This is a genomic window from Streptomyces sp. XM83C (genome assembly GCF_023072675.1).
Lineage (GTDB): Bacteria > Actinomycetota > Actinomycetes > Streptomycetales > Streptomycetaceae > Streptomyces > Streptomyces thermocoprophilus.
On the sequence record NZ_JALLGL010000006.1, the window covers coordinates 1 to 50,212 of the forward strand.

41 protein-coding genes and 1 tRNA gene are annotated in these 50,212 nt (G+C 69.3%); 25 read left to right on the plus strand and 17 right to left on the minus strand.

Annotated elements, in window-relative coordinates; translation table 11 throughout:
* Positions 1 to 184: 184 nt before the first annotated feature.
* Positions 185 to 1,660: a replicative DNA helicase gene (gene dnaB, locus MTQ10_RS01650; RefSeq protein WP_247461413.1), complete on the minus strand. Its 1,476-nt coding sequence runs from the start codon at positions 1,658 to 1,660 to the stop codon at positions 185 to 187.
* Between the two features lie 459 nt (positions 1,661 to 2,119).
* On the opposite strand from dnaB, the gene MTQ10_RS01655 reads away from it, so the two are divergent.
* Positions 2,120 to 3,457: an MATE family efflux transporter gene (locus tag MTQ10_RS01655; RefSeq protein ID WP_247461415.1), complete on the plus strand. Its 1,338-nt coding sequence runs from the start codon at positions 2,120 to 2,122 to the stop codon at positions 3,455 to 3,457.
* A gap of 147 nt (positions 3,458 to 3,604) precedes the next feature.
* On the opposite strand, the gene rplI is transcribed toward MTQ10_RS01655, so the two are convergent.
* From rplI to rpsF, 4 genes are all read right to left on the minus strand, one after another.
* Complete coding sequence (rplI, locus tag MTQ10_RS01660; protein ID WP_247461417.1) at positions 3,605 to 4,051, minus strand: 50S ribosomal protein L9; 447 nt, start codon at positions 4,049 to 4,051, stop codon at positions 3,605 to 3,607.
* 18 nt (positions 4,052 to 4,069) lie between these two features.
* Complete coding sequence (rpsR, locus tag MTQ10_RS01665) at positions 4,070 to 4,306, minus strand: 30S ribosomal protein S18 (protein WP_003949403.1); 237 nt, start codon at positions 4,304 to 4,306, stop codon at positions 4,070 to 4,072.
* 81 nt (positions 4,307 to 4,387) lie between these two features.
* Positions 4,388 to 4,960 (minus strand): single-stranded DNA-binding protein, encoded by a 573-nt coding sequence (locus MTQ10_RS01670; protein ID WP_247461418.1) that lies wholly within the window; start codon positions 4,958 to 4,960, stop codon positions 4,388 to 4,390.
* A gap of 80 nt (positions 4,961 to 5,040) precedes the next feature.
* The gene (gene rpsF / locus MTQ10_RS01675) at positions 5,041 to 5,331 is read right to left on the minus strand and encodes a 30S ribosomal protein S6 (protein WP_003956532.1); all 291 of its coding nucleotides are present in this window, start codon (positions 5,329 to 5,331) and stop codon (positions 5,041 to 5,043) included.
* A gap of 276 nt (positions 5,332 to 5,607) precedes the next feature.
* Here rpsF and MTQ10_RS01680 point away from each other — a divergent pair, with 276 nt between their 5' ends.
* From MTQ10_RS01680 to MTQ10_RS01690, 3 genes are all read left to right on the plus strand, one after another.
* Positions 5,608 to 5,919, plus strand: a complete 312-nt coding sequence (locus tag MTQ10_RS01680; RefSeq protein WP_247461420.1) for a hypothetical protein — start codon at positions 5,608 to 5,610, stop codon at positions 5,917 to 5,919.
* Positions 5,920 to 6,335: 416 nt separating this feature from the next.
* On the plus strand, positions 6,336 to 7,454 hold the full coding sequence (gene femX / locus MTQ10_RS01685; RefSeq protein ID WP_247461421.1) for a peptidoglycan bridge formation glycyltransferase FemX: 1,119 nt from the start codon (positions 6,336 to 6,338) through the stop codon (positions 7,452 to 7,454).
* A gap of 58 nt (positions 7,455 to 7,512) precedes the next feature.
* Positions 7,513 to 8,544, plus strand: coding sequence for an alanine racemase (locus tag MTQ10_RS01690; RefSeq protein ID WP_247461423.1), 1,032 nt, complete (start codon positions 7,513 to 7,515; stop codon positions 8,542 to 8,544).
* A 110-nt stretch (positions 8,545 to 8,654) separates the two neighbouring features.
* Here the strand turns inward: MTQ10_RS01690 and MTQ10_RS01695 are convergent, their stop codons facing one another.
* Together MTQ10_RS01695 and MTQ10_RS01700 are read right to left on the minus strand one after the other, a co-directional pair.
* Positions 8,655 to 10,181: a glycosyltransferase family 87 protein gene (locus MTQ10_RS01695; RefSeq protein ID WP_374117552.1), complete on the minus strand. Its 1,527-nt coding sequence runs from the start codon at positions 10,179 to 10,181 to the stop codon at positions 8,655 to 8,657.
* A gap of 119 nt (positions 10,182 to 10,300) precedes the next feature.
* A complete protein-coding gene (locus tag MTQ10_RS01700) occupies positions 10,301 to 12,946 on the minus strand; it encodes a transglycosylase domain-containing protein (RefSeq protein ID WP_247461425.1) in 2,646 nt (881 codons plus the stop codon).
* Positions 12,947 to 13,308: 362 nt separating this feature from the next.
* Between MTQ10_RS01700 and MTQ10_RS01705 the strand changes: the two genes are divergently transcribed.
* The 4 genes from MTQ10_RS01705 to MTQ10_RS31400 all read left to right on the plus strand — a co-directional run bounded on the left by MTQ10_RS01705 (position 13,309) and on the right by MTQ10_RS31400 (position 17,073).
* The gene (locus MTQ10_RS01705; protein WP_247461428.1) at positions 13,309 to 13,983 is read left to right on the plus strand and encodes a PadR family transcriptional regulator; all 675 of its coding nucleotides are present in this window, start codon (positions 13,309 to 13,311) and stop codon (positions 13,981 to 13,983) included.
* A 44-nt stretch (positions 13,984 to 14,027) separates the two neighbouring features.
* A complete protein-coding gene (locus MTQ10_RS01710) occupies positions 14,028 to 15,110 on the plus strand; it encodes an inositol-3-phosphate synthase (protein WP_247461430.1) in 1,083 nt (360 codons plus the stop codon).
* Positions 15,111 to 15,195: 85 nt separating this feature from the next.
* On the plus strand, positions 15,196 to 16,458 hold the full coding sequence (locus MTQ10_RS01715; RefSeq protein ID WP_247461483.1) for an MFS transporter: 1,263 nt from the start codon (positions 15,196 to 15,198) through the stop codon (positions 16,456 to 16,458).
* A 312-nt stretch (positions 16,459 to 16,770) separates the two neighbouring features.
* The gene (locus MTQ10_RS31400; RefSeq protein WP_308404527.1) at positions 16,771 to 17,073 is read left to right on the plus strand and encodes an LppU/SCO3897 family protein; all 303 of its coding nucleotides are present in this window, start codon (positions 16,771 to 16,773) and stop codon (positions 17,071 to 17,073) included.
* Positions 17,074 to 17,174: 101 nt separating this feature from the next.
* Here MTQ10_RS31400 and MTQ10_RS01725 read toward each other — a convergent pair whose 3' ends face one another.
* Positions 17,175 to 18,617 (minus strand): CCA tRNA nucleotidyltransferase, encoded by a 1,443-nt coding sequence (locus tag MTQ10_RS01725; RefSeq protein WP_247461433.1) that lies wholly within the window; start codon positions 18,615 to 18,617, stop codon positions 17,175 to 17,177.
* Between the two features lie 268 nt (positions 18,618 to 18,885).
* Here MTQ10_RS01725 and MTQ10_RS01730 point away from each other — a divergent pair, with 268 nt between their 5' ends.
* From MTQ10_RS01730 to trxA, 7 genes are all read left to right on the plus strand, one after another.
* Complete coding sequence (locus MTQ10_RS01730; protein WP_247461435.1) at positions 18,886 to 21,276, plus strand: DUF6049 family protein; 2,391 nt, start codon at positions 18,886 to 18,888, stop codon at positions 21,274 to 21,276.
* 44 nt (positions 21,277 to 21,320) lie between these two features.
* Entirely contained in the window at positions 21,321 to 23,606 is a 2,286-nt protein-coding gene (gene murJ, locus MTQ10_RS01735; RefSeq protein ID WP_247461437.1) for a murein biosynthesis integral membrane protein MurJ, read from the plus strand.
* A gap of 136 nt (positions 23,607 to 23,742) precedes the next feature.
* Positions 23,743 to 25,458 (plus strand): protein kinase family protein, encoded by a 1,716-nt coding sequence (locus MTQ10_RS01740; RefSeq protein WP_247461439.1) that lies wholly within the window; start codon positions 23,743 to 23,745, stop codon positions 25,456 to 25,458.
* 21 nt (positions 25,459 to 25,479) lie between these two features.
* The gene (sigM, locus tag MTQ10_RS01745; RefSeq protein WP_247461442.1) at positions 25,480 to 26,205 is read left to right on the plus strand and encodes an RNA polymerase sigma factor SigM; all 726 of its coding nucleotides are present in this window, start codon (positions 25,480 to 25,482) and stop codon (positions 26,203 to 26,205) included.
* Entirely contained in the window at positions 26,202 to 27,110 is a 909-nt protein-coding gene (locus tag MTQ10_RS01750) for an anti-sigma factor family protein (RefSeq protein ID WP_247461444.1), read from the plus strand. The genes sigM and MTQ10_RS01750 overlap by 4 nt, the downstream gene beginning before the upstream one ends.
* 169 nt (positions 27,111 to 27,279) lie before the next feature.
* Positions 27,280 to 28,251 (plus strand): thioredoxin-disulfide reductase, encoded by a 972-nt coding sequence (trxB, locus tag MTQ10_RS01755; RefSeq protein ID WP_247461446.1) that lies wholly within the window; start codon positions 27,280 to 27,282, stop codon positions 28,249 to 28,251.
* A 41-nt stretch (positions 28,252 to 28,292) separates the two neighbouring features.
* Positions 28,293 to 28,628: a thioredoxin gene (gene trxA, locus MTQ10_RS01760; protein ID WP_247461449.1), complete on the plus strand. Its 336-nt coding sequence runs from the start codon at positions 28,293 to 28,295 to the stop codon at positions 28,626 to 28,628.
* Positions 28,629 to 28,743: 115 nt separating this feature from the next.
* Here trxA and MTQ10_RS01765 read toward each other — a convergent pair whose 3' ends face one another.
* The 9 genes from MTQ10_RS01765 to rpmH all read right to left on the minus strand — a co-directional run bounded on the left by MTQ10_RS01765 (position 28,744) and on the right by rpmH (position 35,830).
* Positions 28,744 to 29,361 (minus strand): GNAT family N-acetyltransferase, encoded by a 618-nt coding sequence (locus MTQ10_RS01765; RefSeq protein WP_247461451.1) that lies wholly within the window; start codon positions 29,359 to 29,361, stop codon positions 28,744 to 28,746.
* A gap of 305 nt (positions 29,362 to 29,666) precedes the next feature.
* Positions 29,667 to 30,758: a ParB/RepB/Spo0J family partition protein gene (locus MTQ10_RS01770; RefSeq protein WP_247461453.1), complete on the minus strand. Its 1,092-nt coding sequence runs from the start codon at positions 30,756 to 30,758 to the stop codon at positions 29,667 to 29,669.
* On the minus strand, positions 30,755 to 31,828 hold the full coding sequence (locus tag MTQ10_RS01775) for a ParA family protein (RefSeq protein WP_282611667.1): 1,074 nt from the start codon (positions 31,826 to 31,828) through the stop codon (positions 30,755 to 30,757). Before MTQ10_RS01775 ends, MTQ10_RS01770 begins: the two co-directional genes overlap by 4 nt.
* Positions 31,829 to 32,306: 478 nt before the next feature.
* Positions 32,307 to 33,023 carry a 16S rRNA (guanine(527)-N(7))-methyltransferase RsmG gene (rsmG, locus tag MTQ10_RS01780; RefSeq protein WP_247461455.1) on the minus strand — a complete coding sequence of 239 codons (717 nt, stop codon included), beginning with the start codon at positions 33,021 to 33,023 and terminating at the stop codon, positions 32,307 to 32,309.
* Between the two features lie 120 nt (positions 33,024 to 33,143).
* The gene (locus MTQ10_RS01785; RefSeq protein ID WP_247461457.1) at positions 33,144 to 33,650 is read right to left on the minus strand and encodes a Jag family protein; all 507 of its coding nucleotides are present in this window, start codon (positions 33,648 to 33,650) and stop codon (positions 33,144 to 33,146) included.
* Between the two features lie 15 nt (positions 33,651 to 33,665).
* Positions 33,666 to 34,946 (minus strand): membrane protein insertase YidC, encoded by a 1,281-nt coding sequence (gene yidC / locus MTQ10_RS01790; RefSeq protein ID WP_247461459.1) that lies wholly within the window; start codon positions 34,944 to 34,946, stop codon positions 33,666 to 33,668.
* A 3-nt stretch (positions 34,947 to 34,949) separates the two neighbouring features.
* The gene (gene yidD, locus MTQ10_RS01795; protein WP_247461461.1) at positions 34,950 to 35,303 is read right to left on the minus strand and encodes a membrane protein insertion efficiency factor YidD; all 354 of its coding nucleotides are present in this window, start codon (positions 35,301 to 35,303) and stop codon (positions 34,950 to 34,952) included.
* Complete coding sequence (gene rnpA / locus MTQ10_RS01800; protein WP_247461463.1) at positions 35,300 to 35,671, minus strand: ribonuclease P protein component; 372 nt, start codon at positions 35,669 to 35,671, stop codon at positions 35,300 to 35,302. Before rnpA ends, yidD begins: the two co-directional genes overlap by 4 nt.
* A 21-nt stretch (positions 35,672 to 35,692) precedes the next feature.
* Positions 35,693 to 35,830, minus strand: a complete 138-nt coding sequence (gene rpmH / locus MTQ10_RS01805) for a 50S ribosomal protein L34 (protein WP_003956500.1) — start codon at positions 35,828 to 35,830, stop codon at positions 35,693 to 35,695.
* Positions 35,831 to 36,224: 394 nt separating this feature from the next.
* On the opposite strand from rpmH, the gene dnaA reads away from it, so the two are divergent.
* The 10 genes from dnaA (at position 36,225) to MTQ10_RS01855 (ending at position 49,950) form a co-directional block, all read left to right on the plus strand.
* Positions 36,225 to 38,216 (plus strand): chromosomal replication initiator protein DnaA, encoded by a 1,992-nt coding sequence (gene dnaA, locus MTQ10_RS01810; protein WP_308404528.1) that lies wholly within the window; start codon positions 36,225 to 36,227, stop codon positions 38,214 to 38,216.
* A 1,093-nt stretch (positions 38,217 to 39,309) separates the two neighbouring features.
* Positions 39,310 to 40,440 (plus strand): DNA polymerase III subunit beta, encoded by a 1,131-nt coding sequence (gene dnaN / locus MTQ10_RS01815; protein WP_247461467.1) that lies wholly within the window; start codon positions 39,310 to 39,312, stop codon positions 40,438 to 40,440.
* A 198-nt stretch (positions 40,441 to 40,638) separates the two neighbouring features.
* Complete coding sequence (gene gnd, locus MTQ10_RS01820) at positions 40,639 to 41,514, plus strand: phosphogluconate dehydrogenase (NAD(+)-dependent, decarboxylating) (RefSeq protein WP_247461469.1); 876 nt, start codon at positions 40,639 to 40,641, stop codon at positions 41,512 to 41,514.
* Positions 41,515 to 41,554: 40 nt separating this feature from the next.
* Entirely contained in the window at positions 41,555 to 42,676 is a 1,122-nt protein-coding gene (gene recF / locus MTQ10_RS01825; RefSeq protein WP_247461471.1) for a DNA replication/repair protein RecF, read from the plus strand.
* A complete protein-coding gene (locus MTQ10_RS01830; protein ID WP_247461473.1) occupies positions 42,673 to 43,284 on the plus strand; it encodes a DUF721 domain-containing protein in 612 nt (203 codons plus the stop codon). The genes recF and MTQ10_RS01830 overlap by 4 nt, the downstream gene beginning before the upstream one ends.
* A 341-nt stretch (positions 43,285 to 43,625) precedes the next feature.
* A complete protein-coding gene (gene gyrB / locus MTQ10_RS01835) occupies positions 43,626 to 45,713 on the plus strand; it encodes a DNA topoisomerase (ATP-hydrolyzing) subunit B (RefSeq protein ID WP_308404529.1) in 2,088 nt (695 codons plus the stop codon).
* Positions 45,714 to 45,755: 42 nt separating this feature from the next.
* Positions 45,756 to 48,347, plus strand: a complete 2,592-nt coding sequence (gene gyrA / locus MTQ10_RS01840; RefSeq protein WP_247461475.1) for a DNA gyrase subunit A — start codon at positions 45,756 to 45,758, stop codon at positions 48,345 to 48,347.
* A gap of 19 nt (positions 48,348 to 48,366) precedes the next feature.
* Positions 48,367 to 49,062 carry a DUF3566 domain-containing protein gene (locus MTQ10_RS01845; protein WP_247461477.1) on the plus strand — a complete coding sequence of 232 codons (696 nt, stop codon included), beginning with the start codon at positions 48,367 to 48,369 and terminating at the stop codon, positions 49,060 to 49,062.
* A gap of 112 nt (positions 49,063 to 49,174) precedes the next feature.
* A tRNA-Ile gene (locus MTQ10_RS01850) sits at positions 49,175 to 49,248 on the plus strand.
* Positions 49,249 to 49,587: 339 nt separating this feature from the next.
* Entirely contained in the window at positions 49,588 to 49,950 is a 363-nt protein-coding gene (locus tag MTQ10_RS01855) for a hypothetical protein (protein ID WP_247461479.1), read from the plus strand.
* The last annotated feature ends 262 nt before the right edge of the window (positions 49,951 to 50,212 follow it).

Below are 50,212 nucleotides of genomic sequence, written 5' to 3' on the forward strand. Positions count from 1 at the left end.
CTACAACCGCCGTCGCCTGCGCAAGCACAAGATCTTCGGCTACCTCACACCGGCCGAGACCAGACAGCGACATCAACACGCCCTCGCGGCATAACGAACGAGTGTCCAAGATCACGGGGAAACTTCAGATGTGCCATCGGGGCTGAGATTGTGCCGCGAATTTTGAGACCCTACACCGCTTCCGTCAGGTCTGGGCCATGTCCACGAAGCGGGAGTAGTGGCCCTGGAAGGCGACGGTGATGGTGGCCGTCGGGCCGTTGCGGTGCTTGGCGACGATGAGGTCGGCCTCGCCGGCGCGGGGGGACTCCTTCTCGTAGGCGTCCTCGCGGTGCAGGAGGATGACCATGTCGGCGTCCTGCTCGATGGAGCCGGACTCTCGCAGGTCCGAGACCATCGGCTTCTTGTCCGTGCGCTGCTCGGGGCCACGGTTGAGCTGGGAGAGCGCGATGACCGGGATCTCCAGCTCCTTGGCGAGCAGCTTGAGGTTACGGGACATGTCCGAGACCTCCTGCTGGCGGCTCTCGGCGCGCTTGGAGCCGCCGGACTGCATCAGCTGGAGATAGTCGATGACGACGAGCCGCAGGTCGTTGCGCTGCTTCAGACGGCGGCACTTGGCGCGGATCTCCATCATCGACAGGTTCGGGGAGTCGTCGATGTAGAGCGGTGCGGCGGAGACGTCCGGCATCCGGCGGGCCAGCCGCGTCCAGTCATCGTCGGTCATGGTGCCCGAGCGCATGTGGTGCAGGGCGACGCGGGCCTCCGCGGACAGCAGACGCATCGCGATCTCGTTGCGGCCCATTTCGAGCGAGAAGATCACGCTGGGGAGGTTGTGCTTGATCGCCGCGGCCCGCGCGAAGTCCAGCGCGAGCGTGGACTTGCCCATCGCGGGACGGGCGGCGATGACGATCATCTGGCCGGGGTGCAGGCCGTTGGTGAGGGAGTCGAAGTCGGTGAACCCGGTGGGGACACCGGTCATCTCCCCGCTGCGCGAGCCGATGGCCTCGATCTCGTCGAGAGCGCCCTCCATGATGTCGCCGAGCGGCAGATAGTCCTCGCTGGTGCGCTGCTCGGTGACGGCGAAGATCTCCGCTTGGGCGCGGTTGACGATCTCGTCAACGTCGTCGTCGGCGGCGTATCCCATCTGAGTGATGCGGGTGCCCGCTTCGACCAGCCGCCGCAGTACGGCGCGCTCGTGCACGATCTCCGCGTAGTACTCGGCGTTCGCGGCCGTGGGCACGGTCTGGACGAGTGTGTGCAGATAGGCGGCGCCGCCCACCTTGTTGATCTCGCCGCGCTTGGTCAGCTCGGCGGCGATGGTGATGGGGTCGGCCGGCTCGCCCTTGGCGTAGACATCGAGGATCGCCTGGAAGATCGTCTCGTGGGCGGGCTTGTAGAAGTCGTGGCCCTTGAGGATCTCGACCACGTCGGCGATCGCGTCCTTGGACAGCAGCATGCCGCCGAGGACGGACTGCTCGGCCTCCAGGTCCTGCGGCGGCACCCGCTCGAATGCGGAGCCCCCGTCGTCCCAGCCGCCTTCCCGGCCGCGGTCGTGCTGCTCGTCGCGGCCCCTCCCGCCGTCGCCGCGCCGACGGGAGGCGGGTAGACGATCACTGGGACCGCTGTCGGCCCACGGGTCGTCCAAGGGCTCGGAAATGCTCACCGAGCCACCTCCTCCCGTCCGCCGAGCGGACCTCGCCACGCCCCTTATTTCTACGGCACGGCACTGACAAATGAGAGGCCCAACTCCGGTTCGGCCGCGCCGGTTTTGCGACGTTTTGAAGACCGGCGCACGGAGCGGGCGCCGGACAACGGTAGGCCTGTGGGCACCGTCAGCCAATCTGGTTATCCACAGGGCATGTGGACGACGGCCCCGATGCTGTGGAGAACTCCGCCAAACCTGTGCACGAGCCGGTGGACAGCGCTGTGAACAAGCTCGCGCCGTCCTTGCCGAACACCACCTGACCTGCACTTTCACGATCCACCGGCTGTGCAGAAGAAAATGTTGCCCAGTCGGCCCAAGATCAGTTCGAGCGGTGTGCACAACGACACGCACACAGAGGCGAAGTAAGGGTCACTCAGCAATTGCATCACTTACCTGTGGACGATTAGATTGGTGGCCATGACACAGGCTCCCGCGACCCGGCAGGCCGCCCGGCGACAGCACGACCGCGAGATCGTCGCGCTGGCCGTCCCGGCCTTCGGAGCGCTCGTCGCCGAGCCGCTGTTCGTCCTGGCCGACAGTGCGATCGTCGGCCATCTCGGCACCGCCCAGCTCGCCGGGCTCGGGATTGCCTCCGCCCTGCTCACGACCGCCGTCAGCGTCTTCGTCTTCCTCGCGTACGCCACCACGGCCGCCGTCGCCCGCCGCGTCGGCGCCGGCGATCTCCCCGCCGCGATCCGCCAGGGCATGGACGGCATCTGGCTCGCCCTGCTCCTCGGCGCCGCCGTGATCGCCGTGACCCTGACCACCGCACCCGGACTCGTGGACCTCTTCGGCGCCTCCTCCACGGCCGCGCCGTACGCCACGACGTATCTGCGGATCTCCTCGCTCGGCATCCCCGCCATGCTCGTCGTCCTCGCGGCAACCGGCGTGCTGCGCGGCCTCCAGGACACCAGGACGCCGCTCTATGTGGCGGTCGGCGGCTTCATCGCCAACGCCGCGCTCAACGCCGGCCTCGTCTACGGCGCCGGCCTCGGCATCGCGGGCTCGGCCTGGGGCACGGTCATCGCCCAGTGCGGCATGGCCGCCGTCTATCTCACCGTTGTCGTCCGCGGTGCCCGTCGGCACGGTGCGTCGCTGCGGCCCGACGCCGCCGGGATCCGCGCCTCCGCACAGGCCGGCGTACCCCTGCTGGTCCGTACGCTCTCCCTGCGGGCGATCCTGATGATCGCCACGGCCGTCGCCGCCCGCCTCGGCGACGCCGATATCGCGGGCCACCAGATCGTCCTGTCGCTGTGGAGCCTGCTGGCCTTCGCCCTCGACGCCATCGCCATCGCGGGACAGGCGATCATCGGCCGGTATCTGGGCGCCGGTGACGCACAGGGCGCCCGTGACGCCTGCCGCCGCATGGTCGAGTGGGGCATCGCCGTCGGCGTCGCCCTGGGCGTCCTCGTCGTCCTGACCCGGCCGCTGTTCCTGCCCCTGTTCACCGGTGACCCCGCGGTGAAGGACGCCGCCCTGCCCGCCCTGATCATCGTCGCGCTCTGCCAGCCGGTCGCCGGGGTCGTGTTCGTCCTGGACGGCGTCCTGATGGGCGCCGGCGACGGGCCGTATCTCGCCTGGGCGATGCTGGTCACGCTCGCCGTCTTCACCCCGGCCGCCCTGCTCGTCCCGACGCTGGGCGGCGGACTGACGGCGCTGTGGGTGGCCATGACACTGATGATGATCGTGCGGATGGTGACGCTGTGGCTGCGCAGCCGCTCCGGCCGCTGGCTGGTGACCGGGGCGACGCGCTGACCGTTTCACGTGAAACACCCCGGCCGCCCCAGGACACACAAGGCCCGCAGAAGCACAAGGCGCTACAGACGTGGAAGGGGGCCGCACCCTCACGGATGCGGCCCCCTTCACCGTGCTCGTCGGGCGAGCGCGGCGATCACGCGACGATCAGGCCGCGACGACCTCGATGTTGACCTTGGCAGCCACCTCGGGGTGCAGACGCACGGACGTCTCGTGGGCGCCCAGGGTCTTGATCGGCGCGGCCAGCTCGATGCGGCGCTTGTCGACCTCGGGACCGCCGGCGGCCTTGATCGCGGACGCGATGTCGGCCGGGGTGACGGAACCGAAGAGACGACCGGCGTCGCCGGAGCGGACGGCCAGACGGACCTTCACACCCTCGAGCTGGGCCTTGACCTGGTTGGCCTGCTCGATGGTCTGGATCTCGTGGATCTTGCGAGCACGACGGATCTGCTCGACGTCCTTCTCGCCACCCTTGGTCCAGCGGATCGCGAACTTCCGCGGGATCAGGTAGTTGCGAGCGTAGCCGTCCTTGACGTCGACGACGTCGCCCGCGGCGCCGAGGCCGGAGACCTCGTGGGTGAGGATGATCTTCATGAGTCGGTCACCCTTCCCTTAGCGCGCGGTGGACGTGTAGGGCAGCAGCGCCATCTCACGGCTGTTCTTGACGGCCGTGGCGACGTCACGCTGGTGCTGCGTGCAGTTGCCGGTCACGCGGCGGGCACGGATCTTGCCGCGGTCGGAAATGAACTTCCGCAGCATGTTCGTGTCCTTGTAGTCCACGTACGTGACCTTGTCCTTGCAGAAAGCGCAGACCTTCTTCTTCGGCTTGCGCACAGGCGGCTTCGCCATGGTGTTTCTCCTGTGTGATCAAGAAGTTGGGATACGACCCGCCTTCGGCCTCCCCGGGCCCGGAGCACCGGGCCGGTGGGCCTAGAAGGGGGGCTCGTCCGAGAAGCCGCCGCCACCGCTGCCGGAGCCGCCGCCCCAGCCGCCGCCCTGGTTGCCACCGGCGGGAGCGCCGGTCGCCCAGGGGTCGTCCGCGGGAGCGCCGCCGCCCTGCGGGGCACCGCCGGGGCCGCCGCCCCAGCCGCCGCCCTGCTGGCCGCCGCCACCGCCGTAGCCGCCCTGTCCGCCGCGGCCGGTGGTCTTGGTGACCTTGGCCGTGGCGTTGCGCAGGCTGGGACCGACTTCCTCGACGTCCAGCTCGAAGACCGTGCGCTTGACGCCCTCCCGGTCCTCGTAGGACCGCTGCTTCAGCCGGCCCTGCACGATGACGCGCATGCCTCGCTGGAGCGACTCGGCGACGTTCTCAGCCGCCTGGCGCCAGACCGAGCAGGTCAGAAAGAGGCTCTCGCCGTCCTTCCACTCGTTGGTCTGGCGGTCGAAGGTGCGGGGAGTGGACGCGACACGGAACTTCGCGACCGCCGCACCGGAGGGGGTGAAGCGCAGCTCGGGGTCGTCGACAAGATTGCCGATGACCGTGATGACGGTCTCGCCTGCCATGGGGGAACCTCTCGGCGGGTTTGCTGCTGGCTGCTGGTGGTGCTTGCTTCTCGAGACCCGGGATCAGCTGAGCGGAAGGCTCAGTGGGTCTCGGGACGGAGGACCTTGGTCCGGAGGACCGACTCGTTCAGGTTCATCTGGCGGTCGAGCTCCTTGACGACCGCAGGCTCGGCCTGCAGGTCGATGACCGAGTAGATGCCCTCGGGCTTCTTCTTGATCTCGTACGCGAGACGACGACGGCCCCAGGTGTCGACCTTCTCCACCTTGCCGTTGCCCTCGCGGACGACGGAGAGGAAGTTCTCGATCAGGGGGGCGACAGCGCGCTCCTCAAGATCGGGGTCGAGGATGACCATCACCTCGTAGTGACGCATGTGGAACCCACCTCCTTTGGACTCAGCGGCCACGGTCGTTCCGTGGCAGGAGGGTTGTGATGCGTGCGCAACGGTATCGGCCACCACTGACAATCGGGGGGCTCCACGGGGATTCCCGACGGGATCCCCCTCCGCGGCCTGGGCAGACACCGGTGCAGACGGTACAGAGTACCCGCACACCCGCTTCCGGTTGAAATCCGGCCCCCAAGGCCGTCAATCTGTACACATCGGGTGTGTATGGCGCTACGATGCGCCGCCTTCCGCAGGAGGTGCCCTATGGCACAGGCATTGCGACCCAACACCGCCGGAGGCCTCTTCGCCACGGACGGAAAGCCCCATCCCCTCCAGGACGCCCTGCTCGCGGTCACCCTGGTGCTGGGCATCACGTCCTTCGTCACCGCGCAGTTCCACAACCTGCACCTGCTCAGCTCGTGGGCCGGCCTGGTGGGCATCCTCACCGGCCTGTACGGCCAGTGGGTCTCGGAGACGACCCGCGAACGCTTCGGACTGATCCTGGGCCTCGGTGCCTCGGCGGTCGGCTTCTTCCTGGGCATGGCGCACGGCGGGCTCTTCGGCGGGGTGGTCTGAACGACGGGGCCGACCAGGCCGGGCCCGACGCAGCGGGATGCAGACCCAGCGGGGTGTTCTGAACCGGCCAGGACCGACCCGGCCCGGGCCGACCCAGCGCGGCGCAGGCCCGACGGGCGCTGACCCGACGGTGGTATCTGCCTCTCCCCGCCCACCGGGGCGACGGCACACGGCTCCCCGGGAACCCGGAGGGACGTCACCGCGTTCCCCATGCGAGACCGCGAGAGCGTCCCCGGGGACCCGCGGGAGCCCTCCATGACGTCCCCCGGCCCCGTCGGAACCCGCCCGGCCGCCCGGCGACCGGGCGAGAAGGTCCCGTCCGCCCAGTCGGGGCGCGCACAGGGCGCAGTAGGCTTCGGCGCGAGAGCCGGAGCCCCTGACCCATGGGGACACACCAGCCCGAGGAGCGCCCCGACATGAGTCTGACCCTGAGGACCATCAGCCGTGAGCAGCATCTGGCCTTCATCCAGAGCCTGCCGGCGGCGAGTCACATGCAGGTCCCGGCGTGGGCGGACGTGAAGGCCGAGTGGCGTTCGGAGAACCTCGGCTGGTTCGACAAGACCGGCCAGCTCGTCGGCGTGGGCCTGGTCCTGTACCGGCAGCTGCCCAAGATCAAGCGCTATCTCGCCTATCTGCCCGAGGGCCCGGTCATCAACTGGTTCGCGCCCAACCTCCAGGAGTGGATCGAGCCGATGCTGGCGCACCTGAAGCAGCAGGGCGCGTTCTCGGTGAAGATGGGCCCGCCGGTGATCATCCGCCGGTGGAACGCCGACACCATCAAGAAGGGCATCCAGGACCAGGACGTGAAGCGTCTGCGCGACCTGGAGGCCGACTTCATCGAGCCGCGCGCCTTCGAGGTGGCGGACAAGCTGCGCCGTATGGGCTGGCAGCAGGGCGAGGACGGCGGCGCCGGCTTCGGCGACGTCCAGCCGCGGTACGTGTTCCAGGTGCCGCTGGCCAACCGCTCCCTGGAAGAGGTCCACAAGAACTTCAACCAGCTGTGGCGGCGCAACATCAAGAAGGCCGAGAAGGCGGGCGTGGAGGTCGTGCAGGGCGGCTACCACGATCTCGAGGAGTGGCAGCGGCTGTACGAGATCACGGCCGTGCGCGACCACTTCCGGCCCCGGCCGCTGTCGTACTTCCAGCGCATGTGGACGGCCCTCAACACCGAGGACCCCAACCGCATGCGGCTGTACTTCGCGCGGCACAACGGCGTGAACCTCTCGGCGGCGACGATGCTGATCGTCGGCGGCCACGTCTGGTACTCCTACGGCGCCTCCGACAACATCGGCCGTGAGGTCCGTCCGTCGAACGCCATGCAGTGGACGATGCTGCGCGACGCGTACGCGCTCGGCGCGTCCGTCTACGACCTGCGCGGCATCTCCGACTCGCTGGACGAGACCGACCACCTCTTCGGTCTGATCCAGTTCAAGGTCGGCACCGGCGGGCAGGCGGCCGAGTATCTCGGCGAATGGGACTTCCCGCTGAACAAGCTGCTGCACAAGGCGCTCGACATCTACATGTCGCGTCGCTGAACCTCAGGCTCCCTCCCCTTCCTAGACCGCTAAGACCAGAAAGGTTCCAGGTCCGGCCATGGCGCTCACGCTCTACGTCGACACCGCGCGCTGGCGGGCGCACCACAAGCACGTGCAGGAGCAGTTCCCCGGGCTGGTCCCGGTCTGCAAGGGCAACGGCTACGGTTTCGGGCACGAGCGGCTGGCCGAGGAGGCCACGCGGCTGGGTGCGGACCTGCTCGCCGTCGGCACGACGTACGAGGCCGCGCGGATCAAGGACTTCTTCAGCGGTGATCTGCTGGTGCTGACGCCGTACCGGCGGGGCGAGGAGCCCGTGCCGCTGCCGGACCGCGTGGTGCGCTCGGTGTCGTCCGTCGACGGCGTGTACGGCCTGGTCGGCGCCCGTGTGGTCGTCGAGGTGATGTCGTCGATGAAGCGGCACGGCATCAGCGAGCAGGACCTGCCGCAGCTGCACGCCGCCATAGAGAACGTGCGCCTGGAGGGCTTCGCCATCCATCTGCCGCTGGACCGGACGGACGGCTCGGACGCGGTGGAGGAGGTCATCGGCTGGATGGACCGGCTGCGGGCCGCCCGGCTGCCGCTGCACACGATGTTCGTCAGCCATCTGAAGGCCGAGGAGCTGCACCGGCTCCAGCGGCAGTTCCCGCAGACCCGGTTCCGCGCGCGGATCGGTACGCGGCTGTGGCTCGGCGACCACGAGGCGACGGAGTACCGGGGTGCCGTCCTGGACGTCACCCGGGTCTCCAAGGGCGACCGGTTCGGCTACCGGCAGCAGAAGGCGGCCTCCGACGGCTTCCTGGTGGTCGTGGCGGGCGGTACGTCGCACGGGGTGGGCCTGGAGGCCCCGAAGGCCCTGCACGGCGTCATGCCGCGCGCCAAGGGCGTCGCACGGGCCGGTCTCGCGACCGTGAACCGGAATCTTTCGCCGTTCGTCTGGGCGGGCAAGCAGCGCTGGTTCGCGGAGCCGCCGCACATGCAGGTGTCGATCCTGTTCGTGCCGGCCGACAGCGAGGAGCCGAGGGTCGGCGACGAGCTGGTGGCCCATCTGCGGCACACGACCACGCAGTTCGACCGTCTCGTGGACCGCTGAGCCGACGAGGACAGCAGGAAGGCCGTACCCGGGGTGTCCCGGGTACGGCCTTCCTGCGTCGGTGGGTCCTCTGGCCGCGCTCGTCTCGACGGGCCTCGGGCCCCGTTCGCTCAGAGTGAACGACCGCTCGACGGGCCTCCGTCCGGCAGCATCGCCGGGTTCTGTTCGCCCCACTCCACCTGAGGCCCCTCCGCGTGGGCCGCGTGCCGCGGCGGATGGGCCGCGGCACCGAGCACGAACCGGTCCTCGGCACCGTCGAGGACGCCGCCGGAGGGGTCGTCGTCCCCGGCCCGGCGCACCACGTCCCGTTCCGGCATGACGATGTCGCGGACCACCACCGCGCACAGGTACAGCGTGCCCACCAGATGCACGCCGATCGCCCAGTGGTAGCCGTCGGTCGGCAGCCCTTTGTGGGCGTCACCGCTGGTCGTGTACGCGAGGTACATCCAGATGCCGAGGAAGTACGTCACCTCGCAGGCCTGCCAGATCAGGAAGTCCCGCCACTTGGGCCGGGCCAGCGTGGCCAGCGGCACCAGCCACAGCACGTACTGCGGCGAGTAGACCTTGTTGGTGAGGATGAACGCCGCCACGATCAGGAACGCGAGCTGGGCGAAGCGCGGCCGGCGCGGCGCGGTGAACGTCAGCGCGGCGATGCCCACGCAGCACAGCAGCATCAGCACCGTGGCGAGCGTGTTGACCGTGTCCGTGGTGAGCGGGTCATCGGAGTTCTGGGCGAGGATCAGCCAGAAGGAGCCGAAGTCGACGCCTCGCTCTTGGCTGAAGCGGTAGAACTTCGACCAGCCCTCGAAGGCGAACAGCATCACCGGCAGGTTCACCACGAGCCATGCGACGACGGCGCCGCCCACCGCATTGCCGTAGTCGCGCCATTTCCCGGCGCGCCAGCACAGCAGGAGCAGCGGGCCGAGCAGGAAGACGGGATAGAGCTTGGCGGCCGTGGCCAGGCCCAGCAGGACGCCGAACGCGAGCGAGCGGCCCCGGGACCACATCAGCATCGCCGCGGCCGTCAGAGCGACGGCGAGCAGGTCCCAGTTGATGGTGGCGGTGAGGGCGAAGGCGGGCGCCAGGGCGACCAGCAGACCGTCCCAGGGGCGCCGGGCGTGCGTACGGGCGACGCAGACGGCGATGACGGCCGCGCACGCCATCAGCATCCCGGCGTTGGTCATCCAGTACCACTTCTCCTGGTGCTGGATGCTGCCGCCGTCGGGGGTCAGCCAGGAGGCCACCTCCATGAACACACCGGTGAGCACCGGGTATTCGAGGTAGTCCATGTCGCCGGGCAGCTTGTCGAAGTACGGCACCAGGCCGTCGGCGAAGCCACGCCCCTGGTACAGGTGCGGGATGTCCGAGTAGCAGGCGTGGGTGTACTGGGAGCTGGCGCCGAAGAACCAGGCGCCGTTGTAGCAGGGCGCCTTCTGCACCAGCCCGAGAGCGAACACCCCGATCGCCACGAGAGCGACGATCCGCACCGGCGTCCACCAGGACGTCCCGGTCAGGGCGTACCGCCCGAGAGGGCCGCCGATCAGCTCACTGCCGGCCGCGGCCACCGCGTCGTCCTTGGTGGGCTGCACCGTGTCGGACTCGTGCACGCGCGTCGGCGTCGATTCTGCACTGGGCATGGGGCACATCCTGCCGTACAGGGCCATGAATACGCCGAGAGCCGCCGCACCGGGTCCGGTGCGGCGGCTCTTGTTTCACGTGAAACACCCATCACGGGCGGCCCGGCCACTGGGTCGGCCTAGCCGGTCGAGCCTCCGAAGAAGCCTCCGCTGCCGTTGCCGTTGCCGTTGGTGCTGCCTCTGTTGGTGCCGTCGGACGAGGTCGGGGTCGGCGAGGTGGTCACTCCGCCGTCGGTACCGCCGTCGTCCGTGCCGCCGGAGTCGTTGCCGCCGTCCGTCGACCCGTTCTTGCACCGGAAGTCCCAGGGCTTGCACGTATCGCTGGACGTGGGCTCGGGCTCCGGCTGGGTCCGGCTCGGCGTCGGGTCCGGCGACGGCGTCTCCTCTTCCTCCTCCGTCTCCGTGGTGCTCGGAGTCGGGGTCGGGCTCGGGGAGGGGTTGATGATCTTGCCGATGGGCTCGGCCTCCGGGAAGGGCTCCGGCTCGCCGAAGCTCTTCTCGGCCTCGGACATGTAGTCCTTCCAGATCTGCGCCGGGATGTCACCACCGTGGATGGAGGGGACACCGCCGACGCCGTTCATGGAGAGCAGCTCGCCCTTGGCGGGGTCCGTTCGGAACAGGGTGACCGCGGTCGACAGCTCCCGCGTGTAGCCGACGAACCACGCCGACTTGTTCTTGTCGGTCGTACCGGTCTTGCCGGCCACCGGGAAACCGATGTCCTTGACCCTGGTACCCGTACCGTGCTGGACCACGTTCTCCAGGACGTCGGTGATGTTGTTGGCGATGTTGGCTTCCAGCGCCTGGGAACCCTTCGGCTTCTCGAAGCCGTCCAGCAGCACTCCGTTCTTCTTGACCTCGATGACGGAGTACGGCTCGAAGTGCTCGCCCTCGTTCGCGAACGTGGCGTAGGCATCGGCCATGCGGATCGCGCTGGGCGTGGAGGTACCGAGCGAGAACGACACGTTGTTGAGGTTGCCCTTGTCGAAGGACTCCTCCAGGATGCCGAGCGACTCGGCCGTCTTGCGCGTCTTGCTCAGCCCGACGTCGATGCCGAGCTGGGCGAACGGCGTGTTGATCGAGCGTTCCATGGCCTTCTTGAGCGTGACCATGCCCCATGCCGTGGGGTCCTCGTTCTTCTGCCGGAAGGGCTTGCCGTCGTTGCCCATGATCGGGTCGCCCTGCTGGTTCTTGATCACCACCAGGTCGTTGCCGTTGTACCGGGCCATGGGCGACAGCGGTTCGCCGCCAGTCTGGTAGGTGCCGTACTGCATGGCCGAGGCCAGCACGATCGGCTTCCAGGTCGAGCCGACCGGGACACCCGTGGTGTTGGCGTTGTTGGTGTAGTGGCCCTTGTCGTAGCCGTCACCGCCGTAGATCGCGACGATCGCACCCGTCTTCGGGTCGACGGACGCCGCACCGAACTGGACGTATTTGTCCTGCTCAGGGCGCTTCTTGAGATCGAGGAAGCTCTTCTGCGTCTTCTTGACGGCCGCTTCGAGTTCCTGGACCTTCTTGCGGTCGAAGGTGGTCTTGATCGTGTAGCCGCCGCGGTCGAGTTCGTCGGCGGTCAGCCCCAGCTTCTTGGCCGCGTACTCCTTGGCGATGTCGACGAGGTAACCGGTCTGTCCGGTGAGGGGCGACTGCTTGACCTTGAGTTTCGGGAACGTGGTGATCTTCGCCCGCTTCTCCGGGGTCATGCGGTCCACCTCGACCATGCGGTCGAGGATCCAGCTCCAGCGCTCCTTGGCCCGCTTGGTGTTCGCCTCCGGGGTGGCGGCGGAACCGACACCGCCGTCCGGGTTGTAGAAGTTCGGGCCCTTGAGGACCGCGGCGAGGAAGACGCACTGCTCGGTCGACAGGTTCTGGGCGTCCACACCGAAGTAGGCCTGCGCGGCGGCCTGGATGCCGTAGGCGTTGCGGCCGAAGTAGGCGGTGTTCAGATAGCCCGCGAGGATGTCGTCCTTGGAGAGCTTCTGGTTGACCTTTATGGAGATGAACAGTTCCTTGAACTTGCGGGAGAGCGTCTGCTCCTGGCTGAGGAACGTGTTCTTGACGTACTGCTGGGTGATGGTCGAACCACCCTGCGTCTCACCGCCGCGTGCCATGTTGACCACGGCGCGGGCGATGCCCATGGGGTCGACGCCCTTGTCCCGGTAGAACGAGGCGTTCTCGGCCGCGACCACCGCGTTCTTGATGTCCTTCGGGATCTGCGCGTCGGACACGATCTGGCGGTTGGTCTGCCCGCCGGTCGCCGCCATCTGCGTGCCGTCGGACCAGAGGAAGACATTGTTCTGGGCCAGCGCGGTGTTCTGCGGCTTCGGGATGTCCACCCATGCGTAGCCGACGCCGGCGACGGCGATCAGGCTCCCGACGAAACCGACGAAGAGGCCGGTGACCAGCTTCCAGGACGGCACCCAGCGGCGCCAGCCGTACTTGTCGGCACGCGGGTAGTCGATGAGTCGCTTACGGCCCGGCGCGGTGGCCCCGCGGCCCCGTCCCGCCGGCGGTCCGCCCCGCCGGCCCGGTTCGGCCGCCCTGCGGCGGCCCCCGCTTCTCTGTGCCGCGCGTCGAGCCTCGGCGCGGCCGCCGTAGGGCCGCTCCTCGCCTCCCTGCCGGTAGGGGTCCGCTCCGTACGAGCCGGAGGGGGACCCGGTGGCGCCTCGCGGTGCCGCACGGCGGCCGGAGGACGAACCGGACTGGCCACGCCGGGCCGCGGCACGTCCGCCTCCCTGCGGCTGCGGCGGTTTGCGACGGTGCTCGCTCATCGAACGATTACTCCTCGGGCAGGCGCACCCTTGCGCGCCTGGAAACGGCGGCTGGTTTCCGGTCCCCCCGAAGTACGGATACGGCTGGTTCCGCATTCACCCGTACTGCACCGAGGGCGAGGACGTCCTCGTGTGTCACTCGGTTCCCGGTGGTGTGCATGGCGCACAGACTACGCACCGTCAAAACCCGCCGAGCAGCGAAGTTCACCCCAAATCAGGCAAGTTGCCACCGACGAATCGGTGATGTGATCCCGTTCACCGGTCTCCCTCTTGTCGCGCCCGGAAGGCCGTTCTATCGTCGTGATGTATCGAGTCGATACATCAGCGCGAGATAAGTGTGAGCGAGACGAGAGGAGGCGACCATGAGCCGGCGTTCCGGAATCCTTGAGTTCGCCGTGCTCGGCCTGCTCCGCGAATCTCCGATGCACGGCTATGAGCTGCGCAAACGACTCAATACGTCACTGGGCGTGTTCCGCGCGTTCAGCTACGGGACGCTGTATCCCTGCCTCAAGACGCTGGTCGCCAACGGCTGGTTGATCGAGGAACAGGGCACCGGCCCCGAAGCCACCGCTCCGCTCGCGGGGCGGCGTGCGAAGATCGTGTACCGGTTGACAGCGGAAGGTAAGGAGCACTTCGAGGAGCTCCTGTCCCAGACGGGACCCGACGCGTACGAGGACGAGTCCTTCGCCGCCCGCTTCGCCTTCTTCGGACAGACCTCGCGGGACGTCCGGATGCGTGTGCTGGAGGGCCGTCGCAGTCGGCTGGAGGAGCGGCTGGAGAAGATGCGCGCCTCACTGGCACGCACGCGTGAGCGCCTCGACGACTACACACTCGAGCTCCAGCGCCACGGGATGGAGTCCGTGGAGCGCGAAGTGCGCTGGCTGAACGAGCTCATCGAGAGCGAGCGGGCCGGCCGGGACCTGAAGGGTTCCGCCCCCGGGGGGCCCGCTCAGCAGAACACAACTGGAGCGACGGGCGTCCTGCCCCGGTCCGGGGACGAGCCCCGGCCGGATACGCCCGACGACACCGCCACGTGAGCGCCCACTCAGGGCCTCACTCGTACACACAGGGAGCAACCGGAATGGGTTCGGTTCGCGTAGCCATCGTCGGCGTGGGCAACTGCGCCGCGTCGCTGGTACAGGGAGTCGAGTACTACAAGGACGCCGACCCGGCGTCCAAGGTGCCGGGCCTGATGCACGTCCAGTTCGGCGACTACCACGTCAAGGACGTCGAGTTCGTCGCCGCCTTCGACGTGGACGCCAAGAAGGTCGGCCTCGACCTCGCGGACGCGATCGGCGCCTCCGAGAACAACACCATCAAGATCTGCGACGTCCCCACCACCGGTGTGACGGTCCAGCGCGGCCACACCCTCGACGGCCTCGGCAAGTACTACCGCGCCACCATCGAGGAGTCCGCCGAGGAGCCCGTCGACGTCGTCCAGGTCCTGAAGGACAAGCAGGTCGACGTGCTCGTCTGCTACCTGCCCGTGGGTTCCGAGGACGCGGCGAAGTTCTACGCCCAGTGCGCCATCGACGCCAAGGTCGCCTTCGTCAACGCCCTTCCGGTCTTCATCGCCGGCACCAAGGAGTGGGCGGACAAGTTCACCGAGGCGGGCGTACCGATCGTCGGTGACGACATCAAGTCGCAGGTCGGCGCCACCATCACCCACCGCGTCATGGCGAAGCTGTTCGAGGACCGCGGTGTCATCCTCGACCGCACGATGCAGCTGAACGTCGGCGGCAACATGGACTTCAAGAACATGCTCGAGCGCGAGCGTCTGGAGTCCAAGAAGATCTCCAAGACGCAGGCCGTCACCTCCCAGATCCCCGACCGGGACCTCGGCGAGAAGAACGTCCACATCGGCCCGTCCGACTACGTCGCCTGGCTCGACGACCGCAAGTGGGCCTACGTCCGCCTGGAGGGCCGCGCGTTCGGCGACGTCCCGCTGAACCTGGAGTACAAGCTCGAGGTGTGGGACTCCCCGAACTCCGCGGGTGTCATCATCGACGCCCTGCGCGCCGCGAAGATCGCCAAGGACCGCGGCATCGGTGGTCCGATCCTGTCGGCGTCCTCCTACTTCATGAAGTCCCCGCCGGTGCAGTACTTCGACGACGAGGCCCGCGAGAACGTCGAGAAGTTCATCCGCGGCGAGGTCGAGCGCTGACCGCGCGCTGAACGCTCCTGCCAGGGCTGAGAAGGTCCCCGGGGTTGCCGCCCCGGGGACCTTCCCGTATGTGAGGCTGTCCCGCATGGCCGTCGTCCGCGATCTTCGCGTCCTGCTCCGCTTCCGCGACTTCCGGCGGCTGCTCCTGGTACGGCTGCTCTCCCAGGGCGCCGACGGCGTCTACCAGGTCGGCCTCGCGACCTACGTCGTGTTCTCCCCGGAGAAGCAGACGTCACCGGCCGCGATCGCCTCCGCGATGGCGGTCCTGCTGCTGCCGTACTCGCTGGTCGGGCCCTTCGCCGGGGTGCTGCTGGACCGCTGGCGGCGCCGGCAGGTCCTCGTGTACGGCAATCTGCTGCGCGCCCTGCTGGCGGCGGTGACCGCCGCACTGGTCACCGCCCAGGTGCCCGACTGGCTTCTCTACGTCTCCGCCCTGTGCGTCACCGCCGTCAACCGGTTCGTGCTGGCCGGCCTGTCCGCCGCGCTGCCCCGGGTCGTCGACGCCGAGCGGCTCGTCATGGCCAACTCGCTGTCGCCGACCGCGGGCACCCTCGCCGCGGTGGCGGGCGGCGGCCTCGCCTTCGTCGTCCGCTTGGTGATCTCCGACTCGGACACGGCCGTGGTGCTGCTGGCGGCCGTCCTGTACCTGTGCGCCCTGCTGGCCTCCCTGCGGATGGCTCCCGGGCTGCTCGGCCCCGACCTGGCGCTGGTACGGCCTCGGCTGTCGGACGCGGTGCGCGGCACCGCCCGTGGTCTGGCCGGCGGTGTCCTGCATCTCGCGGCACCGGCGCGGCGGGAGGCCGCCCGGGCGCTGGGCGCGATGACGCTGATGCGGTTCTGCTACGGCGCGCTGACCGTGCTCGTGCTGATGCTGTGCCGGTACGCCTGGTCGTCCGACACGGACGAGGGACTGGCGCTGCTGGGTCTCGCGGTGGGCGTCTCGGGCGCCGGGTTCTTCGCCGCCGCCGTGGTGACGCCGGTGGCGGCGAGCCGACTCGGGCCGGTGCGCTGGATCGTCGTGTGCTCTGCCGTCGCGGCGGCGCTGGAACCCGCCCTGGGTCTGAGCTTCGCCCGGCTGCCGGGGCTCGTGGCGGCCTTCGTGCTGGGGTTCATCACCCAGGGCGCGAAGATCGCCACCGACACGGTCGTCCAGGCGTCTGTGGACGACGCCTTCCGGGGCCGGATCTTCTCCGTCTACGACGTGCTGTTCAATGTCGCCTTCGTCGGCGCCGCCGCGGTGGCCGCCCTGATGCTGCCGCCTGACGGTCGGTCGGTCGCGCTCGTCGTCGCGGTCGCCGTGGTCTACGGAGCGATTGCCTTGACTTTGGCCCGATTTGATCCTCAGTGAGTGTCACATCAGGGCCACAGAGTTGCGACGGGAGAGCAAAGTGGCAGCAGGGACCCAGTAACTTACGTGGGTCTTATTTCGCGCGATGCGCATCCACGTTCTAGGGGGACCCCAGAAGTGACCACTCCGCCGCCCCACGGCCAGAACCCTTACGCCCAGACGCCTCCCCCGCCCGTGGGACAGCAGCCCGGTCAGCCGGGAGTTCCCCCGCAGGGTGCCCCGTACGCCCCGTTCCCGGCCCAGGGCGCCCCGATCCCGCCGGCCCCTCCGGCGCGGCGTGGGGGCAAGAAGGCCCTGAAGATCGTCGGTGGTGTGCTCGTCGCTGTCATCATCGCCCTCGTGAAGTTCGGTGGCGTCTTCGGCATCACCTGGTTCATGAGCCGGGACGACGCCGAGACGACGTCGGTGGGCGCCTGCATGCACAACAACGGCACCAACTCCAAGCCCGACCTGGAAGAGGTCGACTGCTCGTCCTCCGAGGCGCAGTACAAGGTCGTCCAGAAGCACGACTTCACGAGCGACATCAACAAGTGCACCGACCCGTCGGCGCCGATCGCCTACTGGCAGACGGGCGGCGGCCACGATGTCGTCCTCTGCATGTCCGAAGTCAAGTAGGACGTCGCTCATCAGCCGAGGGGCGGTGTTTCACGTGAAACACCGCCCCTCGGTCGTGTCCGGGGCCATGTTTCACGTGAAACATGGCCCCGTTCCGCAGATCAGTTCTGCTCGGCCCACCACTTCTTCAGGGCGGCCACGGCTTCGTCGTGCTCCATCGGGCCGTGCTCCAGGCGCAGTTCCAGCATGTGCTTGTACGCCTGGCCGACCTGGGGGCCCGGACGGATACCCAGGATCTCCATGATCTGGTTGCCGTCGAGGTCCGGACGGATGGCGTCCAGCTCCTCCTGTTCCTGGAGCTGGGCGATGCGCTCCTCCAGGCCGTCGTAGGCACGGGAGAGGGCGGCGGCCTTGCGCTTGTTGCGGGTGGTGCAGTCGGAGCGGGTCAGCTTGTGCAGCCGGTCGAGGAGAGGGCCGGCGTCACGGACGTACCGGCGGACGGCGGAGTCGGTCCACTCGCCGGTGCCGTAGCCGTGGAAACGCAGGTGCAGCTCGACGAGGCGGGAGACATCCTTGACCAGTTCGTTGGAGTACTTCAGCGCGGTCATGCGCTTCTTGGTCATCTTTGCGCCGACCACCTCATGGTGGTGGAAGGAGACACGGCCGTCCTTCTCGAAGCGCCGGGTGCGGGGCTTGCCGACGTCGTGCAGCAGGGCCGCCAGACGCAGGGTGAGGTCCGGACCGTTCTCCTCCAGCGCGATCGCCTGCTCCAGCACGATCAGCGTGTGCTCGTAGACGTCCTTGTGGCGGTGGTGCTCGTCGCTCTCCAGCCGCAGCGCGGGCAGCTCGGGCAGCACCCGCTCGGCGAGACCGGTGTCGACCAGCAGGGTCAGGCCCTTGCGGGGGTGCTCGGACAGGATCAGCTTGTTCAGCTCGTCCCTGAGCCGCTCCGCCGAGACGATCTCGATCCGGTCGGCCATCTCCGTCATCGCGGTGACGACCTCGGGAGCGACCTCGAAGTCGAGCTGGGCGGCGAAGCGCGCCGCACGCATCATCCGCAACGGGTCGTCGGAGAAGGACTCCTCCGGAGTGCCCGGCGTACGCAGCACCCGCGCCGCGAGGTCGTCGAGGCCCCCGTGCGGGTCGACGAACTCCTTCTCGGGCAGAGCCACGGCCATCGCGTTGACGGTGAAGTCGCGGCGGACGAGGTCTTCCTCGATGGAGTCACCGTAGGACACCTCCGGCTTGCGCGAGGTGCGGTCGTAGGCCTCCGACCGATAGGTGGTGATCTCGATCTGGTAGCCCTGCTTCTGCGCCCCGACCGTGCCGAAGGCGATCCCGACCTCCCAGACGGCGTCCGCCCAGGGCCGCACGATCTTCAGGACGTCCTCGGGGCGGGCGTCCGTGGTGAAGTCCAGGTCGTTGCCGAGCCGGCCGAGCAGCGCGTCACGGACCGAGCCGCCGACGAGGGCGAGCGAGAAACCGGCCTGCTGGAAGCGGCGGGCGAGATCGTCGGCGACAGGCGCGACCCGCAGCAGTTCGCTCACCGCGCGCTGCTGCGCCTGGCTCAGGGCAGTAGGAGTGTCTTCATTGGCGTTCGGCACAACAGAAGAGGGTACGTGCCCCGGCCGGGGTGGGCTTCCTCATACAAGGGGCCCGTGGCCACCCCCGCTCGCGCGCCGGGACCGGTCGGGGCGGTGGCAGGGCCGTGCAGGTCGTCACTCCACTTCATAGAGGCACATACAGGACCGGCCGCGCCACGATGCGCGATCTTGTGGCACGGTCCGCGGCACTTCCGCTCAGCGCGCATCGTTACCATGCGTGGACGCACATTCCGACGACCACTGACGACGACGAGGGACGGGCGAGGGCGTGGCCGAGGCGGCAGACTTCCAGGGGACGAGTCCCTCACCTGCCCGCCGGTGGCTCCGGCGTACCGGAGCGCTGCTGGCCGGACTCCCCCTGCTCGCCGGGGTGCTCCAGCTGCCCGCCGCGTCACCGGCCGGGGCCACGGCGCAGCAGGCCCCGCAGGCGCCCAGCGGCTCGCGCACGGTGTCGGTGGCCGTGAACTCGCTCACCCCGAGCGTCCTCGGGGAGGGCGACACTCTCACCGTCTCCGGCACGGTCACCAACAAGGGGAAGCGGGCGATCACCGACGCCCATGTGGGCGTGCGGGTCGGTCCTGAGCTGACCACCCGCTCGGAGATCGACTCTGCCTCCGAACGCACCGGCTACGCCCCCGGGCTCGACGGCGCGGAGGTCGGCGGCAAGTACGTCACGGAGATCGACAAGCTCGATCCCGGGGTGGCGCAGCCCTTCAGCATCTCCGTACCGGCCGACGAGCTGGATCTCGGGGACGGCGGTGTGTACCAGCTCGCCGTGTCGCTGTCCGGCCAGACATCCGCGCAGCAGTGGCAGCAGGTGCTCGGCATCCAGCGGACCTTCCTGCCCTGGCATCCCGAGGACTCTAAGACCAGGACGAAGACCACCGTCCTGTGGCCGCTGATCTCCACGGTCCACATGACCGCCGAAACAGGACCCGGCGAGCAGCAGACGCCGGTCTTCCTCGACGACGACCTCGCCAAGGAGATCTCCCCCGGCGGCCGGCTGGACGAGATGGTGACGAAGGGCCGCGACCTCGACGTCACCTGGGTCATCGACCCGGACCTGCTGGCCTCGGTCGACGCGATGACACGCAGCTACAAGGTGCGCGACGACGGCGAGGCCGTACCGGGCACGCACCAGGCGGTCGCCAAGCGGTGGCTCGCCCAGCTACAGCAGGCGGTGGCCGGCAAGGAGGTCGTCGCGCTGCCGTTCGCCGACCCGGACCTGGCCTCGCTCGCCCACAACGGTACGAGCGTCACCGGCTCGCTCAGCGAGCTGAAGGCGGCCACCGATGTCGCCGCCGTCACGGTGAAGACGGTGCTGCACGTGACGCCGAGCACCGACTTCGCCTGGCCCGTGGACGGCGCCGTGGACCCCTCCATCGTCAAGGTCGCCACGTCCGCGGGCGCCGACAAGGTGATCGCCCGCAGCGACAGCCTGAAGGAGACGGGCGGACTGTCGTACACGCCGTCGGCGGCCCGGCCCATCGGCGGGGGCACCACGGCCGTCGTCGCGGACGCCCGGCTGTCCACGGCGTTCCAGGGCGATCTGACGTCGGCGTCCGCGGCGACGCTGGCGGTGCAGAAGTTCCTGGCGCAGAGCCTCGCGCTCAACCTGCAGACGAACAAGCAGCGCAGCATCGTCGTCGCCCCGCAGCGCATGCCGGAGCCCGCGCAGGCCCAGGCCATGGCCATGGCGCTGACCGCGCTGGCCGGCGGCGGCTGGTCGCAGACGCAGGGGCTGACCGCGGCGGCCAAGGCGAAGCCGGATCCGGAAGCCACCCGCAAGGTGCCCTCCGGCTCGGCCTACCGTTCCGCGCTGCGCAAGCAGCAGCTGCCCCGCTCGGCGTTCGAGCAGATCGCGACGACGCAGCGCAAGTTGCAGGACTTCCAGCAGATCCTCACCGACGAGTCGCGGGTCGTGACGCCCTTCGGGCGGGCCATGAACCGCGCGATGTCCACGTCGTGGCGGGGCCGGGCCACCGAGGCCGACGCGTTCCGACAGGACGTCGAGTCGCATCTCGGGACGCTCTCCGGGCAGGTCGGGCTGATCCCGAAGTCCGACACGAAACTGTCCGGGCGCACCGCCACCATCCCGGTGACCGTGCAGAACAATCTGGTGCAGGGCGTGGACCATCTGGTCCTGCGGCTCACCTCGACCAACTCCACCCGTCTGAAGATCGGCGGGGACACCTGGCAGGAGCAGCGGATCGCGGTCTCCGGCGGGCACAGCCAGACGGTGAAGTTCACCACGTCCGCCAACGTCAACGGTCAGACCACGGTCGTCGCACAGCTGTACACGGCGGACGGCCGGCCCTACGGTGACCGCGTCACGTTCGATGTGAAGGTCACCGAGATCACGGCCGCGGTCATGCTGGTCATCGGCGGCGGTGTGCTGCTGCTCGTCCTCGCCGGTTTCCGCATGTACACCCAGCGCAAGCGCGCGGCCGCCCGTGAGGCCGAGAGCGAGGACCCGGGGGAGCGTGCGGAGCGCGAGCCCGCGGACGCCCCGGGGAACCGTGAGGAGCCCGGGGATCGTCCCGAGGAGGAGTCCGGCTCGGCCGCCGGGACAGGCGACGTGCAGCCGAGTGACCCGGCGCCTGACACCGCAGCGGAAAGCGCCGACCCGTCCGGGACGGGTGAGAGAGTGGACCGTTGAGGATGTCGTGGCCGGACGGCCCGGGACGATGAGGTGGGGTAACCATGAACGCGCCGTACGACGGTGACCGCGGCCAGGCCGCGGGCAGCTCGGGCTACCCCGAGGGCCCGCCGCCCGAGCACGGCCAGGTGCCGCCGCAGCACCCCGCGGACATGTACATCCAGGACGCCTTCGACCAGGACCCCTACCGGGCGCAGGACCTCTCCGCGCAGGACCCGGTCGCCGAGGCGCTCTACGACCGTGCCGCGCACCCTCCGCCGCCCCCGGGCACCTACCCCCCGCCGCAGGCGCTGTACGCGCAGCCCGCGCAGTCCCCTCACGCGCCCGACCCGCAGGTGTGGGCGCAGCCCCCGGCGCCGGAGCCGGACGGCCCCACCCAGTACCTGCCGTACGGCGACGACCCGCGCACCACGCAGTACGTGGGCGTGGACGACCTGGTCACCCAGGCCGGTGAGGAGCCGAAGGAGCAGGACGCGTTCGCGCACCTGTTCCGCGACCAGCAGCAGTCCGGGGCCCGCGCGGTGCCGGACACCCCCCAGGTCCCGGGCCCGGCGGCGGCCCCCGGCGGGCCCAGCACGGCGCCGGGGCACCCGGTACAGCCGCCCGTGGACGACCGCACCATGAACCTCGGCACGGTGGACGCGGCGGAACCGGACGATGCCGCGCCCGCCGCCCCGGTCGCGCCCGCGCCGAAGAAGGCGGGGCGGGCCGCGAGCCTGCTGAAGTCCAGCGCGGTGATGGCGGCCGGCACGATGGTCTCCCGCCTCACCGGCTTCGTCCGCTCCGCGCTGATCGTCTCCGCGCTCGGCGTCGGCCTGCTCGGCGACACCTTCCAGGTCGCCTACCAGCTCCCGACGATGATCTACATCCTCACCGTCGGCGGCGGCCTGAACTCCGTGTTCGTGCCCCAGCTGGTGCGCGCGATGAAGGAGGACGAGGACGGCGGCGAGGCCTACGCCAACCGGCTGCTCACGCTGGTGATGGTGGTCCTCGGGCTGCTGACGGTCGCCGCGGTCTTCGCCGCGCCGATCCTGATCCGGCTGCTGTCGGACTCGGTGGCCAGCGACCCGGCCGCCCATGACGTCGGCGTCACGTTCGTCCAGTACTTCCTGCCGTCCATCTTCTTCATGGGCATCCACGTCGTGATGGGGCAGATCCTCAACGCGCGCGGCAAGTTCGGCGCGATGATGTGGACGCCGGTCCTGAACAACATCGTCATCATCGTGACGCTGGGCATGTTCATCTGGGTGTACGGCACCGCCGCCGACTCCGGCATGAAGGTCACCAGTATCCCGCCGGAGGGCCAGCGCCTCCTCGGTATCGGTGTGCTGCTCGGCCTCGTCGTGCAGGCCCTGGCGATGATCCCGTACCTGCGGGAGACCGGCTTCCGGCTGCGGCTGCGGTTCGACTGGAAGGGCCACGGTCTGGGCAAGGCCGTCACGCTCGCCAAGTGGACGTTCCTGTTCGTGCTGGCCAACCAGGCCGGCGCGCTCGTCGTCTCCCAGCTGTCCACGTCGGCCGGCAAGGCGTCCCCCGTGGACGGCACCGGTTTCGCCGCGTACGCCAACGCCCAGCTGATCTGGGGTCTGCCGCAGGCCATCATCACGGTGTCACTGATGGCGGCGCTGCTGCCGCGGATCTCCCGCTCGGCCGCCGAGGGCGACGCGGGCGCCGTCCGGGACGACATCTCGCAGGGCCTGCGCACCACGGCCGTCGCGATCGTGCCGATCGCGTTCGGCTTCCTCGCGCTCGGCATCCCGATGTGCACGCTGATCTTCGGCAACTCCGGCACCGGCGAGGCCACCAACATGGGCTACATGCTGATGGCCTTCGGTCTCGGTCTGATCCCCTATTCGGTCCAGTACGTGGTCCTCCGCGCGTTCTATGCGTACGAAGACACTCGCACCCCCTTCTACAACACGGTCATCGTGGCCGCGGTCAACGCGGGCGCTTCCGCTCTGTGCTACTTCGTGCTGCCGTCCCGCTGGGCGGTCGTCGGCATGGCCGCCGCCTACGGCCTGGCCTACGCGACCGGCGTCGGTGTCGCCTGGAACCGTCTGCGCAAGCGGCTCGGCGGCGATCTGGACGGCGCCCGTGTCCTGCGCACGTACCTCCGTCTGTGCATCGCCTCCGTCCCGGCCGCGGCCCTCAGCGGCGCCGCCTGCTACGGCATCGGGCAGACGGTCGGCCAAGGCGTCGCCGGCTCGTTCGCGGCGCTGCTGGCCGGCGGCGCACTGCTGCTCGGCACGTTCTTCGTGGCCGCCCGACGGATGCGGATCGAGGAACTGAACTCGCTCGTCGGCATGGTCCGGGGCCGACTGGGACGCTGAGAGAGGGGCAGGCGCACAACCAACAACCGCACTCGCGTGTCGTGCAGAGCGACGGACTGTGGGCACAATTGGATCGGCGTCGGACGGCGCGCTCGGTGTCGCACGGCGCGCATGGGATGGGGAGGCAGGAACGACGGTGGCGGAACGGAGTACGGCTGCCGTCGACGTGGCAGACAACAGCGGCGACGAGTCGCTGACCGCACAGGCGGACCAGTCCACGGCCGACGGGGTGGCCAAGAACCGGGAGCGGGACACGGACAACGACGAGGCGCAGGGGAGTGGCGGGACGCAGGATCCCGGAAAGGCCTCACCGCCCGAGCTGCACAGCGGCCACAAACTCGCCAGACGCTACCGGCTCGAAGAGTGCGTCACCCGTCTGGACGGGTTCAGCAGTTGGCGTGCGGTCGACGAGAAGCTGCGTCGCGCCGTCGGCGTCCACGTCCTGCCCGCCGACCACGCCCGGGCCCGTTCCGTGCTGGCCGCCGCACGCTCCTCCGCTCTGCTGGGCGACCCGCGGTTCGTACAGGTGCTGGACGCGGTCGAGGAGAACGACCTCGTCTATGTCGTCCACGAATGGCTGCCGGACGCCACCGAGCTGACGGCGCTGCTGGCGGCCGGGCCGCTGGAACCGCACGACGCCTATCAGATGGTGAGTCAGATCTCGGCCGCGATGGCCGCTGCCCACCGTGAGGGCCTGTCCCATCTGCGGCTCAACCCGAACGCCGTACTGCGCACCTCCACCGGCCAGTGGCGCATCCGCGGGCTCGCCGTGAACGCCGCGCTGCGCGGCATCACCTCGGACCGCCCCCAGCGCACCGACACCGAGGCGATCGGCGCCCTGCTGTACGCGGCGCTCACCCAGCGCTGGCCGTACGAGAACGACGCCTACGGCCTGTCCGGTCTGCCCAAGGATCTCGGTCTGATTCCGCCGGACCAGGTCCGCGCCGGCGTGCACCGCGGACTGTCGGAGCTGGCGATGCGCGCGCTCGCCAACGACGGCGCGACCGCCTCCCGGCACGAGGCACCCTGCACGACGCCGGAAGAGCTGGTGAAGGCCATCGGCGAGATGCCCCGCATCCGCCCGCCGGAGCCGGCGTTCACCCCGCCGCCGGACTACCAGCGCACCACCTACCAGCAGGGCACCTACGGCCGGCAGGCGCCGCACCCCGGTGTCACCCAGCCGGTACCGACGCCGCCTCCCCCGCTGCAGAGCCGTACCGGCAAGGCGCTGAAGTGGGCTGTCTCCGCGCTGCTGATCGCCGCGCTCGGGCTGGGGAGCTGGCAGCTCGCGGACGCGCTGCTGGACCGGGGCGGCTCCGACGACACCAACCAGACGCAGACCACGGACGGCAACGACGACAACGGCGACAAGGTCCGCCCCGCCAAGCCGCTCACCATCCAGAACGCGCAGGAGTACGTGGCCGAGGGTTCCGCACAGGCCGCGGCCGACGTGGGCAAGACCTACGACGGCGACAGCTCCACGTTCTGGCGCACCCGGCGGTATCTTGACGGGCCGAAGCTCGCGCCGTACAAGCCGGGCGTGGGCATCGTCTACGACCTCGGCTCGCCGCAGGAGGTCGCGTCGGTGTCGATAGGGCTCCGGTACCCGGGCGACCACACGACGGTCCATCTGTACGCCACGGACGCCCTGCAGCCGGTCGCACCGGTCGACTCCGCGAAGGAGATCGGAACCGCCACCACGACCGGAACCTCTGTCACGGTGAAGGCGTCGAAGAAGCTCAAGACGCAGTACGTGCTGCTGTGGATCACCGATGTGCCCATGGCGCCTCAGGACGACTACAGCGGCCCGGGCTACAAGCAGGCCATCACCGACGTGAAGTTCACGGGCTGACCTGGCACCGGAGGGGGTCCGATGGCGGAGGGCGCCGGATACGACGGGGTGAGCGATCAGGATCTGCTCACCCGCCACGTCGACGGGGACCCCGATGCCTTCGGCGAGCTCGTGCGGCGTCACCGGGACCGGCTGTGGGCGGTGGCGCTGCGCACGTTGGGGGACCGTGAGGAGGCCGCCGACGCCGTCCAGGACGCCCTTGTCTCCGCCTACCGGGCCGCGCACACCTTCCGCGGCCAGTCGGCCGTCACGACCTGGCTGCACCGCATCACGGTGAACGCCTGCCTCGACCGGGCCCGCAAGGCCGCCTCCCGCAAGACCTCCCCCGTCGACGACACGGAACGGCTGGAGCAGCTGCTGGAGCCTCACGAGTCCGCCTCGGCGCCGGTCGAGCGCGACGACCTCCACCGCCAGCTGCTGGAGGCCTTGGACACCCTTCCGCCCGACCAGCGGGCCGCGCTCGTCCTCGTCGACATGCAGGGATATCCGGTCGCCGAGGCCGCCCGCGTCCTCGATGTCCCGACGGGCACCGTCAAGAGCCGCTGCGCCCGGGGCAGAGCCCGGCTGCTGCCGCTGCTCACCCATCTGCGGCCGGAAAACAGCCGTGGGACCGGCCTAACGGGCGAAGAACGGAACCGGCCACCGGGCAGATCCGTCCCACCCGCAGCGGGACCGCACAACACAGGGCCGCGTGATCCAGGACCGAACGACTCAGCCGCAGTCAAGGGCGGAGGTGGGCGAGCGTGACATCGACGACGGACACGGCAGGGCACCCGGACGTCACCGAGATCTCCGACCTCGCCGAAGGGCTGCTCCCACCGTCCCGCACCGCCGATCTACGACGGCACCTGGACGCATGCGACCTGTGCGCGGACGTCCATTCCTCCCTGGAGGAGATCCGCGGACTGCTCGGCACCCTGCCGGGCCCGCCGAAGATGCCGGACGATGTCGCCCAGCGCATCGACGCGGCCCTTGCGGCGGAAGCCCTCCTCGACGCCCGGACCGCCGGATACCCCGAGGACGAGGCAGCCGGCCACCCCGCTTCGAGGACCTCCGCAACGGCGGACCACGCGCATGTTTCACGTGAAACATCGGCACCCGACCGTCCCTCCGGCCGTCCCCGCACCGCCGGCACCGGCCCGGGCCGCAAGGAGCGCACCCGCCGGAGCCGGCGCAAGGTCGCCGTCCTGAGCAGCGTGCTCGGAGCCGCCGCACTGGGCCTCGGCGCCGTGCTGGTGACCTCACTCACGGACGGCGGCACCGCCGCGAAGGCCCCCCGGACCACCGCAGCGGACACCTTCGCCCAGGGCACCCTCCAGGGCCAGGTGACCGACCTCCTCGCCGGGAGCACCGACGACGGCTCCCATGCCCCTCGCAGCCTCGGCATCGAGTCCGACACCGGCAACGGCCCCAAGGTCTACCGGCAGCCCACTGTCCCCGAATGCGTCCAGAAGGGCATCGGCCGCAAGGAGGCGGCCCTCGCCACCAAGGAAGGCACCTATCAGGGGACCGCCGCGCTGCTCGTCGTGCTGCCCGACACCACCAACAGCGGCCGGGTCACCGCCTATATCGTCGATGCGGCCTGCGTGAAGGACCCGAAGTCGGCGGACAGCGCCAAGATCCTGCTGCAGAACTCCTTCCCGCGTCCCTGAGCGCCGGAGGCCTTGTCGTCGCCGTGCGTGGTACCCGTGCGGTGACGGGCCGCGGTGTGCCCGGACACGGCGGGAATGCGGGCCCCGTAGGATCCGTTGGGTGGGGTGAGAGTTCAGAAACGGGCTCCCACCGGCCGTACGACGCAGCCAAGAGACGAGGAATCAAGCCGTGAGCGACGTCCGAAACGTGATCATCATCGGCTCCGGGCCCGCCGGATACACGGCGGCGCTCTACACCGCACGCGCGTCGCTGAAGCCGCTGGTGTTCGAAGGGGCGGTCACCGCGGGTGGCGCCCTGATGAACACCACCGAGGTGGAGAACTTCCCCGGCTTCCGGGACGGCATCATGGGCCCCGAGCTCATGGACAACATGCGGGCGCAGGCCGAGCGCTTCGGCGCCGAGCTCATCCCCGACGACGCCGTCTCCGTCGACCTCACCGGTGAGATCAAGACCGTCACGGACACCGCCGGCACCGTCCACCGCGCGAAGGCCGTGATCGTCACGACCGGCTCCCAGCACCGCAAGCTCGGTCTGCCGAACGAGGACGCGCTCTCCGGCCGGGGCGTCTCCTGGTGCGCGACCTGTGACGGCTTCTTCTTCAAGGACCAGGACATCGCCGTGATCGGCGGCGGCGACACCGCGATGGAGGAGGCCACCTTCCTCTCCCGCTTCGCCAAGTCCGTCACCGTCGTCCACCGCCGGGACACTCTGCGCGCCTCCAAGGCCATGCAGGAGCGCGCCTTCGCCGACCCGAAGATCAAGTTCGTCTGGGACAGCGAGGTCGCCGAGATCCTCGGCGAGCAGAAGCTGGCCGGTCTGAAGCTGCGCAACGTCAAGACCGGTGAGCTCTCGGACCTGCCGGTCACCGGCCTGTTCATCGCGATCGGCCACGACCCGCGCACCGAGCTGTTCAAGGGCCAGCTGGACCTGGACGAGGAGGGCTACCTCAAGGTCGCCTCTCCCTCCACCCGGACCAACATCCCGGGTGTCTTCGCCGCGGGCGATGTCGTGGACCACACCTACCGCCAGGCCATCACCGCGGCCGGTACCGGCTGCTCCGCCGCCCTCGACGCCGAGCGGTACCTCGCCGCTCTGGGCGACAACGAGCAGCAGGCCGAGCCCGAGAAGACCTCTGTCTGACCCCCATCCCGCCCCACGCACCAACAGTTAAGGAGCCCGCCGTGGCAGGCACCCTGAAGAACGTGACCGACGACTCCTTCGAGCAGGACGTCCTGAAGAGCGACAAGCCCGTCCTGGTGGACTTCTGGGCCGCCTGGTGCGGCCCGTGCCGTCAGATCGCGCCCTCGCTGGAGGCGATCGCCGCCGAGCACGGCGACAAGATCGAGATCGTCAAGCTGAACATCGACGAGAACCCCGGCACGGCTGCGAAGTACGGCGTGATGTCCATCCCGACGCTGAACGTCTACCACAACGGTGAGGTCGCCAAGACCATCGTCGGTGCCAAGCCCAAGGCCGCGCTCCTCCGCGACCTCGAGGACTTCATCGCTGAACGCTGAGCAACGTTTCACGTGAAACATGAGGGGCCGACCTCCACGGGTCGGCCCCTTCGGCATATACGGCCGCGCAGAACATGCGGCGGCCCGAAGGCTGACCGGAGCCGCCGCGCCGTGGTCACAGGGGCCGCAACGCGGGTTCCTTCTGTACTGCCCCGAGCAGCCGGTCCAGAGCCAGCTCCACGTCTTCCTTCCAGGACAGCGTGGACCGCAGCTCCAGCCGCAGACGCGGGTGGACGGGATGCTGGCGCACGGTCTTGAACCCCACGGCCAGCAGATGATCGGCGGGCAGCAGACAGGCGGGTTCCTTCCAGCGGGCATCGCCGAACGCCTCGATCGCCTTGAACCCGCGACGCAACAGATCCTTCGCGACGGTCTGGACCATCACCCGGCCCAGCCCCTGCCCCTGATAGCCCGGCACGATGAAGCCGGTGATCAGCTGCACGGCGTCCGGTGAGACAGGGCTCGTCGGGAAGGCGGTCGAGCGCGGGACATAGGCGGGCGGCGCATAAAGCACGAACCCCACCGGGACGTCATCGACATAGACCACCCGCCCGCAGGAGCCCCAGTCCAGCAGGACGGCGGAGATCCACGACTCCTTCTCCAGGTCCGCCGTCCCGGCCTTTATCGCGGCTTCGCCGCTGACCGGGTCCAGCTCCCAGAAGACGCACGCGCGACAGCGCTGGGGAAGGTCCTGAAGATTGTCCAGCGTGAGCGGTACGAGCCGACGGCCCATGAAGGCGGTTCCTCGCTTCCCCCGCCCGCTGTCCGGCGGGCGGCTGTCAGAGCACCCCGTTCCCTGAGCAGACTGCCGACGAATCCGCCGACCGCGCCCAGCCCCAGGCCGGCGCTCACGAGTCCGGTCCGGCTCATCGTGCGCATGGCCCCCCGCCCTCCCCGTTCGAGGTGCTGCCCGGTCATGTGCCTGATCCATTCGCATCGTATCCACGAAACAATCTGCTCGATACCGGATCAAAGCAAAGAGCGGGCCGTGTTCCGGTACACACCGGACACGGCCCGCTCTCCGTCGGACACGGAAGATCAGTCGTCGGTGTCGTCCGGCCCCGCGTCCCTGAGGCTCTTCTGCAGCACCTGGCCCTCGCCCGGGGCGAGCGTGCTGAGGATGCGCTCCAGATCCTCCACCGAGGCGAACTCAACGGTGATCTTGCCCTTCTTCTGGCCGAGGTCGACCTTCACCCGCGTCTCGAACCGGTCCGACAGCCGGGATGCCAGGTCGTTGAGGGCGGGGGAGATCCGGGAGCCGGCACGCGGCTTGCGGGACCGGGGCGCCTTCTTTTCCCGCGACCCCATCAGGGTCACGATCTCCTCGACCGACCGCACCGAGAGCCCCTCGGAGACGATCCGCTTCGCCAGCCGGTCCTGCTCCTCCGGGTCCTCGATGCCGACCAGTGCACGGGCATGGCCCGCGGAGAGCACTCCGGCGGCGACCCTCAGCTGGATCGTCGGCGACAGCTTCAGCAACCGGAGCGTGTTGCTGATCTGTGGGCGGGAACGGCCGATGCGCTCCGCCAGCTGATCATGCGTGCAGTTGAAGTCCTTCAGCAGCTGATCGTAGGCGTTCGCCTCCTCGATCGGGTTGAGCTGCGCCCGGTGGAGGTTCTCCAGCAGTGCGTCGACGAGCATCTTGTCGTCGTCCGTGTGCCGCACGATCGCCGGGATGTTCTCCAGTCCCAGCTTCTTGCAGGCACGGAAGCGCCGCTCACCCATGATCAGCTCGTAGCTGTCGGGGCGCATCTGCCGGACCACCACGGGCTGCAGAAGCCCGAACTCGCGGATGGAGACGACCAGCTCTTCCAGGGCGTCCTCGTCGAACACCTCGCGCGGCTGGTGCGGGTTGGGCGAGATGGCGTCGAGCGGGATCTCGGCGAAGTGCGCCCCCATCGGAGGGGCCGGAACAGAAGGAGCCGCCGACTCCTCTGTTTCACGTGAAACAGGCGGCAGTGTGGCCACCTTCGCCGCGGCCACTCCGCGGTCGGACGTCAGCGTCGGGACACCGGACGGAGATGCGGCTGCGCCGCCTCCCAGTGCCGCCGCAGCCGGGCTCTTCTCTGTCGGGGCGGCGGGGATCAATGCGCTAAGACCTCGACCCAGCCCCCTCCGTCGCTCGCTCACTGGATCCCCTCCACCATGTTCGGGTTGCTCTGGGCGCCGATATGGGCGTGGAGCGCGTCATAGCTGACGCCGACACCCTTCAGCGCGATCTCACGTGCGGCCTCAAAGTAGGAGAGGGCGCCACTCGATCCCGGATCGTAGGTCAGCACCGTCTGCCCGTAGCTCGGCGCCTCGGAGATACGGACCGAGCGGGGAATGCTCGTCCGCAGCACCTCGTCACCGAAGTGGTTGCGCACCTCTTCCGCGACCTGGGACGCCAGGCGTGTCCGGCCGTCGTACATGGTGAGCAGGATGGTCGACACATGCAGCGTGGGGTTGAGGTGGCCCCGCACCAGGTCGACGTTGCGCAGAAGCTGTCCCAGACCTTCCAGCGCGTAGTACTCGCACTGGATCGGGATGAGCACTTCCTGGCCCGCCACGAGCGCGTTGACGGTCAGCAGTCCGAGCGAGGGCGGACAGTCGATGAGGATGTAGTCGAGCGGCTGCTCATAGGCCTGGATGGCCCGCTGGAGCCGGCTCTCGCGGGCGACCAGGGAGACCAGCTCGATCTCTGCGCCGGCCAGGTCGATGGTGGCGGGGGCACAGAAGAGGCCCTCGACGTCGACGACCGGCTGGACAACCTCGGACAGCGGCTTGCTGTCCACCAACACGTCGTAAATGGACGGCACTTCGGCATGGTGGTCGATCCCCAGCGCGGTGGACGCATTGCCCTGCGGATCGAGGTCGATCACCAGGACCCGGCTCCCATGGAGAGCCAGGGAGGCGGCGATATTGACCGTCGTCGTGGTCTTGCCGACGCCGCCCTTCTGGTTGGCGACCACGATGATGCGGGTCTGCTCGGGTCGCGGGAGACCCTCCCCGGCGCGGCCCATTGCCTCCACCGCGAGTTGGGCCGCACGACCGATCGGGGTGTCGTCCATCGGGGGCGGCGTTTCACGTGAAACATCCTCCCCCGTCGACTCGGTACGGGGACCGGGGACCGGATCGGTCATCGGTCCCGCGATGTTGGCGTCGGACCGCAAGGATTCACTCTCCTCGACTTCAGGCTCGCAATGAAGAGAGCGTCGCATGCCTTTGGGGTCGTGAGCCAGTGAGCCCTTGCCTTCTGTGGAGAAATCCACCTCTGTGGACAACTCCGTGCCCCTCGCGGGGGACGGGGACGGCTTGTCTGACGCCTGGTCCAGGGAGCCGAGAGGCCTACGTTCGCGGGGGTCAGCCGCAGCGCGGCCCCGACTGATGATGCCGTGCAGCAGTGAGCGACGTTTCACGTGAAACACGATGCCGAGCAGCCGAGGCCGAACTGTCGCGACACTCCGTCATGCGACGCTTGGGACGTTTATGTGGAGTACACCCGCAGGTACAACCCCAGGCGCACTCCAGAGCACAGCTCCCGGGCGTGCCACCCGGGACCACACAGCCGGCCCGCAGGACAGCACACCCCATCCCGCGGGACGTCGCACCAACGGCCCGGCCCGCGCGAGGCAGCACGCCTGGGCCGCGCCGGGCAGCACACCCGTCCCGCCGGGCAGCACACCCGGCCCAGCCCCGTCAGCGCCGGCGCCGGGTACGCCCCGTGCGGGCCGCCTTGGCCCGCTTGGCGGCGAAGCGGACACCGCCGGGGCTCTCCCCGACCTCGACGCGCACGACCGTGGACATCGGGTCCACCACGCCCTCGCCGACGTGCAGGATCGACGTCTCCACGGCACCCAGCTTGGTCAGCGCGGTCGCCGCGGCCTTGAGCTCCTCCTCGGCCGTGTCGCCCTTGAGGGCGAGCATCTCGCCGTAGGGCCGCAGCAGAGGAATCCCCCAGGTGGCGAGCCGGTCCAGCGGGGCCACGGCACGGGCCGTCACGACATGGACCGGGGGCAACTTGCCCATGACCTCCTCGGCACGGCCGCGCACGACGGTGACATGGTCGAGCCCGAGCAGCTCGACGACCTCGGTGAGGAAGTTGGTGCGCCGCAGCAGCGGCTCCAGCAGGGTGATCTTCAGGTCGTCCCGGACCAGGGCCAGGGGGATACCGGGCAGGCCGGCGCCGGAACCGACATCGCACACGGTGACTCCCTCGGGCACGACCTCCGAGAGCACCGCACAGTTCAGCAGATGCCGCTCCCACAGGCGGGGTACCTCCCGGGGACCGATGAGCCCGCGCTGCACTCCCGCCTCCGCCAGAAGCTCGGCGTACCGGACCGCATCCGCGAAGCGATCACCGAATACGTCGCGCGCCTGCTCGGGCGCAGGGGGAAGCTCCGCTGCCTCCGTCACGGGGACCGTCCTTCCGTACCGCATCAGCGCGCTGCGCGCCGACGACCACCAGAACTACAGGCTGACAAAGATCGGCCCCGCCTGCGCAACAGACGGGGCCGGGGTGACGTGCGTACCGGTTCAGTTGGGCAGCACGACGACGAAACGCTGCGGCTCCTCGCCCTCGGACTCGCTGCGCAGTCCGGCGGCCTTGACCGCGTCGTGCACGACCTTCCGCTCGAACGGGGTCATCGGCCTGAGCCGCTTGGGCTCACCGCTGCTCTTGACCTCGGCGGCGGCCTTGGCCCCCAGCTCGGACAGCTCGGCACGCTTCTTGGCGCGGTACCCGGCGATGTCCAGCATCAGCCGGCTGCGGTCGCCGGTCTCCCGGTGCACGGCGAGCCGGGTCAGCTCCTGCAGGGCCTCCAGCACCTCGCCGTCCCGGCCGACCAGCTTCTGCAGGTCGCGGCTGCCCGTGTCGCTGATGATCGACACAGAGGCGCGGTCGGCTTCGACGTCCATGTCGATGTCGCCGTCGAGGTCGGCGATGTCCAGCAGACCCTCGAGGTAGTCCGCCGCGATCTCGCCCTCCTGCTCCAGGCGGGTCAGGGTGTCTGCACCCTCGGCGGAGGTGGTGCCTTCCGTCACGGGATGGGCTCCTTCTTACTTCTTGGACGGGGACTTGGGGCGCTGCGGACCACCCTTGCGCTGGCCGGACTGGGCCTTGCTGCGGGTGCCGGAGCCCGGCTTCTTGGCGGGAGCGGGAGCGGGCTTGGCGTCCTGGGTGTCGCCGGACTTGCTGAGCGACGTGGTCGACGCCGGGGCGGAGCCGGAGGCACCGGACGCGGAGCCGCCCGCCTGGCGCTTGGACTTCGGCTGGCGCTTGGGCTGCTGCCGCTTGGGCGCCCCGCCCGTGCTGCCCGGCGTGCCGTCCTCGGTGGCAGCCGCCTGGACCTCGCTGCGGATCACGGTGCCGTCGGTCTGGGCGGCCAGGCCGGCCTTGTTCAGGCCGTTGATGAACTTGCGCTCGGCCTCGTTGCGGTCGCGGCCCTTGGCGACGATCGCCTTGATGATCGTGCGCTCGCTGCGGCGGCGGGCGCTGCCGTGGTGGACCACGCGCTTGGAGAGGCGCTCCAGGTAGGCGGCCTGGGCCTTGGAACCCGGGGTCGGGTTGTTGTGGATGACGTACATCTGCTGGCCCATGGTCCACACGTTGGTGGTCAGCCAGTAGACGAGGACACCGACGGGGAAGTTGATGCCGAAGACGGCGAAGATGACCGGGAAGACGTACATCAGCATCTTCTGCTGCTGCATGAACGGCGTCTTCACGGTGGTGTCGACGTTCTTCGTCATCAGCTGGCGCTGGGTGAAGAACTGCGAGGCCGACATCAGGACGATCATGACGGCGGTGACGACGCGGACGTCGGTCAGCGAGGCGCCGAGAGCCTCGACCTTGGCGGCGCTGTCCATGAACTTCGCGGCCAGCGGGGCACCGAAGATATGGGCCTGACGGGCGCTGGCCAGCAGGTCCTGGTCGATGACGCCGACCGTCTTGCCGGTCGCGATGCCGTTGAGGACGTGGTACAGGGCGAAGAAGAACGGGGACTGCGCCAGGATGGGAAGGCACGAGGAGAGCGGGTTGGTGCCCGTCTCCTTGTACAGCTTCATCATCTCTTCGGACTGACGCTGCCGGTCGTTCTTGTAGCGCTCCTGGATCTTCTTCATCTCCGGCTGGAGCGTCTGCATCGCGCGCGTCGCCTTGATCTGCTTCACGAAGAGCGGGATCAGGCAGATCCGGATCACGATCACCAGGGACACGATGGACAGGCCCCAGGCCCACCCGGTGTCAGGGCCGAACAGGGCGCCGTACACCTTGTGGAACTGGACGATGACCCATGAGACGGGCCAGGTGATGAAACTGAAGAGGCTGGCAATCGTGTCCACTAATCATGCTCCTTGGGCATGGGACGAGGTCTCTGCGGCCGGGCTCGAAGGGATCTTCCCGTCGGTGGCCGGTTCGGCGGCACAGGGCCCGCCCCTGCGTGCACGCCAGGCGTCACGCAGCATTTCGTGCCACCGCGGACGCTTGCGCGGCGGAACATGGTCCACGCCGCCCGGCGACCACGGGTTGCACCGCAGAATGCGCCAGGCGGTGAGTGCTGTCCCCTTGATCGCGCCGTGGCGGTCGATCGCGGTGTAGCCGTAGTGGGAGCACGAGGGGTAGTACTTGCACACCGGCCCGAGCAGTGGACTGATCGTCCACTGGTACAGCTTGATCAGAGCCAGCAGCGGGTACTTCATCGCGCGCCCCCTCCCAGCAGCCGCTCGAGGGCGGCATCCAGGTCTCGGGCCAGCTGTCCGTGGTCGGCGTCACCCGCACCGGGCAGCGCTCGTACGACTACCAGGCTACCGGGGGGCAGCCGGTCCAATCGGTCCCGCATGAGGTGACGCAGCCGACGCTTCACCTTGTTGCGGACCACTGCTCCGCCGACGGCCTTGCTCACGACGAAACCCGCACGCGTCGGGGAAGCGCTCTCCCCTGGCGCGTGCGGGTCCGTGGCACCGCTGCGAAGGTGGACGACGAGGAGCGGGCGGCCGGCCCGGCGACCCCGTCGTACCGCGGTCGCGAAGTCCTCGCGCCGCCTCAGCCGGTTCTCGGTGGGCAGCACGACGGCATGACCTGACCGGGATCAGGCGGACAGACGGGCGCGACCCTTGCTGCGGCGGGACGCGAGAATCGCGCGGCCGGCACGGGTGCGCATACGCAGCCGGAAGCCGTGGGTCTTCGCGCGACGACGGTTGTTCGGCTGGAAGGTGCGCTTGCTCACTCGGGGGCTCCAGAAATCAAATCGGTGGTGGCGGGTGCCGTCCTGGCTGTCACCGTGCGCCCACGAGTAGCTCGCGTTACGCCCGAGTGCACCGCGGAACACCCCCGCGTCAGCAGGGACTACTCACTCTCAGCGATCGGTGCCCATCGGAGGCAGGCGGCAGCAGCCGTCGACAACTCGACCTCGTCACGGTACGCGCGGCTACGCCATCCGGTCAAACCAGGGGTCACCGGGAGACACTGTCCACAGGCTGGGGACAACAACTTGAACCGTACCGGCCGCGCTGACTACCGTGGCTGGACTCCGATTCGTTCCCTTGTCCCCAACCATCCGATTCACATCCCGACCCTTCCCCGGACCACACGTTCGAGGGACCTGTGAGAGAGCGTGCCCTGTGGCTGACGTACCTGCCGATCTTGCCGCAGTGTGGCCACGTGTACTGGAGCAGCTTCTCGGGGAGGGCCGCGGCCAGGGCGTCGAGGGCAAGGACGAGCACTGGCTCCGGCGGACGCAGCCGCTCGCGCTGGTCGCCGACACGGCCCTGCTGGCCGTACCGAACGAGTTCGCGAAGGGCGTACTGGAGGGCCGGCTGGCCCCGGTCGTCAGCGAGAGCCTGAGCCGCGAGTGCGGTCGCCCGATCCGTATCGCGATCACCGTGGACGACTCGGCGGGCGAGTCCCCGGCCCCGCCCGCGCCGCCCGCCCAGCAGCCCCCGCGCCACGAGCAGCAGCGCTACGACGACCAGCGGTACGAGGAGCAGCCCGAACTCCCGGTGTACGACGGCCCGTACGAGGGGTACGGCCGTCACCGTGCCGAGCCTGTGCCGGGCCGTGAGGACCGCCCCGGCGGCCGGCCGGACCTGCCGGGCTCGCGCGGCGACCAGATGCCGACGGCCCGCCCGGCCTACCCCTCGGAGTACCAGCGCCCCGAGCCGGGCGCCTGGCCGCGCCCGCAGGACGACTACGGCTGGCAGCAGCAGCGGCTGGGCTTCCCCGAGCGCGACCCGTACGCCTCCCCGTCCTCGCAGGACGGTTACGGCGATTCGTACGGCCCCAAGGACCCGTACGGCCCGTCCGCGCAGGACTACCGCACGTCGGCGCCGGAGCGCCCCGAGCGCCCGCCGTACGAGCCGCAGCGCCCGGACTACGACGCCCAGCGCGGCGACTACGACAAACGGGACTACGAGCAGCGGGACTACGAGCAGCGGGACGCCACGCGGCGTGAGCTGCCCGACCCGTCGGGCGGTCCCGGCCAGGCGCACCGCGGCGGACCCGTGGGCCCGGGCCCGTCCTCGGCCGGGGCGCCCGGGTCGTCGGCGGCGCAGCCCGCGCCGGCGGCCGGTCCGGGGGAGCCGACGGCGCGCCTGAACCCGAAGTACCTGTTCGACACGTTCGTGATCGGCGCGTCCAACCGTTTCGCGCACGCGGCTGCGGTGGCCGTGGCGGAGGCGCCGGCGAAGGCGTACAATCCGCTGTTCATCTACGGCGAGTCGGGCCTCGGCAAGACGCATCTGCTGCATGCGATCGGGCACTACGCGCGGAGCCTGTACCCCGGCACGCGTGTGCGGTACGTCAGTTCCGAGGAGTTCACGAACGAGTTCATCAACTCGATCCGGGACGGCAAGGGCGACAGCTTCCGCAAGCGGTACCGGGAGATGGACATCCTGCTTGTCGACGACATCCAGTTCCTCGCGGACAAGGAGTCGACGCAGGAGGAGTTCTTCCACACGTTCAACACGCTGCACAACGCCAACAAGCAGATCGTGCTGTCCTCCGACCGGCCGCCCAAGCAGCTGGTGACGCTGGAGGACCGGCTGCGGAACCGTTTCGAGTGGGGTCTGATCACCGACGTCCAGCCGCCGGAGCTGGAGACGCGGATCGCGATCCTGCGCAAGAAGGCGGTGCAGGAGCAGCTGAACGCCCCGCCGGAGGTGCTGGAGTTCATCGCCTCCCGGATCTCGCGGAACATCCGTGAACTGGAGGGCGCGCTGATCCGGGTGACGGCGTTCGCGTCGCTGAACCGGCAGCCGGTGGACCTCGGGCTGACGGAGATCGTCCTGAAGGATCTGATCCCGGGCGGCGAGGACTCGGCGCCGGAGATCACCTCGACGGCGATCATGAGCGCCACCGCGGCCTACTTCGGGCTGACGGTGGAGGATCTGTGCGGCACCTCGCGCGGGCGCGCGCTGGTCACGGCCCGGCAGATCGCGATGTATCTGTGCCGTGAGCTGACGGACCTGTCGCTGCCGAAGATCGGCGCGCTGTTCGGCGGCCGGGACCACACGACGGTGATGCACGCGGACCGGAAGATCCGCAACCTGATGGCGGAGCGGCGCTCCATCTACAACCAGGTGACGGAGCTGACCAACCGCATCAAGAACGGCTGACGAAGGCCGCGTACGGCGCTGAGGGCGCCCTCGGGAGCGATCCCGGGGGCGCCTTTTCTGCTCGGTACGGGAGACCGGGGCCGCCGGGTGCGGAAGACCGGGGCCACCAGGTGCGGGAGACCGCGGCCACCAGGTGCGGGAGACCGGGGCCGCCAGGTGCGGGAGACCAGTGCGTCCTCCCGCCCGGCGCGGGGCGGCCCGGGTGTCCTGATGGCCGGTGCGGGGGCCCTGGGCGGCGGCGGAGCAACCCTGGGACGGGACTGCGGGGCTCCGCCGCTGTGGCTCCGGCGGGCCGGCACGCCCTCTCCGCCCGTCGTGTCCCCGTCAGCGGCTGTTCGATCGGATGCCGGGTTACGGCCTCTCTCCACAGATTCGGTGACTTTCTTCCGTCCACAGACTGGGGACTGCGAAGTTGTCCATACGGGCGTCCACAAGGGCGGGCCGCGGAGAGCATCCGGGCAGGTCAGCAGCATGTGGATTCGTGGACGAACGATCTCCACAGACTGTGGACAGAGCCATGATCCACAAGCTGTGCACGGAGTTGTCCACGGGCAACCCACAGGTTCGGCCCGCTTGTCCCCAGCGATCGGGGACTTCTCCACATCACTGTCCACTGTTCGACAACGCGACGCCTCCGATCACCGGCCCGAGTGAAAGCCGTCACACGAAGCTGCCGGATTGGGGTGTGGGAAACCTGGGTAAAACTGGGGACGCAGCTGGGGAGAACTGCCCTCGTCCTGTGGGCGGAGTGTGCAGAACTTTCTGTTCTCCACAGAGACCCCGAGTTGTCCACCGGTGCCACCCACAGGGGCAGTGGACAAAATCTCCGGCCTGAGCTGGGCAAACGCGGTTATCCACGGTATCCACAGGCCCTACTACTACGAACGACTAGAGAGAGCCCGGAAATCGTTTGGAAGCGGGTCCTGTGCACAACTCGGCGCATCGGGCCCGGCTGCCCCTTCGAGCGACTTGACCCCGACGGGCACCTACTGTCAGTGCCGTGCGTCAGACTGGTCCCCGGTGTTGTTCCCGCCTCAGGAGGCGGTGACACCGAGTCGGAGGACTCAGTAGCAACAGCAGGAGGCGGCACACAGTGAAGATCCGGGTGGAACGCGACGTACTCGCGGAGGCAGTGGCCTGGGCGGCACGCAGCCTCCCGGCCCGTCCGCCGGCGCCTGTCCTCGCCGGCCTCCTGCTGAAGGCCGAGGACGGCCAGCTGAGCCTGTCCAGCTTCGACTACGAGGTCTCCGCTCGGGTGAGCGTCGAGGCCGAGGTCGAGGAGGAGGGCACGGTCCTGGTCTCCGGCCGCCTGCTCGCCGACATCTCGCGGGCGCTGCCCAACCGCCCGGTGGAGATCTCCACAGACGGTGTACGGGCGACCGTGGTCTGCGGCTCCTCGCGGTTCACGCTCCACACCCTGCCTGTGGAGGAGTACCCGGCGCTGCCGCAGATGCCGAACGCCACGGGCACCGTCCCCGGGGAGGTGTTCTCCGCCGCCGTCCAGCAGGTGGCCATCGCCGCCGGCCGGGACGACACGCTGCCGGTGCTGACGGGTGTCCGCATCGAGATCGAGGGCGACACGGTCACCCTGGCCTCCACCGACCGCTACCGCTTCGCGGTCCGCGAGTTCCTGTGGAAGCCGGAGAACCCGGACGCCTCCGCGGTGGCCCTGGTGCCCGCCAAGACGCTGCTGGACACCGCCAAGTCGCTGGGCGCCGGTGACAGCGTCACGCTCGCCCTGTCGGGCTCCGGCGCGGGCGAGGGCCTGATCGGTTTCGAGGGCGCCGGGCGCCGCACGACGACCCGGCTGCTGGAGGGCGACCTCCCGAAGTACCGGACGCTGTTCCCGACGGAGTTCAACAGCGTCGCGACGATCGAGACGGCGCCGTTCGTCGAGGCCGTCAAGCGTGTGGCGCTGGTCGCCGAGCGGAACACCCCGGTGCGGCTCAGCTTCGAGCAGGGCGTGCTCATCCTGGAGGCCGGCTCCAGCGACGACGCACAGGCTGTGGAAAGGGTGGACGCCCAGCTCGACGGCGACGACATCTCGATCGCCTTCAACCCGACCTTCCTGCTGGACGGCCTCAGCGCGATCGACTCCCCGGTGGCGCAGCTGTCCTTCACGACGTCGACGAAGCCCGCGCTGCTGTCCGGCAAGCCGGCCGTGGACGCCGAGGCGGACGCGGCGTACAAGTACCTGATCATGCCGGTCCGCCTCAGCGGCTGAGCCGGTCCGACGGGCACCGCCGGTCCACAGGCTGTGGACCGGCGGACCGCTGAACCCCCAGGTGAGCGGCCACGTTTGAGCGCGTATGCCCACAGCTGTGCGGGACCGTCCGGGTTTAGGCTTCGGACGCGGGTACGAGGGTGCCCGGGGGTGCGTCGGCGCCCCGCACGCCACACAGCGACCTAAGGAACACAACTGATGGAGCTCGGTCTCGTCGGCCTCGGCAAGATGGGCGGCAACATGCGCGAGCGGATCCGCCGCGCGGGCCACACCGTCATCGGATACGACCGCAACGCGGACCTCGCGGACGTCCACAGCCTGGAGGAGCTTGTGGGCAAGCTCTCCGCCCCGCGCGTGGTGTGGGTGATGGTCCCGGCCGGCGAGCCCACGCAGTCCACGATCGATCAGCTCGCCGAGCTGCTGGAGCCCGGTGACGTGGTCGTCGACGGCGGCAACTCCCGCTGGACGGACGACGAGAAGCACGCCGAGGAGCTGGCCGCCAAGGGCATAGGCTTCGTCGACTGCGGCGTCTCCGGCGGCGTATGGGGCCTGGAGAACGGCTACGCGCTGATGTACGGCGGCGACAAGGAGCACGTCGCCAAGGTGCAGCCGATCTTCGACGCGCTCAAGCCGGAGGGCGACTTCGGCTCGGTGCACGCGGGCAAGGTCGGCGCGGGCCACTTCGCGAAGATGGTCCACAACGGCATCGAGTACGCGATGATGCAGGCCTACGCCGAGGGCTGGGAGCTGCTGGAGAAGGTCGACTCCGTGGAGAACGTCCGCGAGGTCTTCCGCTCCTGGCAGGAGGGCACCGTCATCCGCTCCTGGCTGCTGGACCTCGCCGTCAACGCGCTCGACGAGGACGAGCACCTGGACGGGCTCAGGGGTTATGCACAGGACTCCGGTGAGGGACGCTGGACTGTGGAGGCCGCCATCGACAACGCGGTCCCGCTGCCGGCGATCACCGCGTCGCTGTTCGCGCGGTTCGCCTCCCGCCAGGAGGACTCGCCCCAGATGAAGATGATCGCGGCGCTGCGCAACCAGTTCGGCGGCCACGCGGTCGAGAAGAAGTAACGCAGAAACACCTGAACGCCGGGGAGGTCGGCGCACGACCATGCACGTCACGCATCTGTCGCTGGCCGACTTCCGCTCCTACGCCCGGGTCGAGGTCCCGCTGGACCCGGGCGTCACGGCCTTCGTCGGCCCCAACGGGCAGGGCAAGACCAATCTCGTCGAGGCGGTCGGCTATCTCGCCACCCTCGGCAGTCACCGCGTCGCCTCCGACGCGCCCCTGGTGCGCATGGGTGCCGACCGGGCCGTGATCCGCGCCCAGGTCCGGCAGGGCGAGCGGCAGCAGCTGATCGAGCTGGAGTTGAATCCGGGCAAGGCCAACCGCGCCCGTGTCAACAGGTCCTCGCAGGTCAGACCGAGGGACGTGCTGGGGATCGTACGGACCGTGCTGTTCGCGCCGGAGGATCTCGCCCTGGTCAAGGGCGATCCCGGGGAGCGGCGGCGCTTCCTCGACGAGCTGATCACCGCGCGCTCCCCGCGCATGGCGGGCGTGCGCTCCGACTACGAGCGGGTGCTCAAGCAGCGCAACACCCTGCTGAAGAGTGCGGCGCTGGCCCGCAGGCACGGCGGGCGCACGATGGACCTGTCCACGCTGGACGTGTGGGACCAGCATCTGGCGCGGGCCGGGGCGGAGCTGCTCGCGCAGCGGCTCGACCTGATCGCGGCGCTGCAACCGCTGGCCGACAAGGCGTACGAGCAGCTGGCGCCGGGCGGCGGGCCGGTCGCCCTTGAGTACAAGCCGTCGGCGCCCGGCGAGGGGCACACGCGCGAAGAGCTGTACGGGCAGCTGATGGGCGCGCTCGCGGAGGTGCGCAAGCAGGAGATCGAGCGGGGTGTGACACTGGCCGGCCCGCACCGGGACGACCTGGTGCTGAAGCTGGGGCAGCTGCCGGCGAAGGGGTACGCGTCGCACGGCGAGTCCTGGTCGTACGCGCTGGCGCTGCGGTTGGCCTCGTACGACCTGCTGCGGGCCGAGGGCAACGAGCCGGTGCTGGTGCTCGACGACGTGTTCGCGGAGCTGGACGCGCGGCGCCGGGAGCGGCTGGCGGAGCTGGTGGCGCCCGGTGAGCAGGTGCTGGTGACGGCCGCGGTCGACGACGACGTACCGCATGTGCTGGCCGGGGCGCGGTACGCGGTGTCCGGTGGGACGGTGGAGCGCGTATGAGACCTGTGGGCAAAGACGGCGAGGACCGGGCGCCCGGCGAGGCCTCGGGCGGTTCCCCGGGCCGGGGCTCCGGGCCGTCCGGCGAGTCCGCGGGCCGGGCCAGGGTTCCGGAGCCGTCCGGTGTCGATCTCGCGCGCGTGGCGTTGCGGGCGGCGAAGGAGGCGGCACGCGCGCGTGGGGAGTCGGCGCAGCAGAAGAAGCAGGCGCGGCGGGGCGGGTTGCGCTCGGGGGCGCGCGCGGACGGGCGCGACCCGATGGCGCTGGGTGCCGCGATCAACCGGCTGATCACCGAGCGGGGCTGGGAGGCGCCGGCCGCGGTGGGCGGGGTGATGGGCCGCTGGCCGGAGATCGTCGGGCCGGACGTGGCCAAGCACTGCGAGCCGGAGCGGTACGACGAGGACGAGCGGGTGCTGGTGGTGCGCTGTGACTCCACGGCGTGGGCGACGAACCTGCGGCTGCTGGCGCCGACGCTGGTGGCGCGGCTCAACGAGGACCTCGGGCACGGCCGGGTCCGCATGATCAAGGTGCAGGGGCCGGGCGGTCCGGTGCGCCGGTACGGGCCGTTGCGGGCCCCCGGGAGCGGGGGTCACGGGGACTCGTACAGGTGACGTACATCACGTCGCCAGGGGGGCTGATCCATGTCCGTACAAGATCCCGGACCGCGACCTGACTCCTGAGTAGCCAAGGGTTGACAGCCCGAAGCGCTGAGTGCCGCTGTGAGCCTCTTGGAGCCCCCATCCGTATATCGGGAGTCGGCCGAGTCCGGTTCAGGGCGCCACATGCGGACTCAGGTACCGGCAAACCCCCATCAGTGTCAGTGCTACCGGTAGACTGGAAGACAATCCCGCCCCAATGTGGGGACCGCCCGGGAAACGCTGAGCAACGCTGATCAAGGCTTACCGACGCACTGTGCCGCAGCCGCTCCGGCAACCGCCGACGAGCCCGGCTCGTGCTGTGCCAGAAAGGGCGCTTCGTGGCCGATTCCGGCAACCCCAACGAGAACATCCCGTCCACCGACGAAGGCGTGACCGCCGTGAGCGACAGCTCGGCCGGCGACGTCGCGGCGCCCTCGTACGACGCGAGCGCCATCACCGTCCTCGAGGGCCTGGACGCGGTCCGCAAGCGCCCCGGCATGTACATCGGCTCCACCGGCGAGCGCGGTCTGCACCACCTCGTCTACGAGGTCGTGGACAACTCCGTCGACGAGGCGCTGGCCGGTTACGCCGACACGATCGACGTGACGATCCTGCCCGACGGCGGTGTGCGCGTCGTCGACAACGGCCGAGGCATCCCCGTGGGCATCGTGCCCTCCGAGGGCAAGCCGGCCGTCGAGGTCGTGCTGACGGTGCTGCACGCGGGCGGCAAGTTCGGCGGCGGCGGGTACGCGGTATCCGGCGGTCTGCACGGCGTGGGCGTGTCCGTGGTGAACGCCCTGTCCACCAAGGTGTCCGTCGAGGTCAAGACGGACGGCCACCGCTGGACGCAGGACTACAAGATGGGCGTGCCGACGGCGCCCCTGGCCAAGCACGAGGCGACGGAGGAGACCGGCACGTCGGTCACCTTCTGGGCCGACCCGGACATCTTCGAGACGACCGAGTACTCCTTCGAGACGCTGTCGCGGCGTTTCCAGGAGATGGCGTTCCTCAACAAGGGCCTGACGATCAGGCTCACCGACGAGCGCGAGTCGGCGAAGGCCACGGCCGGCGCGGACGAGGCGGGCGCCGACGAGAAGGGCGAGGCGAAGTCCGTCACGTACCACTACGAGGGCGGCATCGTCGACTTCGTGAAGTACCTCAACGCCCGCAAGGGCGAGGTCGTCCACCCGACGATCATCGGGCTGGAGGCCGAGGACAAGGACAAGAGCCTGTCCCTCGAGGTCGCCATGCAGTGGAACAGCGGCTACAGCGAGGGCGTGTACTCGTTCGCCAACATCATCCACACGCATGAGGGCGGCACCCACGAGGAGGGCTTCCGCGCCGCGCTGACGTCGCTGATCAACAAGTACGCGCGTGACAAGAAGCTGCTGCGCGACAAGGACGACAACCTCACCGGTGACGACATCCGCGAGGGCCTGACCGCGATCATCTCGGTCAAGCTGAGCGAGCCGCAGTTCGAGGGCCAGACCAAGACCAAGCTGGGCAACACGGAGGCCAAGACCTTCGTGCAGAAGGCGGTCTACGAGCACCTCAACGACTGGCTGGACCGCAACCCGAACGAGGCCGCGGACATCGTCCGCAAGGGCATCCAGGCGGCCACCGCGCGCGTCGCGGCCCGCAAGGCGCGCGACCTGACCCGCCGCAAGGGCCTGCTGGAGACGGCGTCCCTGCCGGGCAAGCTCTCCGACTGCCAGTCCAACGACCCCACCAAGTGCGAGATCTTCATCGTCGAGGGTGACTCCGCCGGTGGCTCGGCCAAGTCCGGCCGCAACCCGGAGTACCAGGCGATCCTCCCGATCCGAGGCAAGATCCTCAACGTCGAGAAGGCGCGCATCGACAAGATCCTCCAGAACCAGGAGATCCAGGCGCTGATCTCCGCGTTCGGCACGGGTGTGCACGAGGACTTCGACATCGCGAAGCTCCGCTACCACAAGATCATTCTGATGGCGGACGCCGACGTCGACGGCCAGCACATCAACACCCTGCTGCTGACCTTCCTGTTCCGCTTCATGCGGCCGTTGGTCGAGGCCGGGCACGTGTTCCTGTCGCGTCCCCCGCTGTACAAGATCAAGTGGGGCAAGGACGACATCGAGTACGCCTACTCCGACCGTGAGCGCGACGCGCTGCTGGAGTTGGGCCGTCAGCGCGGCAAGCGGGTGCGCGAGGACTCGATCCAGCGGTTCAAGGGTCTCGGCGAGATGAACGCCGAGGAGCTGCGCGTGACCACGATGGACCAGGAGCACCGGGTCCTCGGCCAGGTCACCCTCGACGACGCCGCCCAGGCCGACGAGCTGTTCTCCGTCCTGATGGGCGAGGACGTCGAGGCGCGCCGCCAGTTCATCCAGCGCAACGCCAAGGACGTCCGCTTCCTCGACATCTGAGTCGGTCTCAGCTGACCGCACCAGGAAGGACCTTCACCAGCAATGACCGACGAGAACACCCCTGTGACGCCGGGCGAAGAGGCAGTGGCGCTGCGTGTCGAGCCCGTCGGGCTCGAGACGGAGATGCAGCGCTCCTACCTCGACTACGCGATGTCCGTCATCGTCTCGCGTGCGCTGCCCGACGTCCGTGACGGCCTCAAGCCCGTGCACCGCCGTGTGCTGTACGCGATGTACGACGGCGGCTACCGCCCCGAGCGCGGCTTCTACAAGTGCGCCCGTGTCGTCGGCGACGTCATGGGCAACTACCACCCGCACGGCGACTCCTCGATCTACGACGCGCTGGTCCGTCTGGCGCAGCCGTGGGCGATGCGGATGCCGCTGGTGGACTCCAACGGCAACTTCGGCTCCCCGGGCAACGACCCGGCGGCGGCGATGCGCTACACCGAGTGCAAGATGGCGCCGCTGTCGATGGAGATGGTCCGTGACATCGACGAGGAGACCGTCGACTTCACGGACAACTACGACGGCCGCTCCCAGGAGCCGACGGTCCTGCCGTCCCGGTTCCCGAACCTGCTGATCAACGGCTCTGCCGGTATCGCGGTCGGCATGGCGACCAACATTCCGCCGCACAATCTGCGCGAGGTCGCCGCCGGCGCCCAGTGGTACCTGGAGAACCCGGAGGCCTCGCACGAGGAGCTGCTGGACGCGCTGATCGAGCGCATCAAGGGCCCGGACTTCCCGACGGGCGCGCTGGTGGTGGGCCGCAAGGGCATCGAGGAGGCCTACCGCACCGGCCGCGGCTCGATCACCATGCGCGCGGTGGTCGAGGTCGAGGAGATCCAGAACCGCCAGTGCCTGGTGGTCACCGAGCTGCCGTACCAGGTGAACCCCGACAACCTGGCGCAGAAGATCGCCGATCTGGTGAAGGACGGCAAGATCGGCGGCATCGCGGACGTCCGCGACGAGACCTCCAGCCGCACCGGCCAGCGTCTGGTGATCGTGCTGAAGCGGGACGCGGTCGCCAAGGTCGTGCTGAACAACCTGTACAAGCACACCGACCTCCAGACGAACTTCGGCGCCAACATGCTGGCGCTGGTCGACGGCGTGCCGCGCACGCTCTCGCTGGACGCGTTCATCCGGCACTGGGTGACGCACCAGATCGAGGTCATCGTCCGCCGTACGCGCTTCCGGCTGCGCAAGGCCGAGGAGCGGGCGCACATCCTGCGCGGCCTGCTGAAGGCCCTTGACGCCATCGACGAGGTCATCGCGTTGATCCGGCGCAGCGAGACCGTGGACGTGGCGCGGACGGGCCTGATGGGCCTGCTGGAGATCGACGAGATCCAGGCCAACGCGATCCTGGAGATGCAGCTGCGCCGGCTGGCGGCCCTGGAGCGGCAGAAGATCGTGCAGGAGCACGACGAGTTGCAGGCGAAGATCAACGAGTACAACGAGATCCTCGCTTCGCCGGTCCGGCAGCGCGGCATCGTCAGCGAGGAGCTGGCGGCGCTGGTGGAGAAGTACGGCGACGACCGCAAGACGCAGCTGGTGCCCTACGACGGCGACATGTCCATCGAGGACCTGATCGCCGAGGAGGACATCGTCGTCACGGTCACCCGCGGCGGCTACATCAAGCGGACCAAGACGGACGACTACCGGGCGCAGAAGCGCGGCGGCAAGGGCGTGCGCGGGGCGAAGCTGAAGGAAGACGACATCGTCGACCACTTCTTCGTCTCCACGACGCATCACTGGCTGCTGTTCTTCACGAACAAGGGCCGGGTGTACCGGGCGAAGGCGTACGAGCTGCCGGACGCCGGGCGGGACGCGCGCGGCCAGCACGTGGCGAACCTGCTGGCGTTCCAGCCGGACGAGGCGATCGCGGAGATCCTCGCGATCCGCGACTACGAGGCGGCGCCGTATCTGGTCCTGGCCACCAAGGCGGGCCTGGTGAAGAAGACGCCGCTGAAGGACTACGACTCCCCGCGCTCGGGCGGTGTGATCGCGATCAATCTGCGTGAGCGTGAGGACGGCTCGGACGACGAGCTGATCGGCGCCGAGCTGGTCTCGGCCGAGGACGATCTGCTGCTGATCAGCAAGAAGGCGCAGTCGATCAGGTTCACCGCGTCGGACGACACGCTGCGTCCGATGGGCCGTGCCACCTCGGGTGTGAAGGGCATGAGTTTCCGCGAGGGAGACGAACTGCTCTCGATGAATGTTGTCCGACCCGGTACGTTCGTGTTCACCGCCACCGACGGTGGGTACGCGAAGCGGACCCGCGTCGACGAGTACCGCGTCCAGGGCCGCGGCGGCCTCGGCATCAAGGCCGCCAAGATCGTGGAGGACCGTGGTTCGCTGGTCGGCGCGCTGGTGGTCGAGGAGAGCGACGAGATCCTCGCCATCACACTCTCGGGCGGTGTGATTCGTACGCGAGTCAGCGAGGTCAGGGAGACGGGCCGTGACACCATGGGCGTCCAGCTGATCAACCTGGGCAAGCGCGATGCCGTGGTCGGCATCGCCCGTAACGCCGAGGCGGGACGCGAGGCGGAGGAAGTCGACGGCGACGAGGCCGTGGACACCGGCGTCGAGGGTTCCGCTGCCACCGGCACGGACGAGGGTGAGGCGCCCTCGGCCGAGTAGCACCGAGGAGTGAGTCATCGTGAGCGGAGCCACGGGCGCCGGACCGGCCGGTACCAGTACGGGAACGGGCGGCGGCGGCCGTGGCTCCGCCGCGCATGCCGTCCCCGCGAGCGACCCGCACACCACCAATCTGAAAGCGGTCAAGCCGTCTGCGGCCGACTCGCATGGATCCCAGGGGGGAACTGTGACGGACACCAGAGGCCCGCAGCCCCATGCGGCGTCTCCCCTGCCGGGTGAGCGGCAGCCGCAGCAGCCGGCCCCGTACCACCCCCCGCAGGCCTACCCCACGCAGGGGCAGACCGGTGCGGTACGCCGGCCCCGCACCGGCGCGCGTACGACGCCGCGCGTCCGCAAGGCGCGGCTGCGGGTCGCCAAGGCCGACCCGTGGTCCGTGATGAAGGTCAGCTTCCTGCTCTCCATCGCGCTCGGCATCTGCACGATCGTCGCGTCGGCGGTGCTGTGGATGGTCATGGACGCCATGGGCGTCTTCTCGACGGTCGGCGGAACCATCTCCGAGGCGACCGGCTCGAACGAGTCGAACGGTTTCGACCTTCAGGCGTTCCTGTCGCTGCCGCACGTCCTGATGTTCACGACGATCATCGCGGTCATCGACGTCGTCCTCGCGACGGCGCTGGCCACGCTCGCCGCGTTCATCTACAACATCTCCGCCGGCTTCGTCGGCGGCATCGAGCTGACGCTCGCCGAGGACGAGTGACGCCTGCCGGGGCTCCCCCGGGAGCCCCGCACCGGAACCGATTTTGGGACTGACGCTTCCGTGCGCTAATCTTCAGGGGTCAGCGCGCGGGACACACACCGCAGAGCGCGGCGGGGCTATAGCTCAGTTGGTTAGAGCGCATCCCTGATAAGGATGAGGTCACAGGTTCAAATCCTGTTAGCCCCACAGAACGAAGACCCCTGGTCCGCACGGATCGGGGGTTTTCTTTGTGTGGTTCTGGGTTCCCGGGGTCCGGTTTTCCGAGGGGGAGGCGGCGGACGGGGAGCTGTCCCGGTGGGGCGCCCTGGTGGTGGCCGTCGTGGTGTGCGTGTTCCTCGCGGTCGTCTTCGGTGCGTGGTGACCGCCGTGTCGCTGTGGGTGCTGCGGGCGCACGGCCTGATGCGCCGAAGATGTACGTCCGATGAATTCACCCACTGTCAAAGGGAGTTGCAGGGCTCCGGGCGGAATAGCCGGGCGCGTGTGCGGCTTGGGGTGGGCATGAGGGTTTTTCGTACGTACGCGCGTGTGTATGCCGCTGACGCGGATGCGGTGCTGGAAACGCTGGCCGCGGTGAGCGGGGAGCCGGTGGGGGTGCGGTTCTCCATGCCGCAGGAGCGGCTGGAGCTGGGGGCCGTGGGGGACGTACTGGTCGTGGCGGGGGACGAGGAGGCCCTGGCGCCGTACCGGGACACCTCGGCGACGCTTGTCGTGGACGGCCTCGACGAGTGTCTGGCACGGCTCCGGAAGGCGGGGGCGCGGATCGTGCAGGACGTTCAGGACGTGCCCACGGGACGGAACCTGACCGCCGTACTGCCCGGCGGGGCGCAGATCGAGTACGTCGAGTGGGACGACGCGCAGTGGGATCGGGTCGGGGGACGGCCCGAGTAGGGCGTCGGTCAAGTGCGGGAAAACGGGGGTGTGCACGGCGACGGCCCGGCTGCTCGGGGAGCTGCCGGGCCGTTGTGCGCGTGCAGGACTGCTGTACGCAAGTCGCCGTCCGGGGCGCTGGGCGCTGTCTCAGCGCTGAAGCGGGACTCTGGGTGCGGTCGCGGTGAGGGTGTCGCAGGGGGCGGCGGGCGCCGGGGCGGCGTCGGTGGCGGGGACGGTCGTGGTGGCCGCGTCGGCGTCGGGGAGCGGGCGGTGCCGGCAG

Bases quoted from the DNA above. Each gene is read 5' to 3' on its own strand.
- MTQ10_RS01655 (WP_247461415.1), top strand. From the start codon at position 2,120: ATGACACAGGCTCCCGCGACCCGGCAGGCCGCCCGGCGACAGCACGAC.
- rplI (WP_247461417.1), bottom strand. From the start codon at position 4,051: ATGAAGATCATCCTCACCCACGAGGTCTCCGGCCTCGGCGCCGCGGGC.
- rpsR (WP_003949403.1), bottom strand. From the start codon at position 4,306: ATGGCGAAGCCGCCTGTGCGCAAGCCGAAGAAGAAGGTCTGCGCTTTC.
- MTQ10_RS01670 (WP_247461418.1), bottom strand. From the start codon at position 4,960: ATGGCAGGCGAGACCGTCATCACGGTCATCGGCAATCTTGTCGACGAC.
- rpsF (WP_003956532.1), bottom strand. From the start codon at position 5,331: ATGCGTCACTACGAGGTGATGGTCATCCTCGACCCCGATCTTGAGGAG.
- MTQ10_RS01680 (WP_247461420.1), top strand. From the start codon at position 5,608: ATGGCACAGGCATTGCGACCCAACACCGCCGGAGGCCTCTTCGCCACG.
- femX (WP_247461421.1), top strand. From the start codon at position 6,336: ATGAGTCTGACCCTGAGGACCATCAGCCGTGAGCAGCATCTGGCCTTC.
- MTQ10_RS01690 (WP_247461423.1), top strand. From the start codon at position 7,513: ATGGCGCTCACGCTCTACGTCGACACCGCGCGCTGGCGGGCGCACCAC.
- MTQ10_RS01695 (WP_374117552.1), bottom strand. From the start codon at position 10,181: ATGCCCAGTGCAGAATCGACGCCGACGCGCGTGCACGAGTCCGACACG.
- MTQ10_RS01700 (WP_247461425.1), bottom strand. From the start codon at position 12,946: ATGAGCGAGCACCGTCGCAAACCGCCGCAGCCGCAGGGAGGCGGACGT.
- MTQ10_RS01705 (WP_247461428.1), top strand. From the start codon at position 13,309: ATGAGCCGGCGTTCCGGAATCCTTGAGTTCGCCGTGCTCGGCCTGCTC.
- MTQ10_RS01710 (WP_247461430.1), top strand. From the start codon at position 14,028: ATGGGTTCGGTTCGCGTAGCCATCGTCGGCGTGGGCAACTGCGCCGCG.
- MTQ10_RS01715 (WP_247461483.1), top strand. From the start codon at position 15,196: ATGGCCGTCGTCCGCGATCTTCGCGTCCTGCTCCGCTTCCGCGACTTC.
- murJ (WP_247461437.1), top strand. From the start codon at position 21,321: ATGAACGCGCCGTACGACGGTGACCGCGGCCAGGCCGCGGGCAGCTCG.
- sigM (WP_247461442.1), top strand. From the start codon at position 25,480: ATGGCGGAGGGCGCCGGATACGACGGGGTGAGCGATCAGGATCTGCTC.
- MTQ10_RS01765 (WP_247461451.1), bottom strand. From the start codon at position 29,361: ATGGGCCGTCGGCTCGTACCGCTCACGCTGGACAATCTTCAGGACCTT.
- MTQ10_RS01775 (WP_282611667.1), bottom strand. From the start codon at position 31,828: ATGCGACGCTCTCTTCATTGCGAGCCTGAAGTCGAGGAGAGTGAATCC.
- yidD (WP_247461461.1), bottom strand. From the start codon at position 35,303: ATGAAGTACCCGCTGCTGGCTCTGATCAAGCTGTACCAGTGGACGATC.
- gnd (WP_247461469.1), top strand. From the start codon at position 40,639: ATGGAGCTCGGTCTCGTCGGCCTCGGCAAGATGGGCGGCAACATGCGC.
- recF (WP_247461471.1), top strand. From the start codon at position 41,555: ATGCACGTCACGCATCTGTCGCTGGCCGACTTCCGCTCCTACGCCCGG.
- MTQ10_RS01830 (WP_247461473.1), top strand. From the start codon at position 42,673: ATGAGACCTGTGGGCAAAGACGGCGAGGACCGGGCGCCCGGCGAGGCC.
- gyrA (WP_247461475.1), top strand. From the start codon at position 45,756: ATGACCGACGAGAACACCCCTGTGACGCCGGGCGAAGAGGCAGTGGCG.